Source organism: Kitasatospora sp. NPDC127121 (genome assembly GCF_042677305.1).
In the GTDB taxonomy this organism is placed as follows: Bacteria; Actinomycetota; Actinomycetes; order Streptomycetales; family Streptomycetaceae; genus Kitasatospora.
In genome coordinates, this window is record NZ_JBHXTQ010000059.1 from 1 (window position 1) to 44,296 (window position 44,296).

General features: G+C 74.6%; 41 protein-coding genes. 26 read left to right on the forward strand and 15 right to left on the reverse strand.

The genetic code is table 11. The features are described 5' to 3' along the window. Positions 1 to 91 precede the first annotated feature (91 nt). Complete coding sequence (locus ACFVHI_RS25835; protein WP_380343166.1) at positions 92 to 2,281, reverse strand: MMPL family transporter; 2,190 nt, start codon at positions 2,279 to 2,281, stop codon at positions 92 to 94. 415 nt (positions 2,282 to 2,696) lie between these two features. Here ACFVHI_RS25835 and ACFVHI_RS25840 point away from each other — a divergent pair, with 415 nt between their 5' ends. The 4 genes from ACFVHI_RS25840 (at position 2,697) to ACFVHI_RS25855 (ending at position 7,173) form a co-directional block, all read left to right on the forward strand. Further along, positions 2,697 to 3,821, forward strand: coding sequence for a DegT/DnrJ/EryC1/StrS family aminotransferase (locus ACFVHI_RS25840; RefSeq protein WP_380343169.1), 1,125 nt, complete (start codon positions 2,697 to 2,699; stop codon positions 3,819 to 3,821). Between the two features lie 96 nt (positions 3,822 to 3,917). Next, a complete protein-coding gene (locus ACFVHI_RS25845) occupies positions 3,918 to 4,862 on the forward strand; it encodes an NAD(P)-dependent oxidoreductase (RefSeq protein WP_063350681.1) in 945 nt (314 codons plus the stop codon). Between the two features lie 12 nt (positions 4,863 to 4,874). Continuing rightward, positions 4,875 to 5,954: a hypothetical protein gene (locus tag ACFVHI_RS25850; RefSeq protein WP_380343173.1), complete on the forward strand. Its 1,080-nt coding sequence runs from the start codon at positions 4,875 to 4,877 to the stop codon at positions 5,952 to 5,954. A gap of 253 nt (positions 5,955 to 6,207) precedes the next feature. Beyond that, positions 6,208 to 7,173, forward strand: a complete 966-nt coding sequence (locus ACFVHI_RS25855; protein ID WP_380343176.1) for an excalibur calcium-binding domain-containing protein — start codon at positions 6,208 to 6,210, stop codon at positions 7,171 to 7,173. 92 nt (positions 7,174 to 7,265) lie between these two features. On the opposite strand, the gene ACFVHI_RS25860 is transcribed toward ACFVHI_RS25855, so the two are convergent. The 4 genes from ACFVHI_RS25860 to ACFVHI_RS25875 all read right to left on the reverse strand — a co-directional run bounded on the left by ACFVHI_RS25860 (position 7,266) and on the right by ACFVHI_RS25875 (position 10,714). Continuing rightward, on the reverse strand, positions 7,266 to 8,003 hold the full coding sequence (locus ACFVHI_RS25860) for a polysaccharide deacetylase family protein (RefSeq protein WP_380343179.1): 738 nt from the start codon (positions 8,001 to 8,003) through the stop codon (positions 7,266 to 7,268). 5 nt (positions 8,004 to 8,008) lie between these two features. Further along, positions 8,009 to 8,797, reverse strand: a complete 789-nt coding sequence (locus ACFVHI_RS25865; RefSeq protein WP_063350678.1) for an SDR family NAD(P)-dependent oxidoreductase — start codon at positions 8,795 to 8,797, stop codon at positions 8,009 to 8,011. 78 nt (positions 8,798 to 8,875) lie between these two features. After that, positions 8,876 to 9,808, reverse strand: a complete 933-nt coding sequence (locus ACFVHI_RS25870; RefSeq protein ID WP_380343182.1) for a hypothetical protein — start codon at positions 9,806 to 9,808, stop codon at positions 8,876 to 8,878. Positions 9,809 to 9,910: 102 nt separating this feature from the next. Further along, entirely contained in the window at positions 9,911 to 10,714 is an 804-nt protein-coding gene (locus ACFVHI_RS25875) for an SAM-dependent methyltransferase (RefSeq protein ID WP_380343185.1), read from the reverse strand. A gap of 223 nt (positions 10,715 to 10,937) precedes the next feature. Here ACFVHI_RS25875 and ACFVHI_RS25880 point away from each other — a divergent pair, with 223 nt between their 5' ends. Next, positions 10,938 to 11,612, forward strand: a complete 675-nt coding sequence (locus tag ACFVHI_RS25880) for an RNA polymerase sigma factor (protein WP_063350675.1) — start codon at positions 10,938 to 10,940, stop codon at positions 11,610 to 11,612. Positions 11,613 to 11,698: 86 nt separating this feature from the next. After that, the gene (locus tag ACFVHI_RS25885) at positions 11,699 to 12,346 is read left to right on the forward strand and encodes a hypothetical protein (RefSeq protein WP_380343188.1); all 648 of its coding nucleotides are present in this window, start codon (positions 11,699 to 11,701) and stop codon (positions 12,344 to 12,346) included. 30 nt (positions 12,347 to 12,376) lie between these two features. On the opposite strand, the gene ACFVHI_RS25890 is transcribed toward ACFVHI_RS25885, so the two are convergent. The 4 genes from ACFVHI_RS25890 to ACFVHI_RS25905 all read right to left on the reverse strand — a co-directional run bounded on the left by ACFVHI_RS25890 (position 12,377) and on the right by ACFVHI_RS25905 (position 16,342). After that, positions 12,377 to 14,107, reverse strand: coding sequence for a condensation domain-containing protein (locus ACFVHI_RS25890; protein ID WP_380343191.1), 1,731 nt, complete (start codon positions 14,105 to 14,107; stop codon positions 12,377 to 12,379). A gap of 158 nt (positions 14,108 to 14,265) precedes the next feature. Further along, positions 14,266 to 15,045 carry a hypothetical protein gene (locus tag ACFVHI_RS25895; protein WP_380343194.1) on the reverse strand — a complete coding sequence of 260 codons (780 nt, stop codon included), beginning with the start codon at positions 15,043 to 15,045 and terminating at the stop codon, positions 14,266 to 14,268. Positions 15,046 to 15,049: 4 nt separating this feature from the next. After that, complete coding sequence (locus ACFVHI_RS25900) at positions 15,050 to 15,340, reverse strand: phosphopantetheine-binding protein (RefSeq protein ID WP_079136143.1); 291 nt, start codon at positions 15,338 to 15,340, stop codon at positions 15,050 to 15,052. Between the two features lie 69 nt (positions 15,341 to 15,409). Beyond that, positions 15,410 to 16,342: a 3-oxoacyl-[acyl-carrier-protein] synthase III C-terminal domain-containing protein gene (locus tag ACFVHI_RS25905; protein WP_380343197.1), complete on the reverse strand. Its 933-nt coding sequence runs from the start codon at positions 16,340 to 16,342 to the stop codon at positions 15,410 to 15,412. A 145-nt stretch (positions 16,343 to 16,487) separates the two neighbouring features. Here ACFVHI_RS25905 and ACFVHI_RS25910 point away from each other — a divergent pair, with 145 nt between their 5' ends. From ACFVHI_RS25910 to ACFVHI_RS25925, 4 genes are all read left to right on the forward strand, one after another. Then, positions 16,488 to 16,811, forward strand: a complete 324-nt coding sequence (locus tag ACFVHI_RS25910; protein ID WP_380343199.1) for a hypothetical protein — start codon at positions 16,488 to 16,490, stop codon at positions 16,809 to 16,811. Then, positions 16,808 to 18,001, forward strand: coding sequence for a glycosyltransferase (locus ACFVHI_RS25915; RefSeq protein WP_380343202.1), 1,194 nt, complete (start codon positions 16,808 to 16,810; stop codon positions 17,999 to 18,001). The genes ACFVHI_RS25910 and ACFVHI_RS25915 overlap by 4 nt, the downstream gene beginning before the upstream one ends. Positions 18,002 to 18,147: 146 nt before the next feature. Further along, positions 18,148 to 19,122 (forward strand): ATP-binding cassette domain-containing protein, encoded by a 975-nt coding sequence (locus ACFVHI_RS25920; RefSeq protein WP_380343205.1) that lies wholly within the window; start codon positions 18,148 to 18,150, stop codon positions 19,120 to 19,122. Between the two features lie 22 nt (positions 19,123 to 19,144). Beyond that, positions 19,145 to 19,909 carry an ABC transporter permease gene (locus tag ACFVHI_RS25925; RefSeq protein WP_380343208.1) on the forward strand — a complete coding sequence of 255 codons (765 nt, stop codon included), beginning with the start codon at positions 19,145 to 19,147 and terminating at the stop codon, positions 19,907 to 19,909. Positions 19,910 to 19,992: 83 nt separating this feature from the next. Here ACFVHI_RS25925 and ACFVHI_RS25930 read toward each other — a convergent pair whose 3' ends face one another. The 4 genes from ACFVHI_RS25930 to ACFVHI_RS25945 form a co-directional block, all read right to left on the reverse strand. Then, positions 19,993 to 21,306: a PLP-dependent aminotransferase family protein gene (locus ACFVHI_RS25930; protein ID WP_380343210.1), complete on the reverse strand. Its 1,314-nt coding sequence runs from the start codon at positions 21,304 to 21,306 to the stop codon at positions 19,993 to 19,995. Continuing rightward, the gene (locus tag ACFVHI_RS25935; protein WP_380343213.1) at positions 21,303 to 22,238 is read right to left on the reverse strand and encodes an alpha/beta hydrolase; all 936 of its coding nucleotides are present in this window, start codon (positions 22,236 to 22,238) and stop codon (positions 21,303 to 21,305) included. Before ACFVHI_RS25935 ends, ACFVHI_RS25930 begins: the two co-directional genes overlap by 4 nt. Before the next feature lie 126 nt (positions 22,239 to 22,364). Next, positions 22,365 to 23,159 (reverse strand): class I SAM-dependent methyltransferase, encoded by a 795-nt coding sequence (locus tag ACFVHI_RS25940; protein ID WP_063350664.1) that lies wholly within the window; start codon positions 23,157 to 23,159, stop codon positions 22,365 to 22,367. A gap of 49 nt (positions 23,160 to 23,208) precedes the next feature. Next, positions 23,209 to 24,303: an alpha-hydroxy acid oxidase gene (locus ACFVHI_RS25945; protein ID WP_380343216.1), complete on the reverse strand. Its 1,095-nt coding sequence runs from the start codon at positions 24,301 to 24,303 to the stop codon at positions 23,209 to 23,211. 180 nt (positions 24,304 to 24,483) lie between these two features. Between ACFVHI_RS25945 and ACFVHI_RS25950 the strand changes: the two genes are divergently transcribed. The 12 genes from ACFVHI_RS25950 (at position 24,484) to ACFVHI_RS26005 (ending at position 36,342) form a co-directional block, all read left to right on the forward strand. After that, complete coding sequence (locus ACFVHI_RS25950) at positions 24,484 to 25,920, forward strand: class I adenylate-forming enzyme family protein (protein WP_380343219.1); 1,437 nt, start codon at positions 24,484 to 24,486, stop codon at positions 25,918 to 25,920. A 33-nt stretch (positions 25,921 to 25,953) separates the two neighbouring features. Beyond that, positions 25,954 to 26,253 (forward strand): phosphopantetheine-binding protein, encoded by a 300-nt coding sequence (locus ACFVHI_RS25955; protein WP_380343222.1) that lies wholly within the window; start codon positions 25,954 to 25,956, stop codon positions 26,251 to 26,253. Then, positions 26,250 to 26,504: a hypothetical protein gene (locus tag ACFVHI_RS25960; RefSeq protein WP_079136142.1), complete on the forward strand. Its 255-nt coding sequence runs from the start codon at positions 26,250 to 26,252 to the stop codon at positions 26,502 to 26,504. Before ACFVHI_RS25955 ends, ACFVHI_RS25960 begins: the two co-directional genes overlap by 4 nt. Beyond that, positions 26,501 to 27,649, forward strand: coding sequence for a beta-ketoacyl synthase N-terminal-like domain-containing protein (locus ACFVHI_RS25965; RefSeq protein ID WP_380343225.1), 1,149 nt, complete (start codon positions 26,501 to 26,503; stop codon positions 27,647 to 27,649). Before ACFVHI_RS25960 ends, ACFVHI_RS25965 begins: the two co-directional genes overlap by 4 nt. A gap of 61 nt (positions 27,650 to 27,710) precedes the next feature. After that, positions 27,711 to 28,358, forward strand: coding sequence for a hypothetical protein (locus ACFVHI_RS25970; protein WP_380343228.1), 648 nt, complete (start codon positions 27,711 to 27,713; stop codon positions 28,356 to 28,358). A 292-nt stretch (positions 28,359 to 28,650) separates the two neighbouring features. After that, positions 28,651 to 30,273 (forward strand): class I adenylate-forming enzyme family protein, encoded by a 1,623-nt coding sequence (locus tag ACFVHI_RS25975; protein ID WP_380343231.1) that lies wholly within the window; start codon positions 28,651 to 28,653, stop codon positions 30,271 to 30,273. Then, positions 30,270 to 31,526, forward strand: coding sequence for a beta-ketoacyl-[acyl-carrier-protein] synthase family protein (locus ACFVHI_RS25980; protein WP_380343234.1), 1,257 nt, complete (start codon positions 30,270 to 30,272; stop codon positions 31,524 to 31,526). The genes ACFVHI_RS25975 and ACFVHI_RS25980 overlap by 4 nt, the downstream gene beginning before the upstream one ends. Before the next feature lie 42 nt (positions 31,527 to 31,568). After that, the gene (gene hppD, locus ACFVHI_RS25985) at positions 31,569 to 32,555 is read left to right on the forward strand and encodes a 4-hydroxyphenylpyruvate dioxygenase (protein ID WP_380343236.1); all 987 of its coding nucleotides are present in this window, start codon (positions 31,569 to 31,571) and stop codon (positions 32,553 to 32,555) included. A 33-nt stretch (positions 32,556 to 32,588) separates the two neighbouring features. Next, positions 32,589 to 33,503 carry a phytanoyl-CoA dioxygenase family protein gene (locus tag ACFVHI_RS25990; protein WP_063350658.1) on the forward strand — a complete coding sequence of 305 codons (915 nt, stop codon included), beginning with the start codon at positions 32,589 to 32,591 and terminating at the stop codon, positions 33,501 to 33,503. After that, positions 33,500 to 34,555: a thiamine pyrophosphate-dependent dehydrogenase E1 component subunit alpha gene (locus tag ACFVHI_RS25995; protein ID WP_380343239.1), complete on the forward strand. Its 1,056-nt coding sequence runs from the start codon at positions 33,500 to 33,502 to the stop codon at positions 34,553 to 34,555. The genes ACFVHI_RS25990 and ACFVHI_RS25995 overlap by 4 nt, the downstream gene beginning before the upstream one ends. Next, positions 34,552 to 35,520 (forward strand): alpha-ketoacid dehydrogenase subunit beta, encoded by a 969-nt coding sequence (locus ACFVHI_RS26000; RefSeq protein ID WP_380343242.1) that lies wholly within the window; start codon positions 34,552 to 34,554, stop codon positions 35,518 to 35,520. Before ACFVHI_RS25995 ends, ACFVHI_RS26000 begins: the two co-directional genes overlap by 4 nt. Positions 35,521 to 35,553: 33 nt before the next feature. After that, positions 35,554 to 36,342, forward strand: coding sequence for a DUF3050 domain-containing protein (locus ACFVHI_RS26005; protein ID WP_063350656.1), 789 nt, complete (start codon positions 35,554 to 35,556; stop codon positions 36,340 to 36,342). Positions 36,343 to 36,391: 49 nt separating this feature from the next. Here ACFVHI_RS26005 and ACFVHI_RS26010 read toward each other — a convergent pair whose 3' ends face one another. After that, positions 36,392 to 37,663 carry an acyltransferase gene (locus ACFVHI_RS26010; protein ID WP_380343245.1) on the reverse strand — a complete coding sequence of 424 codons (1,272 nt, stop codon included), beginning with the start codon at positions 37,661 to 37,663 and terminating at the stop codon, positions 36,392 to 36,394. A 214-nt stretch (positions 37,664 to 37,877) separates the two neighbouring features. Here ACFVHI_RS26010 and ACFVHI_RS26015 point away from each other — a divergent pair, with 214 nt between their 5' ends. From ACFVHI_RS26015 to ACFVHI_RS26030, 4 genes are all read left to right on the forward strand, one after another. After that, positions 37,878 to 40,280, forward strand: coding sequence for an FHA domain-containing protein (locus tag ACFVHI_RS26015; RefSeq protein WP_380343248.1), 2,403 nt, complete (start codon positions 37,878 to 37,880; stop codon positions 40,278 to 40,280). Positions 40,281 to 40,409: 129 nt separating this feature from the next. Beyond that, positions 40,410 to 41,012, forward strand: coding sequence for a hypothetical protein (locus ACFVHI_RS26020; RefSeq protein ID WP_380343251.1), 603 nt, complete (start codon positions 40,410 to 40,412; stop codon positions 41,010 to 41,012). A 101-nt stretch (positions 41,013 to 41,113) separates the two neighbouring features. Then, entirely contained in the window at positions 41,114 to 42,106 is a 993-nt protein-coding gene (locus ACFVHI_RS26025; protein ID WP_063351672.1) for a serine/threonine-protein kinase, read from the forward strand. Between the two features lie 71 nt (positions 42,107 to 42,177). Continuing rightward, the gene (locus ACFVHI_RS26030) at positions 42,178 to 42,552 is read left to right on the forward strand and encodes a DUF1304 family protein (RefSeq protein ID WP_063350652.1); all 375 of its coding nucleotides are present in this window, start codon (positions 42,178 to 42,180) and stop codon (positions 42,550 to 42,552) included. 21 nt (positions 42,553 to 42,573) lie between these two features. On the opposite strand, the gene ACFVHI_RS26035 is transcribed toward ACFVHI_RS26030, so the two are convergent. Next, positions 42,574 to 43,971 carry a streptophobe family protein gene (locus ACFVHI_RS26035; protein WP_380343254.1) on the reverse strand — a complete coding sequence of 466 codons (1,398 nt, stop codon included), beginning with the start codon at positions 43,969 to 43,971 and terminating at the stop codon, positions 42,574 to 42,576. Positions 43,972 to 44,296 lie beyond the last annotated feature (325 nt).

A 44,296-nucleotide genomic window follows, 5' to 3' on the forward strand; every position in this document is an offset into this window, starting at 1 on the left:
GACGCCAACAACAGGCCCGGACCAGCCACTACAAAAGACGAGGCCACAGCCCAAGAGCTGAAGCCTCGTCACGGTAAGCACCGTTGCAGTACTAGACGCCGACGGACTCCCGGACCGGGGCCGGTTCGGGGGCGGCGGTCTGCAGCTTGCTGCCCTCGACGTCGATGTCCGGTATCAGCCGGTCCAGCCAGCGCGGCAGCCACCAGGCGCGGCGGCCGAGCAGGGCCAGGACGGCCGGGACGATGGCCATCCGGACCACGAAGGCGTCGAAGGCGACGGCCGCGGCGAGGCCCAGGCCCATCATCTTGATCATCGGTTCGCCCATGCCGATGAAGCCCGCGAAGACGGCGATCATGATGAACGCGGCGGCGGTGACCACCCGGGCGTTGTGCCGGAAGCCGGTGACGATGGCCTCGTCGGGCTGCTCGCCGTGGACGAAGCCCTCGCGGATCCGGGTGACCAGGAACACCTCGTAGTCCATGGCGAGGCCGAAGACCACGCCGACCATGAAGATCGGCATCATGCTCATCACCGGGCCGGTCTGTTCGACGCCGATCAGGTTGGCCAGCCAGCCCCACTGGAAGACCGCGACGACCGCGCCGAGCGCGGCGGCCACCGAGAGCAGGAAGCCGAGCGCCGCCTTCAGCGGGACGAGCACCGAGCGGAACACCACCAGCAGCAGGACGACGGCGAGGCCGACGACCACCGCGAGGTAGGGCACCAGCGCGTCGGTGAGCTTCTGCGAGACGTCGATGTTCATCGCCGTCGTGCCGCTGACCAGGACCGTCGCCCCGGTGGTCGTCTTGAGGCCAGCGGCGTGGCCGCGGATCGCCTGGACCAGGTCCTTGGTCTCCGCAGCGCTCGGACCGGTGGACGGGACGGCGTTCAGCAGGGCGGTGTCCCCCGCCTTGTTGAACATCGGCGGGGTGACGGAGACCACGCCGGGCAGCCCGGAGACCGTCTTGGCGACCTCGCTCGCGGCGGCCTTCGGATCGGGCGTGCCCTTGACGTCCACCATGACGGTCAGCGGCCCGTTGAAGCCGGGGCCGAAGCCCTCGGACAGCAGGTCGTAGGCACGGCGCTGGGTCGTGGAGGTCGGCTTGGACTCGTCCCCGGGCAGGCCGAGCCGCAGGTCGAGCGCCGGGGCGGCGAGCACCCCGAGGCCGATCACGCCGCCGAGCAGCACCGCGAGCGGGCGCCGCAGCACGAACTTGGCCCAGCGGGAGCCGCCGTTCTCCTTCTTCGGCTGGACGGTGCCCTTGCGGGCCTTGCGGGGCAGCACCCGGCGGCCGATGAAGCCGAGCAGCGCGGGGACCAGGGTGAGCGCGACCAGGACGGCGATGACCACCGTGCCGGCCGCGGCCATGCCCATCTTGGCGAGCATCGGGATGCCGACCACCGAGAGCCCGGCCAGGGCGATCACCACGGTGAGTCCGGCGAACACCACAGCGGAGCCGGCGGTGCCGACGGCCCGGCCGGCCGCCTCCTGCGGGGTGTGGCCCTCGGCGAGCTCGGCCCGGAAGCGGGAGACGATGAACACGGCGTAGTCGATGCCGACCGCGAGGCCCAGCATCATCGCGAGCGTGCTGGTGGTGGAGGACAGGCCGAGCGTGCTGCCCAGCCCGGTGATCAGGGCCATGCCGAGGCCGACCCCGATCACGGCGGTGAGCAGCGGCAGGCCCGCGGCCACGAGTGAGCCGAAGGTGATCACCAGGACGACCGCGGACAGCGCCATGCCGATCATCTCGCTGCTGCCGCCGGCCTCGGGCTTGGCCATCAGCGCGTTGCCGCCGACCTCGACCTTGAGCCCGGCGTCCCGCCCGTGCTGGGCGGCCTGTTCGAGGGCGTCGGTGGCGCCCTTGGACAGCTCGCCCGCCTTGGCGGAGTAGCTGACGGTCGCGTACGCGGTGGTGCCGTCCTTGGAGACGGTGTTGGCCTTGAACGGGCTGACCGCGCCGGTGACCTCGTCGGCGTGGGCGAGCTCGGCGACCGTCCGCTCCACCGCCTGCTGGTTGGGCTCGGCGGTGATCTTCTGCCCGGACAGGGCGACGAACACCAGGCGGGCCGAGGCGCCGTCGGCGTGGCCGCCGGGGAAGCGCTCGTTCATCAGGTCGAAGGCCTTCTGCGCCTCCGTACCGGGCATCGCGAAGCCGTCGTCGGGTGCGGCGGGCGCCTTGGCCGCCAGGACTCCGCAGACCGCCAGCACGGCGACCCAGAGCAGGGTCACCAGCCGGCGTCGGACGAAGGCCCAGCGGCCCAGGCGGTACAGGAACGTGGCCACGGAAGAGTGGACTCCTTCGGATCTCGGTCAGCGTGCGCACCGCGGCCGCCCCGGCGCCTTTCGGCGCGGACCGCCCGCAGCATGGCCCATCCTTGATCGCCGGCCCCTCCTCCGTCGTCGTCCCTGCGCAGGCCGTTTGCGTACTGCGGACGCAGTACGGCCCCTCCCCGGACGGCGGAAGCGCATCAGCTGTGGCGGGAGCAGTCGGGCGCACTCCCGGCGGCGGCGACGGAGCGCTGACGGGGGCAGCGGCAGCGCGGCGACGGGGCCGGGCGCCGTCACCCGGGCGGGCGGCGACGACGGGCCGCGGCCCGGCGGGCGAAGTAGCGTGATGTGCCAGGCCCGACCCTTTTCCTGTGGTTCGGACCCATCTGACCCGATCGGTGCTGACCCCAGCCCGCCGCCGGAGGTGCCCATGGGCGTTCCAGCCGCCCGCATCGTGTTCGACGAATCCGACCGCGCGGCCGTCGCCGAGGCGGTGATGGAGATGCTCACCACCGGCGCCCTCACCCTGGGCCCGTGGACCGAGCGCTTCGAGCAGGCCTTCGCCGCCGAGCACGGCGCCTCGCACGCCGTCGCGGTGAGCAGCGGCACCGCGGCGCTGGAGGTGATCCTGCGCACGGTCGACGTCCGGGGCCGCGACGTCGTCGTGCCGGCCGTCACCTTCTACGCGACCGCCGGCGCCGTCCTGCACGCCGGCGGGCGCCCGGTGATCGCCGACGTCGACCCGGCCACCCTGGCGCTCTCCCCCGAGACGCTGGAGGCGGCCCTCACCCCGGATACCGCAGCCGTCGTACTCGTCCACATCGGCGGACTGATCGCCCCGCGGGTCGAGGAGCTGCGCGCGCTCTGCGACCGGCACGGCGTCCCGCTGGTCGAGGACGCCGCACACGCCCACGGCAGCAGCCTCGACGGGCGCAGCGCCGGGACGTTCGGCCTGGCCGGGGCCTTCTCGTTCTACCCGACCAAGGTCACCACCAGCGGCGAGGGCGGCCTGGTCCTCACCGAGTCGCCCGAGCTGCGCGACGAGGCCCGCACCTACCGCGACCAGGGCAAGGGCTCCTTCACCACCAACCACCACGTCCGGCTCGGCCACGCCTGGCGGATGAGCGAGCTCAGCGCGGCCGTCGGCGCCGTGCACCTGCGCCGGCTCAAGGAGTTCATCGAGACCCGCCGGGCCGTCGCCCGCCGCTACGACGAGGCGCTGGCCGGGCTCGACGGCCTGGAGCCGGTGCTCGAACCGCCCGGCTGCCGCGGCAACTACTACAAGTACGTGGCGCTGCTGCCGCCCGGGGTGGAGCGCGCCGCGTTCAAGCGGGCGGTCGCCGAGGAGTACGGGGTGCGGCTGTCCGGCGAGGTGTACGACCTGCCGCTGCACCTGCAGCCCGTCCTCGCCCCCTACCGGCGCGGGCCGCTGCCGGTCGCCGAGGACGTCTGCGCGCGGCAGGTGTGCCTGCCGGTGCACTCCGACATGACCGGGGACGAGACGGAGCAGGTCATCGAGGCCGTCTCGGCGGTGCACCGGAGACTCGCCGGATAGCCGGGGCGGGGTCGACCCGACCAGGCGGGCGCGCCGAGGCGCTCGACACGGAGTTCGAGAAGGCGCTCGACACGGAGCCCGACAAGGAGAGAGATCGTGCGGATAGCCGTCACCGGGGGATGTGGATTCATCGGGTCACACGTCGTGGACCACCTGCTCGCGGCCGGCCACGACGTCCTCGCGGTGGACACCACCGACAAGTACCTCAACCCCGACGCCGAACACGCCCGGCTCGACATCCTCGACCTCGCGGCCCTCACCTCCGCGCTGGCCGGCAGTGAAGTGGTGTACCACCTCGCCGCGATGGCCGACGTCGAACAGGTCTCCGCCGACCCGGTGCGGGCCGTGCGGACCAACATCGACGGCACCGAGGCCGTCCTGGAGGCCGCCCGGCGCAGCGGGCTGAGCCGCACCGTGCTGGCGAGCACCGTCTGGGTCTACGGCGCCGCTCTCACCGACGATCAACTCGACGGCGGGGAGCAGGAGTTGGACGAACACGTGCCGATCGAGCTGGAACACAGCGGCCACCTCTACGTGGCCACCAAGCTCGCCGCCGAGATGCTGGTGCACAGCTACCGCGAGCTGTACGGGCAGCACTTCACCATCCTGCGCTACGGCATCCCGTACGGGCCCCGGATGCGCGACGAACTGGTCGTCGCCCGGTTCGTCCAGGCCGCGCTCACCGGGCGGCCGATCACCATCGCCGGCGACGGGCGGCAGAGCCGCAACTTCGTCTACGTCGAGGACCTCGCCGACGCCCACGTCCGGGCCCTGTCCCCCGCCGCCGAGGACCAGACCTTCGCCCTGGAGGGCTCCACCGCCGTCTCGGTGCGCGACATCGCCGACACCGTCGACGACCTGCTGGGGCCGGTCTCGATCGAGCACATCGACGGCCGCAAGGCCGACTACACCGGGCGGCGGATCTCCTGCGCCCAGGCCAAGCGCCTGCTCGGCTGGTCTCCGCACACCAACTTCGCGGACGGCGTACGGAGTTACGCCGACTGGTACCGGGCCGCCGCGGCCGCCTCCGCCGCCTCCTGAACGGGCCGCCCGATGCCGCACGCCCTGCTCGTCTCCGGCTCCCTCGGCCAGGGCCACGACGTGATGGCCCAGGCCTGCGCCGACACCCTGCGGGCCCGCGGCTGGACCACCCACACGGTCGACGCGATGGCCCTGCTCGGGGAGCGCTCCGGCGCCGCCGGGGAGGCCGTGTTCCGGCGGCTGCTCGACCTGCCCGGCGTGTACGACGCCTTCCACTTCTCGGCGTTGCGGCCCGGCGCCCGGCTCGCGCTGCTCGCCGACGCGGCCGCCCGCAGCCGGCTCGTCCCGGCCCTGCGCCAACTGGTCGCGGTGCAGCGGCCGCAGCTGGTGGTCTCCGTGTTCGCCACCGCCACCTCGGCCGTCAACCGGCTGCCGCAACGGGACTTCCGGCACTTCGTGTTCTGCACCGACGTGACACCGCACCGGCTCTGGGTGCAGGAGGGCACCGACCTGTTCCTGGTCACCTCCGAGGTCGCCGCCTGCGCCGTCCGCCGCTACCGGCCGGACGCCGCCGTCACCGTCCTGCCCGCTCCGCTGCGGGAACCGTTCTACCGGCCGCCCGGCCGGGCCGAGGCGCGTGCCGAACTGGGCGTCCCGGCGGGCGGGCGGTGCGTGCTGCTGATGTCCGGCGCCTGGGGGCTCGGACCGCTCGCCCGCACCGCCGCCTCGCTCGCCGCCGCCGGTCCGCACGTGCTCGCCGTCGCCGGGCGCAACCGGGAGCTGGAACGGCGGCTGCGGGCCGCCGCCCGCCGGGAGCCGCGCCTGCACCCCTTCGGCTACACCGACCGGGTCCCCGCCCTGATGGCCGCCGCCGACCTCGTCGTCACCAGCTCCGGCGACACCTGTAGCGAGGCCCGCGCCCTCGGACGGCGACTGCTGCTGCTCGACGTCGTCCAGGGCCACGGTCGCGACAACCTCCAGCACGAGCTGGAACTCGGCCACGCCGACGTCGCCTCCGCCCACCCCGCCGAGGTGGTCCGCAACGCCCTCGCCGCCCTCGCCCGCCCCGGGCCCGCCCCCTCCCCCGGCGCCACCCCGGAGCCCTGGCGCACCGGGTTCACCGCGGCCCTGGCCCAGGTGGGGCTGGCGTAGCCGAGGGCCGGGGCGAGCAACACGGGAGTCCCGGCCGGGGTGGAGCCGTGCACCCGGGCGGGGGCCGGGGCCGGAGTTCGCTACCTGGCGCATACCTGTTCCATGCGAGTCCTTTACACTCTCCGAAGCCTCCGGACGGCCCCGGACAGCGGCCTCGCCCGCCGGCAGCGGCGGCCGTCCAGCCCAGGCCGGAGCACCCACCCCGGGGTGCCGCTCTCCCCGGGGACACACTCCTGCTCGAAGGAACCCCCTCGTGACCCCCGACCCGCACCGGCCGCCCGGGCCCCAGGCCGTACCGCCCCGCACCACGGCCAACCGGCTCGTCCGAGCCGCCGCCCTGCTGTTCGTACCGCCGCTCGCCGCGATCTGGCTGTGGCGCTCCCGCCGCCTGCACGTCGCCGCCAAGGTGGCGCTGACCTTCTGCTGCCTGATCGGCTCGCTCTTCTGGTTGGGCGTCATCACGGGGCCGAAGCCGGAGAAGGCGCAGCCGGTCGCGGCCCCGGCGACGACCGCCGCTCCGGCTCCGGCCGCTACGGCCACGGCCACGGCCACGACGGCGGCCACCCCGGCCGACGCCGGGTCCCCGACGCCGACCCCGAGCGCGACTCCCACTCCCGCTCCGAGCGCGACTCCAACTCCCGCTCCGAGCGCGACTCCAACTCCGAGCGCCGCGTCGGGTGTCATGCCCGACGTCGCCCAGCACACCGCCGGGGAGGCGCGTGCCCTACTGGTGGCGGCCGGTGTCGCAGCCGACCGGATCCAGGAGCACAGCCGCTACCTGGACCTCGTGCTGCCCGCCGACCACGACGCCTGGGTGGTGTGCGCGAACGTGCTCCAGCCCGGGAGCAAGCTGTACCCGGCGGTCTCTCCCGCGCTCCAGCTGGTGAAGCCGGGGGCTTCGTGCCCGGCGGACCGGTACGCGGCGCTCTACGCGGACGAACGCAACGACCCGTCCAGCCCGAACCACCAGGGCAACGCCGGCGGCAGTTCCACTGGCGGGTCGTCGGGCGGAACGTCAGGCGGAACGTCAGGCGGGGGCTCGGACACGAACTCGGACGGGGCGTCGGGTGGCGGTTCCCAGGGCGGTGCCGGCGGCAGCGCCTACTACAAGAACTGCGACGCGGTGAAGGCCGCCGGCAAGGCCCCCCTGCACCGGGGCGACCCCGGGTACCGGTCCGGCCTGGACCGCGACAACGACGGCGTCGCCTGCGAACGCTAGAAGACGCCGAGCAACGCCACACGGCGAAGCCCCGCCTCGGTCGAGGCGGGGCTTCGCCGTCCGCCCGGCGCTCGGCGGCGGGCGCGATGCCGTCAGCCGCGGGCGGCCCCCGGGACGGCGTGGTCGCGGAGCGGGCCGAGGGTGAGGGAGTGGGCGCGGCAGTGGGCGGCGATCAGCGGAAGGGCGGCGAGGGTGGCCCGCCAGGAGTCGGGGGCGGAGGTGCAGTCGGAGTCGTGCAGGAGGAGGGTCGCGCCGCCGGTGAGGCCGGGGCGGGCGGTCGCGTAGACGGAGGCCCCGGTCGCCTCCGCCGTCCAGTCCCGGCCCCAGGCCGTCCACAGCACCGGGCGCAGGCCCAGCCGCCGGGCGGCCAGGGCCGGGCCCGCCGTCAGCACCCCGTACGGCGGGCGGTACCAGTGCGGGCGCACCCCGCACAGCGCGGTCACCGCCTCGATCGCGTGGCGCAGTTCGCGCAGGTCACGGGCCGGGGCCGGGTACCACTGCGGCCGGTGGTGCCAGCCGTGGACGGCCACCTCGTGGCCGCGCAGCACCAGCTCCCGGCCGAGGGCGGGGGCGCGCTCCAGCATCGAACCCAGCAGGAAGAAGGTGGCCCGGACACCGCCCAGCGCGTCCAGCGCATCCAGGATCTCCGGGGTGCTGCGCGGGTCGGGGCCGTCGTCGAAGGTCAGGGCGACGTGGCGCGGGTCGGCACCGAGGCCTGCGGTTCGACGGGCCAGCGTGCGGCGCAGTGTCGGGAGGCGCACCGCCGCCGGGGCCAGGTGCGCGAACTCCGCCGCGGCCGCCGCCGCGAGCACCCGGGTGGCGATGTTCACCGGGCTCACCCGAAGCGGGAGGCCATGCGCCGGAACACGCCCGGCGCCACGCCGTGGATCCGGGCCGGGAAGCCGAGCCAGTGCGGCACGAAGAGCCGGTCGCGACCGGTGGTGATGGTCGCGACCACGGTGTCGGCGACCCGCTCCGCCGGCACGGGCCGTGGCCGCTCCCGCTGGTAGGGCGTGCCGCGCCGGTCGAAGAACGGGGTGTCCACCGGGCCCGGCAGCACCAGGCGCACCCCCACCCCGGTGCCGCGCAGCTCATACCAGAGGCTCTCCGCGAACATCGCCAGCCCGCCCTTGGTCGCCGCGTACCCCGACTCGTCGCGCACGCCGACCTGGCCGGCCATCGAGCCGAGCAGCACGATCCGGCCCCGGCGGCGCTCCAGCATGCCCGGCAGGAGCAGGCGGACCAGCCGCAGCGGGGCAGCGAAGTTGACCTCGATCATCCGGTCCAGGACGTCCGAGGGGGTGTCCGCGAACGGTCCGCGCCACCCCAGGCCCGCACTGGCGACCAGCGCGTCCACCCGGCCGGCCTCCGCGAGGGCCGCCTCCGCGAGCCGGCTCGGGCCGTCCGGTTTGCTCAGGTCCTCGGGCAGGACGCGGCCACCGGTCCGGGCGGCGACCTCGTCCAGGCGGGCGCCGTCCGTACCGGACAGCAGGGTCCGCCAGCCGGCGTCGGCCAGGCGGACGGCCGTGGCCAGGCCGATGCCGGAGGAGGCGCCGGTGACGAGCACGACCGGAGGGTCGGCGGGCCCCGGCCGTCGGGGGCCCGGCTGGGCTTCGTCCGCCATCGCGCACCTGCCGCTCCGTGGGCGTTCAACCGTCCGATTTGTCCGGCAAGTCACCTTCGCACGGCGGCGCCGCCCGGGCTACCGGGGCGGGACGGCCGGCTCGGACTCCGCCTCCGGGCCCGGGCCGGGGCCGGGTTCAGGGTCCCGGTCCGCCACGCCCGGCCGCGCACCGGCCACCTCTGCGGACTGCCCCTCCAACTCCCCGAACCTGGACAGCAGGAAGGTGCCGCCCACCGCCACCGCGAAGCCCGCCAGCGCGCACCACTCGAACCCCGGACGCGCCGCGTCGCCCAGCGCCGCCACGCCCACCAGCGCCGGACCGAAGGTCTCGGCGACCGTCCCGGCGGCGGTCGCGGCCGTGACCGTGCCGCGCTGCAGAGCCAGCGCGTACGCCAGGTAGCCGCCGAGGCCGCCCACCACGAGCGCGTACGCCGCCGGGTCGGTGAGGACGGTGACCAGGCTCGACGCGTCCAGCACCCGCACCGCCAGGCTCGTCACCCCGAACCCCACCCCCGCCAGCAGCCCAAGCCCGGCCGCCGCCACGGTGCCGGCCCGGCGCACCAGGACGAGGGTCAGCAGCAGCATCACGGCCGTCGTCGCGAGCAGCGCCCAGTGGAACAGCGGCGGGGCGTGCTCCCGGCCCTCCCGGCCCGACCCCAGCGCCAGCAGCGTCAGGCCGACCACCACGGCGACGATTCCGACCGCGTCCCCCCGGCGCAGCCGTGCCCCGAGCAGCCGGACGGCGGCGAGCGCCGTCACGGCCAGGCTCGCATTGGTGACGGCCTGCACGAGGAACAGGGGCAGGCTGCGCAGCGCCACGATGCTCAGCGCGAAACCGACGATGTCCAGCACGGTGCCGAGCAGGAACTCCCACGAGCGCGCCAGCGCGGCCAGCAGCCCCGCCCGCACCCGGTCCGCCTGCGGCGCCGACCGCGCCCCACGCGCCTGGAACACCGCCCCGAACCCGAAGCACACGGTCGCGACCAAGGCGGTGGTGAGTCCCAGCAGCATGCCTCTCCCAGCCTCACGGGCAGCATCGATCCACCACCAGTCTGTCCCCGGGGCGGCGAGGCCGCACGGGTGGAGCGGGTGGGGGCGGCGCGGCCGGCGGGGTCAGGGTTTGAGGGCCACGGCCGCGTAGGCGGCGGCTTCGGGGGCGGTGGCCGGCGGGTCGGTGGGGGTGGGACGCCAGTGGGGGGTGGGGACGATCCCGGGGGCGATGAGGCTCCAGCCGTCGAAGAAGCGGGTGAACTCGGGGAGCGTGCGGGCCTGGGCGGCGGTGCCGGCGGATTCGTAGATCCGGACCAGGCCAGCGATCTCGGCCGGGGCGAAGTCGGGGGTGACGTGGGTCATCACCAGGGCGCTGCCGGGGGCGAGGGCCGCTTTGAGGTGCTCGACGAGCTCGTGGGCGCCGTGGGTGTCGGGGACGAAGTGCAGGAGGGCGTTGAGGGAGAGCGCGACGGGCCGGGTGAGGTCGATGGTGTCGCGCAGGCCGGGTGAGGCGAGGAGCCGGGCGGGGTCGGTGACGTCGGCCTCGACGTAGGCGGTGCGGCCTTCGGGGGTGCCGGTGAGCAGGGCCTGGGCGTGTGAGAGCACGATCGGGTCGTTGTCGGCGTAGACGACGCGGGCGCACGGTTCCACGCTCTGGGCGACCTCGTGGAGGTTGGGCGGGGTGGGGATGCCGGTGCCGATGTCGAGGAACTGGTCGATGCCGGCCCGGGCGAGGGCACGGGTGGAGCGGTGGACGAAGGACCGGTTGGCGCGGGCGGCGACGCGCAGCCAGGGTCCGAGGGCGAGTGCGTGCCCGGCGGCCTCGCGGTCGGCGGCGAAGTTGGTGAAGCCGCCGAGGTAGTAGTCGTACATCCGGGCCGAGTGCGGCATGTTGAGCCGCAGGTCGACTCCGTCGTAGAGGCTCATCGCGTTCCCCTTGGCGTCGCGGACACCTGTCGATTGGTGCCCACCGTATCCGGAGGTCAGGCGCGGTCCGCCGCATTCCAACCGTTCGGCTGATCCGATGGGATGACAATCCGTATTCGGGATGCGGCCTGGAGTGACGAGCCGGATGGACTGAGGATGGGCGCAGACAGCCCGACCCTCGAGTGGACCGCCGAGCTGCCGGCGGCCACGGAAAGCAGGCTCGATGACGATCGACAGGGGCGCCCCCGTGCGCGGGTACCGGGGAGGGCCCACGCTGGAGCGCGCCGACGGCCCGGAGTCGGACCGGGAGGCCGGTGGCGACCTCGGCCTGCGGCTGGACCTCACCTACGCGTCGTTCTGCGAGACCCATGAACCCGCCTGGCACGCCCTCGCGTTGACCAGGATAGGCGGCCAGGCGGACGCCGCGCTGGTGGTCGAGGCCGTGAAGGCGGACCTGGCCCGCTGCTGGCCGCAGGTGCTGCGGTTCGAGGAGCCGGCCGCGTACGCCTGGCGGTTGGCGAACCGGCACGTCTCGGACTGGATGTCCGCCGAGGAACCGGTGGCGGTGGAGGCCGTCACCTTCGCCGCGGTGATCGGCGCTTTCAAACAGGTCGCGAACGGGCTGCTGCACAGCGAGGCGGACGAGGTGCGGCTGTACGCGGCGATCCTCGAACTCCCGGACCGGCAGCGGGATGTGATCATCCTGCGGTACCTGCTGGGCCTGCACGTCAAGGTGATCGCGGCCTACCTGGGGCGGCCGGTGGCGACGGTGCACTCCAACCTCCGGCACGCCCGGGAGCGACTGGCGCGCCGACTCGGGGTGGGCGAACTGCCGGACAGCTCCGGCGAACCGGCCGACCGCGCGGGTGAACTGCCGGACCGCGCGGGTCAGCTGTGACGCCCGGGCCGGAAGCGGACCCGCCCGACGGGGCGGGCGCGAGCGGTGGGGCGGGCACGAGCGGCGGGGGGCGTGCGGTGGTTCACGTGCCCCGGCCGAAACGCGCGCACGCCGAGCGCATCGCAGCACTGCGCCAGGCCCGGCTCACGGCCGCGCCGACACACCTGCCGTCGGAGTTCGAGCAGGCCGCCTTCGAACTGGGCCTGGTGGTGGCCCTGGTGCTGGGCGCGCCGGACGCCTCCCGGGGGCTCGACCTCCTGGTGAACGCCCGCCGGATCCAGCCCGAGGGGGCGGAGGTGTTCGCCGCGCTGCTGTACGCGACCGGGCGGGAGGAGGGCGCCGAGTTCTGGTGGCGCTTCGCCGCCGGATCGGGCTGCGGCACGGCGGCGTACTGCCTGCACCTGCACCATCTGAAGCTCGGCGAGAACGACGACGCCGACTACTGGCGGGCCTGGTCGGACCAGCTGGCGGCGGCCGTACGCCCCTCCGGGCCGATGCCGTTGCGGATGACCAGGCCGCTGCTGCCGGACGACGTGCGGCGCGACATCCTGTCCCGGGTCCACCACGGGCTGGCGCCGCAACTGCCGCCGCGGCTGGTCGCGGTGATCGACCGGCTGCCGGTGCAGGGCGACGAGGACGAGGAGGAGGTGCCGAGCCCGTGGGGGCTCACCTCGGGGGCGACCTCGGTGTGTTCGTGGGACGTCCGGTGGGACGGCGAGGACCCGTTGGAGTGAGCCGACCGCGTCTGCCCGTCCTCCCCCCGTTCAGGTGAGCGCCGCCTGCCGGGCGGCGATGTCCGGGTCGCGGCCGCCGCCGGCGGTGACGGTCTCCGCCCCGGGGCCGGTGTGCCGGACGACGTAGTGGTGCGGCGCCATCGCCGTGTCGCGGCCGGGCAGGGCGGCGACCACCGCGTGGTGGGCGACGGCCGGGGTGAGTTCGTGGTCCGCGCTGGTCAGCCTGGCGGTCAGCCTTCCCTCGTCCAGCGCCAGTTCGATGTCCGCCCGCGCGCCGAGGGCGGCCTCCAGCAGGGCGCGGACGGCGGCCAGGTCGATCCAGGAACCGTCGACCAGGTGCCACTCCCCGCTCCGGCCGGGGGTCGGCACGCCGCCGACGCCGGGCAGGGCGTCGAGCGGCACGGGCCCGCGGGCGGCGGCGGCGAGGACGGCGAGCAGCGCCCGCGCGAACCGGTCGGTCTCGTCCGGGTCCAGCACCTGCGGGCAGCTGATCAGGGCGAAGTCGAGGCTGCCGCTGATCCGCAGGATGGTGAACATCAGCCGGACCGGCAGCGGCGGGGCGGGCACCCGGGTCAGTTCGGGGTCGGCGGCCGCGGCGGGTTGGGCGTCGGCGACGGCCGCGGGGATGGTCAGGCTCAGGTCGTTGACCACGACATGCCGGGGGAAGCGGCTGCCGCGCAGGTGGGCGCAGTCCTCGATGAGCCGCCAGACCTGTTCGGCGTCCAGGGTGCTGTGCCAGTAGGCGCTCAGCGAGGCCGCCTTGGCCCGGCCGATCAGCTGGTCGAGGTCGGCCGCCCCGGTGTCGAGCCGGATCAGGGCGTCCTGCGCCAGGGTGCCGACGTGGTCGACCAGGGCGGCGCGCTGGCGGTTCGCGGAGAGCGCCGAGAGCGCCAGCTCGGTACGGCCGGACCGGTGCGTGACGAGCGCGGCGAAGGCGGCGAGCAGGACGACGGACGGGCTCGCGCCGGTGCGGCGGCAGACGGCGGCGAGGTCCTCGGCGGCGGTGCGGGAGCGGACCAGGACGGCCGAGTGGTCGCGCGGGGGGCCGGTGATCCGCGCGTCGGCGAACACCACCTGCGGGCCGGTGGCGAGGCTGCGGGCCCAGTACCGCAGGGCGGCGGCCGACTTGCGGCGGCCCTGCGCGCTCCGTTCCGCGTCCGCGATCCGCAGCGGGGTCGGGGCGGTGACCGGCGGGAGGTCCTTGCCGGCGGCGAGGTCCAGCCAGTCCTGGATCAGCAGCACAGTGGCGGCGCCGTCGGCGCCCGCGTGGCAGATCACCGCGACCAGCCGCAGCAGTCGCTCCCCGCCGGCGACGAGGGTGACGCGCAGCCGCGGGGCGGCGGCCAGGTCGAACGGAACGGCGACGTCGGCTCGGCCCAACTCCGCTGCGAACGCGTCCAGTTGGGCGCCGTCGCGATCGCCCGCCTCGATCACGGTGACGGTGAACCGGCCTTCCGGGTGCACCACTTGGCGCTCCGGGAAGCCGTCCGCGCCGGGGCCGGCGGGGAAGGAGGTGCGCAGCGACTCGTGCCGTTCGACGAGCCGGCGTAGGGCGGTCAGCCCGGCCGACACCGAGGTGCCGTCCGGGACGGGCCAGAGCGAATCCTTGTTGATCTGCTCGGGGGCGTCGCGCCCGATACACCGGATCATGTTGTCCTGGCCGAGCGTGAGCGGCCCCGAACCGCCGGCCGAGTCGTCGACCGGGGCCGCGTACCGGACCTCGATCCGCCTACTGCTCTGTGTCTCGCCGTACGGGGTCACGTCGTACGCGCCTTTCGGCTCGCCGGGAAGGGTTCAGCGGGGGTGCGATCGGGACGCTACCAGCGACCTCACATGCTGGTCCAGACCAATCGCCTACCAAACCGATGGTTCATCAATTCCTGTGCGAGACAGGAGAGTTGGCATGAACCGAACCATGGCTACGGAAGGGTCAACGTGCTCAGCACGCCGAGCCGGCGGTCCAGGTCGGCGACCAGGACGGGGCGCCCCTGCGCCCGCCAGGCGGGCAGCTGCTCGGCGAGCTCCGCCCAGGCCCCGGTGAACGGCTGGGCGGCCGCACCGTCGGCACCGGCCAGCCCGGGGCCGAGCACGAGCGCCGGGTCGGGCCCCAGCTCGGCAGCCCGATCCCGCACCACCGTGTCCGACAGCCCGGCACCAGGTATCTGATGGATCGTCATATCAGGCCCGGGGGCCTCCTCGCAGACCAGCACCACCACACCGTGCCGCTCCGGAAGCGACACCGGCGCGGCCGGCTCGTGGTGCAGCGCGGTCTGCTCGGCGAGCACCACGACCGCCCGACGGCAGGATCCGGTGCGGTGGTAGTCGACCGCGAGGCGCAGCGCGGTGAAGGCCGCGGCGACGCCCTGGTCGCAGACCGCGAAGGCGAGCGGCGTGCCCGGACAGGACCGGCTGAGCGCCAGCGAGGACGGCGCGCCCGGTCGGACGTCCGGGGTGTCGAAGGCCAGGATCAGCAGGTCGACGGGCTCGTCCTCGGCGAGCGCCTCGCGCAGCAGGTCGGCGGCCAGCTCCTCGTAGGAGTGGCCGACGCCCTCGCGCAGCAGGTCCTCGCGCAGCGGCAGGCCGTAGGGGCGGACGAGGTCGGAGACGAACACCCGCAGATCCGGGTGGAACGAGGCCTCCGAGCGCCCGTCGAAGCGCCGCGCGAGCACCCGGGTGATCCGCAGGCCGTGGTCGGCCACCTGGTCAGTCCTCGGGGATGACGTGTCCGGCGACATAGTCGGCCAGCTTGGTGACCGAGCGCAGGTCGTCCTCGGTGATCTGCTCGACGTCCACCTGGATGTCGAGCGACTCCTCCAGTTCCAGGATGAGCTCGATGGTGCCGGCCGAGGTCAGGCCGAGATCGTCGAAGAGGCAGGCGTTCTCGGGGATCTCGGGCAGTTCGCGCTTGAGGACGCGGGGCAGCAGTTCGCCGATGCCGGTGCGGATCCGCTCGCGCAGCTCGGGGTCAGTGGTCTGGACCACAGGTTCTGACATGGGTGTCCCGTCCCGTCGTACGTGGGAGAGTGGTCTGGCATGGGAAGGATGGACGAAGCCGACGCTTCGTCAGCAGCGGACCGCCATCGCGGAGAACGTGGCTCCGACACCGGCGGCGGCGATCAGGTAGTGGTCGCCGCGGCGCAGCAGCCCCCGCGTGGTGGCGGTGTGAAGATTGATGAGGCTGTCCGCAGCGAAACTGTGCCCCACCGACAGCACGTTGTCCAGCACCACCTTGTCGAGCGGATAGCCGATCCGGCGCGCTATCATCCGCCACGACGCCTGGTTGACGTTGTGCGGAAGCACCGCGGCCAGGTCGGAGAGGTCCAGACCTGCCTCGTCCAGGGCGACCTCGATCGCCTCCACCATCACGTTCGGGTACTCGCGCTGGTAGCGGGCCAGGAGGTCCGCGTCCTCGGCCAGTCGGCCGTCGAACTCCGGGCGCTGGCGCACCGCGAAGGAGAGCACCCGGTGGCGCTCGCCGTCGGCGCTCACCAGACAGGCGGCCGCGCCCTCGGCGAAGATACCGGTCTCGGGCACCACCTGGGCGTCCTTGGTGAAGGTCTTCTCGCCCGCCAGGATGAGCGCCAGCGCCCGCGGGTCGGGCTCGGCGGCGAGCAGCCGGCCGGCCAGGTCGATGGCCAGCAGGCCCACCGCGCACGCGTGGTGGGTCACCGTGAAGGCGTTGGCGTGCGCGAGGCCATGCGGGGCGAGCAGGTCGTGCAGTGGGTTGAGCGGGTAGGGCACCGCCACCGGCATGCTGCGCGCGTGGATCACGAAGCGGACGTCCCGTTCGCGTCCGCGCAGCTCAGGCAGGTTGTCGAGGGCGGAGTCAAGCAGGTCGGGCAGCGTCCCGGACGGGTCCAGACGGAGCTGGTCCAGTCCGTGGAAGCGGCGGAAGAGTCGAAGTTGACGTGGGGTCAGGCCGATCCGCTCACCAACCGCCTCGATGGGCACGGCGTGCGGGGGGAGGTGAACGGCCACTGCCTCCAGTGCTGTCACGCGGGCTAGTATTCCGACGCCCGCCTGGTCGCACAAGTGATCTCGGGCCCCTTCACCGTCGCGTTCGTCTCCGAGGCCGCCGAATCCGCCTCCGGGGCGGGCGCGTTCACCCCCGTGCCGTCGAGCAGGTGGGAGACCCCCTTCGATGTCCGATGCCATTTCTCACACGTCGTCCGACCGTGAACCGCACCACCCCGCCGCGCCGTTGCACCCCGAGCTGGTCGCGCTGCTGGTCGAGGCCGCCGGGGCGCCCCCCGGCTGGGCCGACCGGCTGACCCCGGACGCCCGGCTGGACGGCGACCTGCTGCTCGACGAGGGCGAGCTGGCCGCGCTCGCCGAGCGCCTGCGCGAACGCTTCGGCCCGGCCGCCGACCTGGCCCGGCTGCGCGCCGGGCTGGACCTGGCCGCCCTGGAAGCGCTGACCGTCGCCGACCTGCAGAAACTGATCCCCGAGGAGGGTGCACGATGACCCGGTTCCTGCTGGTGATGCCCCCGTTGACCGGGCACATCAATCCCGCGGCGGGCATCGCCGCCGAGTTGACCGCGCGCGGACACGACGTCGCCTGGACCGGCACCGAGTCGGTGCTGCGCCCGCTGCTCGGCCCCCAGGCCCAGGTGCTCGGCACCGGCACCCGGGCGTTCCGAGCGCAGGGCGGGCACGGGCTCGCCGCGCTGCGTTCGCTGTGGGAGGGCTTCATCGTCCCGTACGCGCGGTTCACCGCGAAGCCGCTGGACGCGATCGTGCGGGAGTTCCGGCCGGACGTCCTGCTCGTCGACCAGCACACCCCGGCGGGCGCGCTGGCCGCCCACCGGCACGGCCTGCCGTGGGCGAGCTTCGCGCCCGGGGCGATGGAACTGGGCCGGCCGTACCGGGCATTGCCGCAGGTGGAGGCCTGGATGACCGGCCTGCTGCGCGGGTTGTGGGAGCGCGCCCGGCTGCCCGCGCAGGAGTACGTGGACCCGCGCTTCTCGCCCGCCCTGGTGCTGGCGACCACCGGCCCCGCGCTGACCGGTGACGACGCGCCGCCCCCGCACCACGCGCTGGTCGGGCCGGTCCAGTCCGCCCGGCCGGCCGATCCGGACTTCCCGTGGGAGCGGCTGCTGCCCGGGCGCCGACGGGTGCTGGTCACCATGGGCACGCTGGCCGGCGAGCTGGGCGCGGACTTCCACGCACGGGCCGCCCGGGCGCTGGAGCTGTGCGGCGACGACGTGCAGCCGGTGTTCGCCGCCCCGCGCGAACTGCTGCCCGAACTGCCGCCGCAGGCCGTCGCGGTGGACCGGGCGCCGGTGCTGGAGCTGATGGCGCGCGGCGCGCTGGACGCGGTGCTGTGCCACGGCGGGATGAACACCGTCGGCGAGGCCCTGACGCACGGCCTGCCGCTGGTCACCGCACCGATCCGGCACGACCAGCCGTTCGTCGCGGCGCAGGTGGCGGCGGCCGGGGCGGGGCTGCGGGTGCCGTTCGCCCGGGTGACGCCGGAGCGGCTGGCGCAGGCCCTGCGGGCCGTCCTGGACACGGCCGACTACCGGCGCGGCGCGGTCCGGGTCGGCGAGGCGCTGCGCGCGGGCGGCGGGGCGGCCACGGCCGCGGACCGGCTGGAGGGCCTGGCGGCCCGAGCCGGGCGGGACTTCCGGCAGCCGCTACCGGGGGCCCTGTAGCAGACCGGAAGATCAACGTCCATTGGTCTAGGCCATTGTCTCCGGGCCGGGGTTCGCCCTAGGGTGGCGCCCAGCACCGCCTTCGCAGGTGCCGAGCACCGCCTTCCCAGGTGCCGTGGCAGCCCATCCCAGCACGGGAGTTCCGGTTGATCGAGACCACGGGACTGCGCAAGTCCTATCGCAAGAAGATCTCCCGCAAGAGCGGCGAGAACCCCACCGTCGACGCTGTGCGCGGCATCGACCTGTCCGTCGACGCGGGCGAGATCTACGGTTTCCTCGGGCCCAACGGCGCCGGGAAGACCACCACCCTGCGCATGCTGGCCACCCTGATCCGCCCGGACGGCGGTCAGGCCAGCATCGCCGGGGCCGATCTCTTCACCGACCCGGCCGGTGTACGCCGCCGGATCGGCTACGTCGCCCAGGGCGGCGGCACCACCGACACCGTCAGCGCCCGCGAGGAGCTGGTGCTCCAGGCCCGGATGTACGGCGCCGCCAAGGCGCAGGCCGTCCAGGCCGCCGAGGGCGCGCTCAAGGCCTTCGACCTGGCCGAATTCGGCGACCGCCCGTGCGCCACCTACTCCGGCGGCCAGCGCCGCCGGGTGGACATCGCGCTCGGCGTCATCCACGAGCCCCGGGTGCTGTTCCTGGACGAGCCCACGGTCGGGCTGGACCCGGCCAGCCGGGCGTACGTGTGGGAGGAGATCCGCCGGCTGCGCACCGAGGGCATGACCGTCGTCGTCACCACCCACTACCTCGACGAGGCCGACGCCCTGTGCGACCGGGTCGCGATCGTCGACCACGGCCAGGTGGTGGCCGAGGGCACGCCCGAGGTGCTCAAGCGCGAGATCTCCGGCGACGTCGTGCTGCTCGGACTGGAGCCCGGAGAGGGCGTCGCCGAGCGGGCCGCCGAGGTGCTGCGCCCGCAGCCCTACCTGCACCGGCTGGAGTTCAGCGGGGAGGACGGACTGCGGCTCTACCTGGAGGACGGCGCGGCGGCCATCCCGCAGCTGCTGCGCGCGCTGGACGGGGCGGGCGTGACGCCCGGCACCGTCCAGCTCCAACGCCCCAGCCTGGACGACGTGTTCCTGGCCCGCACCGGCCGTTCGCTCCAGCAGTCCTGATCCGCCCACTCCTGGGGAGACCATGAAGCTCGCCCGCGACACCTGGCTGGTCTTCCAGCGCCAGGTGCTGCTGATGATCCGCACCCCGATCTGGATCGCCGTCGGGATCATCCAGCCCGTGCTCTACCTGCTGCTGTTCGCCCCGCTGCTGAAGAAGGTGCTCGTCCCCGGCGGTACCAGCAGCTACGCCGACACCTACCAGGTGTACGTGCCGGGCCTGTTGGCGGTGCTGTGCATCTTCGGCGGACTGTTCACCGGCTTCAGCCTGCTCGGCGAGCTGAAGGCCGGCATCATCGAGCGCGCCCGGGTGACGCCGGTGAGCCGGCTGGCGCTGCTGCTCGGGCGGGCGCTGCGGGAGATGGTGGCGCTGCTGGTGCAGGCCGTCCTGATCACCCTGATCGCGCTGCCGTTCGGGCTGCGGGTGAGCCCGCTGAACCTGCTGCTCGCCTACCTGCTGCTCGGGCTGCTGGCGCTGATGACCTCGGCGATCTCCTACGGCATCGCGCTGATGGTGCCGACGGACGCGGCGATGGCACCGGTGGTGAACACCCTCGCGCAGCCGATCGCGCTGCTCTCGGGGGTGCTGCTGCCGCTCACCCTGGCGCCGCACTGGCTGCAGCAGACCGCCAAGTGGAACCCCTTCTACTGGGCGGTGGAGGGCATGCGCGCACTGTTCTCCGGCCACCTCGGGGACAGTGCGGTGTGGCAGGGCCTGCTGGTCGTCGTGGTGATGACCGTGCTGTCGGTGTACTGGTCGGCCCGGTTGTTCTCCACCCGGGTGCGCTGAGACACAGCGCACGAGGATGGGACACATGCACGAGGAGGGGCCCGGCTCGCGAGCCGGGCCCCTCCTGCTGTGGCGAGCGTCGCTCAGGAAGCGATCGCCCAGGAGGCGATGAACGCCGCCAACTTGGCCACACCGTCGATGATCTGAGCCTGCGTCAGTGAACTGATCGAGAGCCGCAGCCGGCGCTCCCCGCCGCCCGCCGGGTAGAACGGCGCCATCGGCGTCCACAGCACCCCGTACCCGCGGGCGCAGCGCTCCATCGCCGCGTCGTCGGCGGCGAACGGGACGGTCAGCACCGCGAAGAAGCCGCCCTCGGGCCGGTTCCAGGACACGCCCAGCCGGCGCCGCTCGGAGGCCGGGAAGTGCCGGTCCAGCTCCCGCAGCAGGGTGTCCATGCCGGCCGCGTAGTGGGCCGTGGCGGCGGCGTTGGCGGCACGCAGCCGGCAGTCGTGGCGCAGCAGCATGCCGCCGATGACGGCCTGGCTGAGCGCGGGTGTGTTGACCGTCGTCATGCTCTTCAGCTTGGCCAGTTCGTCCGCCAGCAGGGTGCGCCGCCCGCCGGGGCCGGCCACCTCCTGGTCGGCCACGACGTAGCCGAGGCGGGCGCCGGGGAAGCAGGTCTTGGCGAAGGAACCCAGGTAGACCACCTGGCGGCGGCGGTCGAGCGCCTTGAGCGTCGGCCGCTCCCCCGGGTCACGGGCGAAGAAGCCGTACGGGTTGTCCTCGATGACGAGCAGGCCCTCCTCGGCGGCCGCCTCCAGCAGCCGGGTGCGGGCCGCGACGGGCATGCTGGTGCCCGAGGGGTTGGCGAAGTCCGGGACGACGTAGAGGGCGCGCGGGCGGCGGCCCTCGGCCCGCACGGCCCGGGCGGCGGCGCGCACGGCCTCCGGGTCGGGGCCGCCGGCCGGGCCCTCGGGGACGGGCAGGGTGGTCAGGTCGAGCAGCCGGGCGGCGCCGGTGACGCCGACGTAGCAGGGCGAGCTGACCAGCAGGACGTCGTCCGGGCCGGCGCACAGGGCGCGCAGGGTGAGCAGCATGCCCTCCTGGGCGCCGACCGTCAGCACCAGGGCCTCGGGGGCCACCTCCAGGCCCTCGTCGTTGGCGAGGGCGCGGGCGACCAGGTCGGCGATGATCCCCTTGGTGGGGCCGTACTGGAACAGCGCGGTGCGCACGGCGTCCCGGTCGAGGCCGCGGGCCGCCAGGTGGGCGAGGTAGGTGTCCAGGTAGGCGGGGACGTCCTCGGGTTCGAAGAAGCCCTCGTAGGGGCGGCCGGGGGCGAAGGAGACGGCGTCGGGGTAGCGGGTGGTGACCTCGTTGAGGAAGGTCATCGCGTCCAGCAGCGGGTCGGCCAGGCTGGCGTGCAGGTCGGCCAGGGGCAGGGGCTCGGGCGCGCTCACCGCAGGGCCTCGCGCAGCCGCTCGGCGGCGTAGCGCTGGGCGTCGGCGGCCGCGTCCAGGGTGCCGGTCATGGCGAAGAAGCCGTGCGGCATGCCGTCGTAGCGGCGGCTCTCCACCGGCACCCCGGCCGCGCGCAGCGCCTCGGCGTACTGCTCGCCCTCGTCGCGCAGCGGGTCGTACTCGGCGGTGATGACGGTCGCGGGCGGCAGTCCGGCCAGACCGGGGGCGCGCAGCGGGGAGGCGTGCGGGTGGGCGCCGTCGGCGGGGTCGGCCAGGTAGTGGCCCCAGTACCAGTCCACCGAGCGGCGGTTGAAGAGCATCGGGTCGTCGTGCTCGCGCAGCGAGGGGGTGTCGGCGGCGTGGTCGGTGTTGGGGTAGACGAGCAGCTGGTGGCGCAGGGCCGGGCCGTTCTCGTCGCGGGCGATCAGGGCGAGGGCGGCGGTGAGGTTGCCGCCGGCGCTGTCGCCGCCGACGGCGAGCCGGCCCGGGTCGACGCCGAGTTCGCCGGCGTGTGCGGCGAGCCAGTACAGCGCGGCGCGGCAGTCCTGGACGGCCGCGGGGAAGGGGTGTTCGGGGGCGAGCCGGTAGCCGACGGAGGCGGTGACGCAGCCGGCCGCGTTGGTCAGCCGGCGGCAGATCGCGTCGCTGGTGTCGGGCGAGCCGAGGGCCCACCCACCGCCGAACAGATAGAGCAGGGCCGGCAGTTGACGGCCGGGCGGCTCGGGACGGTAGAGCCGTAGGGCGAGTTCGCCGCCCGGTCCGGGGATGCGGTGCTCCTCGACGGCGGCGACCGGCTCGGGGCTCCCGGCCGCGGCGCGGATGTCGGCGAGGTCGGCGGCGCGGGCCTCGGCCAGGGTGAGGGTGTAGAGCGGCGGCGCACCGCTGCTCGCGCGCCGGGCGCGCAGCGCCTCGGCCTGGGGGTGCAGGGGCATGGGGTGGTCCCGTTCGGTACAGATTCGGCACAGATCCGGTGCGGGGGCGTCGGCGGGCGGACTCAGGGCCTGAGGAGCTGAGGGCCTCAGGACCCGAGGGCCTGACGAGCCTAGGGGTCTACGGGCCTAACGGTCGGCTTCGACGTAGACGGTCTCGTCGGTGCGGAAGGCGGTGTCGAGGTCGGCGACGTCGGGGCGGGCACCCTGGCGGTAGGCGCAGTGGCGGATCCGCTCCGGTTCGAAGCCGGCGAGGGCGAGGACGTGGCGCAGCTCGTCCAGGTCGTAGATCCACTGGTGCCCGTAGTAACGGAAGATCTGGTTGACCAGGAAGGCCGGGCGGGCGGGCATCGGCGGGCCGAAGCCGAGGGTGGTGAGGCGGCGGCGGTGCTTGGCGAGGAAGCCGTCCCCGTTGGCGTAGCCGGCCAGGTAGCGGGCGAGGTCCGGGGTGGTGAGGCGCAGCACGCCGCCGGGGCGCAGGACGCGGCGGGCCTCGCGCAGCCAGCCGACCGCGACCGGCATGGTGACGTGCTCGATCAGGTGCTCGGCGTAGACCCAGTCGACGCTGGCGTCGGCGAAGGGCAGCGGCCGGCCGATGTCGAGCTGGGTGAACCAGCGGTCGCCGTCGATCCGGTAGAGGGTGCCGGGTTCGGTGGCGGCGCCGGGGCTGCGCAGGGCGGTGAGGTCGGTGCCGAGTCCTTCCGGGTGGGCGGTCCGGAAGGCGGCGAACTCGATTCCAGTGAGGCCGAGTTCGCGGAATCCGGCGTGGTCGCGGGGCAGCCCGCCAGGGTGCGCTTCGAGCGTGTCGCAGGTGGCGACCTGCTCGCTGAAGGCGTCCAGGCGGGTGGCGAGGCCGTCGGGGTCGTCCCAGTCCCAGCCGGGGAAAGGGTCGTTGCGTTCGGTCTCGGGGGTCGGTTCGGTCATCTGCTGTTCTCCATCCAGTAAGGACAACGTGGTGCGGGCCGTGCGCGGTTCAGCGGGCCGGGCAGGGCCAGGGGGCGAGGGCCGTGCGGTCCAGGTCGGCGAGCCGGGGGCGGCCCAACAGGGCCATGGTGTGCTCCAGTTCCTCGCGCAGCAGGTCGAGGACGCGGTGCACGCCGGCCTCCCCCTCGGTGGCGAGGCCCCAGAACACCGGACGGCCGACCAGGACGGCGCGGGCGCCGAGGGCGAGCGCGACGGCGATGTCGGCGCCGGTGCGCACCCCGCCGTCGAGCAGCACCGGCAGGTCGGCGGGTACCGCGTCGACGACCTCGGGCAGTGCGGCCAGGGAGGGCAGTGCGCCGTCGAGTTGCCGCCCGCCGTGGTTGGAGACCACGACGGCGTCGGCGCCGTGCTCGGCGGCGAGCCGGGCGTCCTCGGCGGTCAGGATGCCCTTGAGGACCAGCGGCAGCCGGGTGCGGGCGCGCAACCAGTCGAGGTCGGCCCAGGTCAGGGTGGGGTCGAACTGTTCGCGGGCGTGCTCGGCGATGCCCGAACCGCCGTGCGTCGCGCGGTGGCTGGCGGACATCAGGTCCTGGTCCAGGTTGACGGCGCGGACGGCGGGCGGGATCGCGAAGCCGTTGCGCAGGTCGCGCAGGCGGCGGCCGATCCTGGGGGCGTCCACGGTCAGGACGAGCGCGGAGTAGCCGGCCGCCTCGGCGCGTTCGACCAGGGCGGCGAGCGCGGCGCGTTCGCGCAGCCAGTACAGCTGGAGCCAGAGCGGGCCGGTGGCGGCGGCCGCGATCTCCTCCAGGGTGCGGCTGGCGAACATGCCGGCGACCAGCAGGGCCCCGGCGCGGCCGGCGGCGCGCGCGGTGGCGGTCTCGCCCTCCGGGTCGACCAGCCGGTGGTAGGCCATCGGGGCGATGCCGACCGGCAGGCCGAGCGGCGCGCCGAGCAGCGTGCGCCCGGGCGAGCAGTCGGAGACGTCGACCATCGTGCGCGGGCGCAGTGCATAGCGCGCGAACATTTCCCGGTTCGCCGCCACGGTGCGTTCCGTGCCGCTGCCACCCTCGATGAAGTCCCATATTTCCGGGGAAAGTTGCGCGCGCGCGGCGTGCTCCATCCCGGCCAGCGTGAGTTCTCCCACGGGCGTCCTCGATTCCGGGCGGCCACGCGTGGACCAGCCCCGGTTCGGCAGCGTAGGAGCAACAACCACATTGGTATAGACCTTGATTTGACCAAACGTCTGTGCAATCGTCTGGCAACGGAATTGACCGTTTTGGTTGTGAACGGCGTTCATGTCAAATCCCCTCACTTGTGTGGAGCGGTGTTGACCGGCATTTCCCCCTCTTCACTTCCGCCTTCCTCACCGCCGCACGCCGACGCCCCGGACGCCTGGGTCGACCGGCTGTTGCTGGCCGGCCCCGGAGGCGAGGAGTGCCTGCATCTCGGCGGACCACTCGACCGGGACGCCCTGCGCGCCCTGGTCGACGAACAGGCCGCGCACCTCGCCGCGGCCGGACTCGGCCCCGGCGGCACCGCCGCGCTACGGCTGCCGCCCTCGGCGGCGTTCGTCACGGTGCTGCTGGCGTGCTGGCGGCTCGGCGCCCAAGTGGCGCTGCTCGACCACCGCTTGACGGACCACGAGGTCGACGCGGCGGTGGCGCGGCTGGCTCCGCAGGTCCTGGTAGGCTCCGCCCACCGGCCCGCGGCGGCCCTGCGCGGCTTCTCCGAGGTCGAGCCGGTGGCCGTCCGGCTGCCGGACGGGCTCCCGGCCCGCACCGGGCACGCGCTGATCCAGCTCAGCTCCGGGTCCACCGGCCCGGCCAAGGTCATCGCCCGCACGGCCTCCGACCTGCTCCGCGAACTCGACTGCTACCACAGGCTGGTGGAGTTCCCCGGCGAGGGCGAGCGGGTCGTCCTGCTGTCCTCCGTGGTGCACGTGCTCGGCCTGGTCGGCGGACTGCTCAACAGTCTGCACGCGCGGGTCGCGCTCACCGTGCCCGAGCGGATGACGGCGGCGGGCATCCTCGCCGCGGTCGCCGCCGGCGACCGGCCGACCACCGTCATCGGGGTGCCCTTCCACGCCGAACTGCTGGCCGGCACCGTCAACCCCCCGGCGCTGCCGGGGCTGCGACGGATGATCGTGGCCGGCGAACTGGTCCGCCCGGGCCTGCCCGCGCTGTTCGCCGACCGCTACGGCGTCCCGCTCGGCACCATGTACGGGATGACCGAGACCGGGGTCATCGCCACCGACCTGTCCGGCACGCTCCACCCGGCCAAGCAGCCCGTCCACGGGATGCGGCTGCGGATGGTCACGGGCGAGCTGCGGATCGGCACGGAGGCCTCGCCCTACCCGGGGCTGGACGATCCGACCCGCTGGTCGGACGGCTGGCTGCACACCCGCGACGCGGCCGAACTCGACCCGGCCACCGGCCTGGTCACCGTCCTCGGCCGCCTGGACTCACAGGTCTCGATCGGCGGCCTCAAGGTCGACCTCACCGAGGTCGAGCAGACGCTCACCGCGCTGCCCGAGGTCCGCGAGGCCGTCGTGGTCTTCGAGGACGGCGCGATCGAGGCCTACCTCGCCACCGAACCCGACGCCGACCTCGCCCTCGTCCAGGACGGGCTGGCCCGCCGGCTCGCCGCCTACAAGCGGCCGCGACGGCTCGCCCTGCTGCCCCGACTCCCCCGTACCGCCACCGGAAAACTCCTGCGCGACCCGGCCGCCCTGCGCAGCACCGCCACGGCCGCCGCGCTCTGATCCACCGCACGCACCCCGACAAGGAGCCACACCATGCAGGACCGCGTCCGCGAGTTCGTCCTCGCCTCGCTCACCGAGATGCAGTACGACGTCTCCGAGGTCACCGGGGACACCGACCTCGGCCCGGCCGGGCTGGACCTCGAATCGCTCGCGCTGGCCGAGCTGTCGGTGCAGGTCGAGGACGAGTTCGGGATCAAGTTCGACCTCGACGAGATGGAGACCACCGCGCTGATGACGCTCGACGAGTTCACCGCCGACGTCGTCAAGCGGATCGACGCCAGCGCCGCCACCGCCACCGCCACCGCCACCGCCACCGCCGGCAGCCCGGCGTGAGCGGCTCCGCCCTCCCCGACCGGGCCGAGGTCCGCGCGATGCTGGCGGCGTTCGGGCAGCGCGCCGCCGACACCGTGCCCGACGACCTCGGATCGCTCGAACTCACCTGGCTCATAGCCGAGTTCGAGCAGCGCTACGGCATCCAGGTGGACCTCGACGACGACCGCTTCGGCGCCGTCCGGACGGTCGACGACGCCACCGAACTGCTGCGCGCGGCCGTCCTGGCCGAACGTGTGGGCGCCCGGCCATGACCACCGGCGCGCCCTCCGCGCACCGGCCGCGCGGCCGGCCGGTGGTCACCGGGCTCGGCGTACTCAGCGCCGCCGGGCGCGGACTCGGCCCGCTGACCGAGGCCGCCGCCCACGGCAAGACCGCCTTCGGCCCGGTCACCCGCTTCGACGTGAGCGCCCGCCGCACCACCCGGGCCGCCCTGCTGCCCGACGACGTGCCGCTCGCGCACACCTTCCCGCTGGCCCGCGCGGTGCTCGACGCCGTCGGCCAGGCCTGCCGCCAGGCCGGACTGACCGCCGCCGACGGCGCGGACACGCCCGTCCTGCTCGCCCTGCACAGCGACGAACGGACCAGGGGCACCGCCGACGCGGTGGCCGCCGGCGTCCGCGCCGCCTGGGGCACCGCGGGCGTCACCCGGGTGTACACCGGCGCCTGCGTGGCAGCCGCGACCGCCGTCGCGGACGCCGCGGCGCTGGTCGCCACCGGGCGGCACGAGCGGGTCCTGGTCGCGGCCGGGCACCTGGTCGAGCCGGGCGTCTTCGCCGTCTTCGACGCCGGCCGCGCGCTGGCCCGGGACGGCGAGCTGCGCCCGTTCAGCACCGGCCGCACGGGCACCCTGCTCGGCGACGCGGCCGCCGCCGTGCTGGTCGAGGCCGCCCCGGCCGCCGAACGGCGCGGCGCCGCCGCCCTCGCCCAGCTGGCCGGTTGGGGCCGGGCCGGGGACGCCCACCACGTGTGCCGCCCCGAACCGGACGGCGCCGGAGTCGCCCGGGCCGTCGAGGCCGCGCTCACCCGCGCCGGCGTCGCCCCGGCCGAGGTCGGCTACGTCAACGCCAACGGCACCGGCTCCACCCTCGCCGACCAGGCCGAGGCGAGCGCGCTGCGCCGGGTCTTCGGCTCGCACACCGCCGAACTCCCGGTCAGCTCCAGCAAATCCGTCCACGGGCACGCCCTGGAAGCCTCCGCCCTGCTCGAACTCGCCGTCACCATCGGCGCGTTGGACACCGGGCTGCTCCCGGTCAATGCCGGCTGGCTCGGCCCGGACCCGGACGTCGGCCTGGACCTCGTCCTGGACGGCCCCCGCGCCGCCCGCCCCCGCTACGCGCTCAGCCTCAACTCCGCCTTCGGCGGCGCCAACACCGCCCTGCTGGTGGCCCCCGCATGACCGGCCACCGGACCCCGCCCGCCGCCCGACGGCGCCGACCCCGTACCCCGGCACCCACACCATGACCACCGACGCCACAGCCTCCGACGCCACAGCCTCCGACACCACGGCCTCCGACACCACGGCCTTCGACGCCACAGACCCCGACGCCACGAACGTCGGCGCCGCACCCGCCCCGGCCGCCGCCCGGCTGCGGGTCCTCGCCGAGGCCCGCCGACCCGACCCCGGCTCGGCCGACCCCGACCTGGCCGGCCCACCGCCACCGCTGCCCGGCTTCGCCGCCTCCGGCTTCAACCCGCTGGTCGCCGACACCGCCGACCGCTGCCTGCGCGCCCACCACGGCGCCCCGCCCGCCCCCGGGCGGACCGCACTGCTGCTGGCCAGCGCCGGCGGCGACCGCGCCACCGCGCGGGCCATCGACCAGAGCGCCGAACCCGGACGGCGCCCCGCACCGCTGCTGTTCTTCCAGTCCAACCCCAACGCCGTCCTCGGGCACATCGCCGCCCGCTGGGGCCTGACCGGCCCCGTCGTGGCGATCAGCCCGGCCCACGCCGTCCCCGGGCAGGTGCCCGCGGACGCGCTCGACCTCGCGGCGCTGCTCCTCGCGGACGGCGACGCCGACCAAGTGCTGGTCATCGCCGCCGAACCGGGCGACGACGGACCGGGCGAGGCCGCCGGACACGCGGTGGCCGTCCTGGTCACCGGCTGACGTCCTGGTCACCGTCTCAGTCACCGCCTCAGTCACCGCCCGAGTCACCGGCTGAACCGTCCGGCCACCGCCGGCCGTACCCACGGACGAGGCCCGACGACTGAAGCAGCCGCACCCGGCAGACCAGCACCCGGCCCCGTCACCCACCCAGGCCCCGTCGCACCCGCCGACAGCCCACCGACACCCGCCGACACCGTTCGCCGACACCCTGCGCCGCCCGCGCGGCCGCCCGACCCACGCCAACCGATCAGCCGCCCGGGCCGTCTCCGGCCCCGAGGGAGGGATCCACCCCGTGACCATCCGCAGTGTCCGCAGCCTGATCGCGGACGACCCCGACGTGGGCGCCGGCAACGTCCTGACCGCCCGGCTCGCACTCGGCCTCGGCCTCGACGAACCGCTGCTGACCTTCGACACCCCGGTGGACGACCACCCCGCCTGGCAGCCGCTCACCCTGCGCGAGCTCGACCGCGCCGTCCGGGCCCGCGCCGCCGCCCTGCACGCCCTCGGCATCACCCGGCGCGACCCGGTGGTGGTCTTCGCCAGCGACGCCGCCGACCACGTGCTCGCCTTCCTCGCCCTGACCCGGCTCGGCGCCATCCCCGCGCTGCTCAACCCCAATGTGGACGGTGAGCGGGCCGCCCGCTACATCGCCCGCCTCGGCGCCGTCGGTGTCCTCGCCGACCCGGCCCACCTGGCCGCGCTGGCCGGCCACGACCCCGGCGCGCCGCTGCTGCCCGAGATCTCCACCCTCGGCGCGGGCGACCCGGATGCCGCCCCCGAGCCGTACCGGCACTGGTCCGGCGACCCGGTGGCGATCACCCACTCCTCCGGCACCACCGGAATGCCCAAGGCCGTCGTCCACTCGCACGCGAGCCTGTACGCGGCGATCCGCCACCGGCTGCGGCTGCCCCGCCCGCAGGGCCAGGACCGGATGCTCAGCGCACTGCCCGCGCCGCACGCCGCCACCCTGATCGCGCTCAACCTGGCGCTCAGCTCGCACACCGAACTCGCCGTGCTGTCACGGCAGTCCGGCGCCGGGGTGCTGGACGCGATCGAGCAGTGGCGGCCCACCGGGGTGATCGGCTTCGCCGCCACCTGGGCCGAACTCGCCCACCACGACCTCGCCGCCCGGGACCTCGCCACCGTCGCCCTGTGGTGGAACACCGGCGACTGCGCGCACGAGGTGCACATCCGCCGCCTGATCGCCACCGGCAGCCGGGAGTCCGTCACCCGCGCGGGCCGCACCCGGACGCCGGGCTCGCTGTTCGTCGACGGCCTGGGCTCCACCGAGATGGGCCACTCGCACTTCTTCATCACCCACGGCCCCGGCACCGAGCGCTACGGGCGCTGCGTCGGGCGCCCGCACGCCTTCGTCGACTGCGAGGTGGTCGGCCCGGACGGCGAGCCGCTCGGCCCCGGCGAGGTCGGCGAACTCGCCACCTCCTCACCGACCCTGGCGCTCGGCTACTGGAACGACTCGGCCACCACCTTCCGCACCCGGATCCGCGGCCGCTTCCTCACCGGCGACCTGATGTACCGGGACGAGGAGGGCTACTACTACCACGTCGACCGGGCCGTCGACTCCGTCGAACTCGGCGACGGCAAGCGGCTGTTCACCGCCATGTCGGAGGAGCGGGTGCTGGCCGCCCGCCCGGACGTGGCGGACTGCACGGTGGTCGCCGTGCGGGACGGCGAGCGCGTGGTCACCGACGTGCTGCTGATCCTCGCCGCCGACGCCGACCCGACCGCCGACCGGACCAAGGACGTCATCGCCGCCCTGGACGAGGCCGCCGCCGCGACCGTGCGCCAGGTGCTGGTCGTCTCCGGGGACGACATCCCGCTCGGCCCCACCGGCAAGGTCCGCAAGGTGCTGCTGCGCCAGCGCTACCTCGACGCCGCGGCCGGTGCCCGATGACCCGCCGCGAGGGCGCCGTCGTCACCGGCCTCGGCCTGGTCTCGCCGCTCGGCCGCAAGCCCGCCGAGGTGTTCGACGCGCTCAACGCCGGGCGCTCCGGACTGACCGCCGTCCCCGAGGGCCACGCCGCGCACGGCTGGCTGCCCGCCGCCGGGATCGCCCCCGCCGTGGACGGCCGCGAGGTGCTGCCGCCCACCGAGACCCGCTGCGTGGACCGCTTCGTACTGCTCGCCCTGGCCGCCGCCGACGACGCGCTCGCCGACGCCGGCCTGGTCGTCGGCCGGGACGCCGACCCGCACCGCACCGCCGTGGTGCTGGCCACCGGCGGCGGTGGACTGGAGACCTTCGAGCAGCAGTCGCACCGCCGGCTGGAACGCGGCCGCCCCGGCGTCAGCCCGTACCTGCTGCCGGGCATGCTCTCCAACATGGCCACCGCCCGGATCGCCATCAAACACGGGATCCGCGGCTACAGTTCGGCCGTGGTAACGGCCTGCGCGGCCGGCGCCCAGGCCATCGCCGAGGGGCTGCGGCTGATCCGCTCCGGCGACGCGGACGTGGTGGTGTGCGGCGGCACCGAGTCCTCGCTGCACCCGACCATCGCCGCCGCCTTCACCAACGCCCGCGCGCTCGCCCAGGGTTGGGACGATCCGGAGCAGGCCAGCCGGCCCTTCGACACCCGCCGCAACGGCTTCGTGCTCGGCGAGGGCAGCGCCGTCCTCGTCCTGGAACGCGCCGACCACGCCGACGCCCGCGGCGCCGCCGGGTACGCGGACGTCATCGGCTGGGGCGCCTCCACCGACGCCCACCACCCGACCATGCCCCGCCCCGACGGCTCCGGCGCCGCCGACGCGATGCGCTCCGCACTCGCCAACGCGGGCCTGGCACCGGGCGACATCGACTACGTGAACGCCCACGGCACCGGCACCAAGCTCGGCGACGTGGCCGAGACCGCCGCCCTGCATGCCGTCTTCGGCGCGCACCCGCCCGCGGTCAGCTCCACCAAGGGCGCCACCGGCCATCTCCTCGGCGCCGCAGGCGCGTTGGAGGCGGTGGTGACCGCCCTGGCGGTGGCGAGGGGGACGCTGCCGCCGACACTCAACCTGACCGACCCCGACCCGGCCTGCGACCTGGACCACGTCCGGGGCGGGGCCCGGTCCGCACCGGTGCGCGCCGCGCTGAGCAACGCCTTCGCCTTCGGCGGCCACAACCTCAGCCTGATCCTCGGCCCGGCGTCCACCCGGGCCGCCAAGTAGCGCGCCGATCCACGCCCTTCCATCCCTCCGGGGGAGATCCCGTTGTCCATCCAGTCCATCACCCACGTCGAGTTCCACTGCGCGGACGCCGACAAGACCGCGGCCGGGCTCTGCGCCGACTTCGACTTCACCGCCGACGCCCCGGAGACCGCACCGGACGGCGCCCGCACCATCCGGCTGCGCCAGGGCTCGATCCGGATGCACCTGGCCTCCGCCGCCGACCCCGACCACCCGGTGGCCGGCTTCGTCGCCCGGCACGGGGACGGCGTCGCCGCCCTCGCCCTCGCCTGCACCGACCCGCAGGCCGCGCTGGAGCGCGCCGAGCGGCACGGCGCCCGCGTGCTGGACCGGACCGGCGGGCTGATCGCCGGCTTCGGCGACACCGCCCTGCGGTTCGTGCCGCTGCCCTCGGCCGAACCCGCCGACGAGCCGGGCCTGCTGGACGCCCTGGACCACGTCGCGATCTGCGTCCCGGCCGGCGAACTCGCCGACGCCGTACGGTTCTGCGAGGCCGCGCTCGGCTTCCACCGGATCTTCGGCGAGTACATCGAGGTCGGCCAGCAGGCCATGGACTCCAGCGTGGTGCAGAGCGCCTCCGGCGAGGTCACCTTCACCCTGATCGAGCCGGACACCACCCGGCGGCCCGGCCAGATCGACGAGTTCCTGGCCTCCCACGACGGCGCCGGAGTACAGCACCTGGCCTTCCGCACCGGCGACATCGCCACCGCCGTCCGGACCGCCCGGGCCAACGGCGTGGAGTTCCTAAGCACCCCGGGCGCCTACTTCGACGCCCTGGCCGAGCGGTTCGGCGAGACGGCCATCCCGGTGGAGACCCTGCGCGACCTGCACGTGCTCGTCGACCAGGACCACGGCGGCCAGCTGTTCCAGATCTTCGTCCGCTCCACCCACCCGCGGCGGACGTACTTCCTGGAGCTGATCGAGCGCCAGGGCGCCGGCACCTTCGGCACCGCGAACATCAAGGCCCTGTACGAGGCCGTCGAGCGGCAGAGCTCCGACGCCGCCGTCTGACCGCCGCCCACACCTCAAGAAGGGGCACACCCCATGACCACCGCCGTCGAGTTCCGCCTCAGTGAGGCCGAACACGCCCTGCTGCCCACGCCCGAGGAGGTGGCCCACTACCGCGAGCACGGCTGGTACCTGTCCCGGAAGCTGTTCAGCGACGAGGAACTGGACACCCTCCAGGCCGCCACCGAGCTCTACTACGGCGGCCACCGCGACCGCGAACTGCCCGCCCGCCCGCCGCGCCTGGCCGCCTGGGAGCCCTCGCAGGGCCCGATCCAGCGGCACAACGACTACGTGCACTACGAGAGCGACGCCATCGGCGCGATCCTGCGCAAGCCGCTGATCGGCGCGGTCGCCGCCCTGCTGGCCGGCGCCGAGGAGATCCGGGTGTTCCAGGCCACCCTGATCTACAAGCCGCCGGTGCCCGGGGAGCCGAGCAACCAGGTGCCCTGGCACTTCGACAAGCACTACTGGCAGACCTCCACCTCGGAGGAGATGCTCACCGCGTTCATCCCGTTCCACGACTGCCGCGAGGAGAACGGCACCATCACCATGGTGGACGGCAGCCACCGCTGGCGGGAGCTGGACTCCGGCGAGGACTCCACCCGCCACTTCGCCGACCGCGACCGCACCGAACTCGACGACATCCTGGCCGCCAACGCCGCCCACAACGGGCAGCAGGTGCGCATCGTCCCGATGCACATCCCGCGCGGCCACATGTCCTTCCACCACTGCCGCACCTACCACGGCAGCGGCCCCAACCTGGCCTCCTTCCCGCGCCGGGCCGTCTCGCTGCACCTTCAGGACGGCGCGAACGAGTACCGCCACCACACCCGGGCGGACGGCGGCCCGGTGGTGTACAACCACGACGTGCTGGTGCGCCGCACCGCCGACGGCCGGCCCGACTACGCCGACCCGCAGTTCTGCCCGACCATCTGGCGAGGGGCCCGGTGACGGCTCCCCCGGCGACCGTGCCCCCCGGCGCCGCGGCTCCCGGCACCACTGCTCCCGGTGCCGCGGTTCCCGGCACCGCGCCGCTGGACACGCCGGCCGAGCGCTACCGGATGCTGCGGCTGATCCGCGGCTTCGAGGAGCTGGCGCTCGGCCTGGTGAAGGCCGGCGCGATCCCCGGCGGCATCCACCCGTACATCGGCCAGGAGGCCGTCGCGGTCGGCGTCTGCTCGGCACTCGGCCCCGCCGACCGGCTCACCAGCACCCACCGCGGCCACGGCCACGTGCTCGCCCGGGGCGCCGCACCGCACCGGCTGCTCGCCGAACTCGCCGGCCGCGTCGACGGGTTGAACGGCGGCCGGGGCGGCTCGATGCACGCCGCCGACCTCTCGCTGGGCATCCTCGGCGCCAACGGCATCGTCGGCGCCGGCGCCCCGATCGCGGTCGGCGCCGCCTGGGCCGCCCGGCAGGCCGGGGACGGCCGGGTCGCGGTGGCCTTCTTCGGCGACGGCGCGCTCAACCAAGGCGTGCTGCTGGAGTCGTTCAACCTCGCCGCGATGTGGCAGCTTCCGGTGGTGTTCGTCTGCGAGAACAACGGCTACGCCACCACCCTGCCCGCCGCCACCGCGGTCGCGGGCAGCGCGACCGGGCGGGCGGCCGCCTTCGGCATCCCCGCCGAGGAGGTGGACGGCATGGACACCGAGGCCGTCCGCGCCGCCGCCCTGCGCGCGGTGGAGCGGGCCCGGTCCGGCGGCGGCCCCGGCTTCCTGGAATGCCGCACCTACCGCTACGAGGGCCACCACACCATGGAACGCCGGATGAAGCTGCACTACCGCACCCCCGAGGAGGTCGAGGCCTGGCGCGCCCGCGACCCGCTCCCCCGGGCCGCCGCCCAGCTGGAGCAGCCGACCGTCGCCGAACTCGACGACGCGGTGGCCCGCCAGCTCGCCGCCGCCGAGGAGTTCGCCCTCGCCTCCGAACACCCCGACCCGGCCGGCGCGTCGGACCACCTGTACGCCGATGGCCTGCGGCCCCGAGCCGGGGCGGTGTCATGACCAGGCTCTCGTACACCAAGGCCCTCAACCGGGCGATCGCCGACGAACTCGCCGACGACCCGGCGGTCTGCGTCTTCGGCGAGGACATCGGCGCCGGGATGGCCGGCCCGACGCTCGGCCTGCTGGACCGCTTCGGGCCCGAGCGGATCGTCGACACCCCGCTGTCCGAACAGGCCTTCACCGCCATGGCGATCGGCGCGGCGCTCGCCGGGCGGCGCCCGGTGCTGGAGTTCCAGATCCCCTCGCTGCTGTTCCTGGTCTTCGAGCAACTCGTCAACCAGGCGCACAAGTTCTCGCTGATGACCGGTGGGCAGGCGAGCGTCCCGCTGACCTGCCTGGTGCCCGGCTCGGGCTCCCGGGACGGCTGGGCCGGGCAGCACTCCGACCACCCGTACAGCCTGTTCGCGCACGCCGGGGTGAAGACCGTGGTGCCCGCCACCCCGACCGACGCCTACGGGCTGCTGCGATCCGCGATCCGCGACCCGGACCCGGTCGTGGTGTTCGCGCCCGCCGCCGCCCTCCCGGTGCGCGAGACCGTCACCTGGGACCTCGCGCCGATCCCGCTCGGCCGGGCCCGGATCCACCGCCCCGGCACCGACGTCACCGTGGTCGCCGTCGGACACCTGGTGCACGACGCGCTCGCCGTGGCGGACGAGGTCGCCGAGGACATCTCGGTCGAAGTCCTCGACCCCCGCACGCTGTACCCCATGGATTGGGCCGCGCTCGCCGCCTCGCTGGAACGCACCGGCCGGCTGGTCGTCTTCGACGACTCCAACCGCAGCTGCGGCTTCGCCGCGGAGGTGCTGGCCACCGCCGCCGAGGAGATGCGCCTGATCGCCCCGCCCCGCCGGGTCACCCGCCCCGACGGCACCGTCCTACCGTTCGCCCCCGCCCTCGACCGCGCCCTGCAGCCCGGCCGCGAGCAGCTGCGCCACGCCCTGCAGGCCGTCCTCAAGCACCCCTGAGACCCCTGAGACCACCGAGCAGAAGGAGCCGCCTTGTCCACCAACCGCTACCACTGGGACCGTTCGCACCCCGGCCTGACCAGCCTCCAGCAGGCCATCGACCCGCTGCGCCGCGAGGTGGTCGGCCACGGCGTGTACGGCGGGCTGACCAGCATCGGGCGCGTCCGCACCTTCCTGGACAGCCACGTCTTCGCGGTCTGGGACTTCATGTCGCTGCTGAAGAGCCTGCAGCGCGACCTCACCAGCGTCGAGGTCCCGTGGGTCCCGAGCGGGCCGACCGCCAGCCGCCGGCTGATCAACGAGATCGTGCTGGTCGAGGAGAGCGACGAACTCGGGGAGGGCTACACCAGCCACTTCGAGCTGTACGTCGAGGGCATGCGGCAGGCCGGCGCCGACCCGGGCCCGGTGGAGGAGTTCCTGGGGCTGCTGGGCACCGGCACCGCCGTCCCGGAGGCGCTGAAGGCCGCCGCGGTGCCGCAGGCCGCCGTCGACTTCACCGGCACCACCTGGTCGATCATCGAGAACGCGCCGGTGCACTGCCGGGCCGCCGCCTTCGCCTTCGGCCGCGAGGACCTGATCCCGGACATGTTCGCCCAGGTGGTCGGCATCGACGACCCGGACGGCGTGCTCACCGTCTTCAAGGACTACCTGGCCCGGCACATCGAGGTGGACGGCGAGCAGCACACCCCGATGGCGATGCAGATGCTGATCGACCTGTGCGGCGACGACCAGGCCAAGTGGGACGAGTGCGCCGAGACCGTCCGCACCGCGCTGCGCGCCCGGGTGCAGCTGTGGACGGCGATCGAGGCCGCCTTCGCGTAGCGCGGCCGGGGCGCGGCTCACAAGCGCCTCACGCCACACGCGGTGCGGCTCAGACCACCTTCGGGACGGCGGCGGCCGACGCGGGCAGTTCGTCCGCCGCCGTCCGGAAGCGGTGCAGCGCGGCCCGGCCCTCCGCCCCCCGCACCCGGGCGGCGAGCCGGGCCGGCAGCACCACGGTGGTCAGGTAGCCGGCGCCGCCGAACCCCTCGACCGTCCAACTCACCCAGGGAAGAGGGTAGTTGGCAGCAGGACTGAAGAACACCGGCCGGTGCCCCTGGAAGCTCACCCGATAGGCCCCGAACCGGCTCCAGTTCGAGAAGCTGAACCGGCGCTCCTGCGGGTCGAAGCCCAGCGGCACGCAGTCCCGCAGCCGGGAGCGGCCGAGCGAGGCCAGGAAGCCGAGGTTGGAACGCAGGTTGAGGTGCGCGGCCGGGAACTCCTCGACCGCCGCCCGCAGCGCGCCCGCGAGCGCCGCCGGGCCGTCCTCGGGCCGGTGCGACACGTGGACGTCGCCCAGCAGGTTGCCCACCAGGGCGGGTGAGAGTCCGAGCCAGCGCCGGGCGTTGACCGGTACGGTCAGCCAGCGCTCCGCCTTGTCGCCGTCCAACTCCCTTATGGTGCTGACGACATGGGCGCAGAGCACGTCACCGGAGGAGAGCCGCCGGCCGGCCGTCGCACTGAACTCCGTGCGCATCCGCTCGACTTCGGCGTCCCCGAAGTAGATCTGGACGGTCCGATTGGCCCGCGGACCGAGCGCCACTTCGCGGGCCAGCAGCTGCGCCTGCGCCGTCGAGGGCACCCGGAAGCCGGGCCGTCCGCAGTCCTCGGCCGGGAGCACCCGGTCCAGCAACTCGTCCTGGTCCTCGACCAGTTCGGCCTCCGGAAGCTCCTCGTCCTCGACCGCCGCCGACCAGATCCGCAGCAGCAGCATGAAGCTGTGCAGATCGCCGATCGCGTGGTGCCAGGAGCATCCCAGCACCGTCCCGCCGTCGCCGGTGCGGGTGACCCGGACGGTGAGCAGCGGGACGCCGCCGCCGCGCGCGGCCGGGGCGTCCACCGGATCGACCAGTTCGGAGCCGGCGGCCGTCACCCGGCCCATCGCCTCGGCGAGCGTGCCGGCCACGGTGTAGACGTCCAGCGGGACGCCGGAGTCGTCGCAGACCGCTTCGAGGGCGCCTCCCTCACCGGTGCGCAGCCGCCCGGCGAACACCGGCACCCGGTCCAGTGCGCGGGCCAGTCCGGCGGCCAGCCGGTCCTCGTCCAGCGCCTGGTCGAAGTAGAGCACGACCGAGACGGCGAGGTCCGCCAGCATGGTGTCCATCAGGCCGCAGTGCAGCACCGTTCCGGGGGCGCGGCCGGCCCTGACAGTCCGGGATCTTCGCAACACCGGCCAACTGTTCATGCGTTCCGTCCCCGGTTGTTCTGCGGGTGGCGTGCGGGCACGCCGAACGATAGTGCCGCGCCGTCACAGTGGTCCAGTCCAATCCCGGGATCCGGAAAGGCCGCTGGACTGCTGCGGCGATAGAATGCCCAGCATGGGAGAGCGCCCGGGCGCACCCACCGCGCCGCCCCTCGTCCTGGTCACCGACACCGGGTCGCTGCTGATCGACCCGGCCCTGGCCTACCACCTCGGCCGCGACCCGACCAGCGAGATCGTCCTGGACGACCCCCGGGTCTCCTGGCACCACGCCGTCCTGCGGGCCACCGACGGGCACTGGCTGCTGGAGGACGTCGGCAGCACCAACGGCACCTACGACCAGGGCCACCGGGTCGACCGCGAGGACATCGGCCCCGGCACCCGGCTGCGCTTCGGCGACCCGGCCGACGGCCCGTCCGCGACCTTCGCCGGCCTGCCCCGCCTCGACCCCGGCGAGCGGTCCTCCCTGCTCGCCCCGCAGGCCTCCGGCACCTTCCGCAGCCCCAGTTCGGTGCTCCAGCTGCCCGGCCGCACGGTCCGGATCGGCCGCTCGCACGACAACGACCTGGTCCTGGACGACCTGGTGGTCTCCCGCCACCACGCCGAACTGCGCGAACTGCCCGGCGGCGGCCACGAGATCGTCGACCTGGACAGCCACAACGGCACCTACCACAACGGCCGCCCGGTGCAGCGGGCGCCGGTCGGCCCGGCCGACATCGTCGGCATCGGCCACTCCGCGCTCTGCCTCTCCGACGACCACCTGGTCGAGTACACCGACACCGGCGAGATCTCCCTGGATGTACGGCACCTGGTGGTCCGGGTCGGGTCCGACCACCGGGTGCTGTTGGACGACGTGAGCTTCCCGCTCGCCGAGAAGGCGCTGCTGGCGGTGGCCGGCCCGAGCGGCGCCGGCAAGTCCACCCTGCTCAACGCCCTGACCGGGCTGCGCCCCGCCGACGAGGGCACCGTGCTGTACGACGGGCGCGACCTCTACCGCGACTACGCCGAACTGCGCCGCCGGATCGGCCTGGTGCCGCAGGACGACATCCTGCACACCCAGCTCACCGTCCGCCGCGCGCTCGGCTACGCCGCCGAACTGCGCTTCCCCGGCGACACCGCGAAGCACGAGCGGGAGGCCCGGGTCGTCGAGGTGGTCCACGAGCTGGGCCTGGCCGGCCGGGCCGACCAGGTGATCGGCAGCCTCTCCGGCGGCCAGCGCAAGCGGGTCAGCGTCGCGCTGGAGCTGCTCACCAAGCCCTCGCTGCTGTTCCTCGACGAGCCGACCTCCGGTCTGGACCCGGGCATGGAGCGCTCGGTGATGCACATGCTGCGCGGGCTGGCCGACGACGGCCGGACGGTCGTCGTGGTGACGCACAGCGTGCTGAGCCTGAACGTGTGCGACCGCCTGCTGGTGCTCGCCCCCGGCGGCCGGACGGCCTACTACGGCCCGCCGGGCGAGGCGCTGGCGTTCTTCGGCTTCGCGGAGTGGCCGGAGGCCTTCGAGGCCTTCGAGAGCGAGGACCACGAGGCCTGGCAGCGCCGTTTCCGCAGCTCCCCGCAGTACGAGCGGTACGTCGCCGCCGAGGCGGTGTCCCTGACGCCGGCCGCCGTGCCGGGAGCGCCGGCCGCGGCATCGGGAGCGCCGGAGGCGGCGGGGCCGGCGCAGGCACCGGCGGCCGGGCGGGACCCGATCGGCTGGGAGAAGCCGCAGGGCTGGTTCTCCCAGCTGGGCACCCTGGTGCGCCGGTACACCGCGGTGCTCGCCGCCGACCGGCTGTTCCTGACCATCATGGTGGTGCTGCCCTTCGTGATCGGCCTGATGTGCCGGGTGATGGCCGGCTCCCGACTCACCCCCGACAACGCCGTGAACTGCCTGCTCACGCTGTGCATCGGCGGCCTGCTGACCGGCGCCGCCAACTCGGTGCGCGAGGTGGTCAAGGAGCGGGCGATCTACCGCCGCGAGCGCGTGGTCGGACTGTCCAGATCGGCGTACCTGGTCTCCAAGGTGGTGGTGCTCGGCACGGTCACGGTCGCCCAGGCCGCCGTGCTGACCGTGGTCGGCCTGGCCGGGGTGGACCTCTCCTGGGCGGTGCCGACCGGGGTGGTGATGCCGCAGCTGCCCGAACTGATCATCGCGGTCGCGCTGCTGGCGTTCTCGGCGATGATGCTCGGCCTGGTGGTCTCGGCGATCGTGGACAAGGAGGAGGCCACCATGCCGCTGCTGGTGCTCCTCTCGGTGGTGCAGATCGTCTTCAGCGGCCTGATGCTCAAGCTGCACGGCGTGCCCGGGCTGGAGCAGTTCGCCTGGCTGATCCCGTCCCGTTGGGGCATGGCCGCGATGGCCCGCACCGTCGAGCTGCACGGCATCTTCCCGACCGCGATCACCGCCGACCCGATGTTCCGCCACAAGCGCGCCGGCTGGCTGCTCGACATCGCGGTGCTGCCCGGCCTCGCGGTCGCGTACGGGCTGCTGGTGCTGGCCCTGCTGCGGCGGCACGAGCCCGCGATCATGCGGCGCTGAGCCTCGAAGGGCGACCCCGGGCCCCGGCCGACCACCGCCGGTACAGTGGGAAGCGACCTGTGGTGCGAGTCCCATCGCTATGACCGCGCGCAGCCGCGGGCTCGCGCGGCGGAGGAAATGTAGCCGCCCATGGACGAGTTCGCGTTCCGCCCCACCCACGTCGCCCCACCGGCCGGGATGGCCACCTGGGCGGCCCCGGACCCGGCCCGGCCCGCCACCCGGCTGGACGCGCTGCTGCCGGTACGGGTGGTCGCCCGGCAGGGCGACTGGGCGCAGATCCTCTGCTCCAACGGCTGGACGGCCTGGGTCGACGGCCGGCTGCTGGTCGCCCTCCCGGAGCCGCCGCCCACCGCCGGGGGCCCGCCCGCCCGGACGGCGGACCCGCGCCCGGCGCTCGTGGAGGCCGAGGCCGCGGTGGCCCGCTACCGGGCCCTGCTGGAGGACCTCGCGGCGGGCGCCCTGGACCTGGAGGCCTTCCGGGAGCGGACCCGTGGCCTGCGGATCGGCCTGGTCGTGGACGCCGAGGCGCTCTGGGTGTTCGACCCGGTGCGCGACCGCTGGTGCTACTGCGACGGGCTCCAGCTCCAGACGTACGCGGCCACCGACCGGCCGGTGCCCGGGTCGTCGCCCACACCGTCCCCCACACCGTCCCCCACGCCGTCGCCCGCCCCCGCCGTCCCGCCGGGGCCCGCGCCCGCTCCGTACGCCCCCACCCGGCCGGGCGCGCCGTGACCCCGGCCGAACGGGTGCCCGAAGACCACCCTGACCATGCCGATAAGTCCGACCAGCTCGACCACCCCGACCGGCCGTCCGCACCCGGCCTGCCGGCCGGCATGGTCGGGCGCCGGATCGCCGGCTACCGGCTGGAGCGCGAGATCGGCCGCGGCGGCATGGCCGTGGTGTACCGGGCCAAGGACCTGCGGCTCGGCCGGACCGTCGCGGTCAAACTGCTCGCCCCCGAACTGGCCCGCAACGAGGTGTTCCGGCAGCGCTTCATGCACGAGTCCGAGGCCGCCGCCGCGATCGACCACCCGCACATCATCCCGGTGTTCGAGGCCGGCGAGCACGACGGCATCCTGTTCATCGCGATGCGCTACGTCGAGGGCGGCGACCTGCGCGGGCTGATGAACCGGGGCGGCCCCTTCTCGGCCGAGCGGACCGCCCAGCTGGCCCTGCAGATCGCCTCCGCGCTCGACGCCGCGCACGACCACGACCTGGTCCACCGGGACGTCAAGCCCGGCAACGTGCTGGTCGCCGCCGGGACGGACAGCGAGCACCCCGAACACCTGTACCTGGCGGACTTCGGCCTCACCAAGAAGTCCCTCTCGCTGAGCGGCCTGACCAGCGTCGGCCAGATCGTCGGAACGCTGGACTACGCCGCGCCCGAGCAGATCTCCGGCAAGCCGCTGGACGGGCGCTGCGACCAGTACGGCCTCGGCTGCGTGGTCTTCGAGATGCTCGCGGGCGCCCCACCGTTTCGCCGGGAGAGCGACGTGGCACTGCTCTGGGCGCACCTCAACGACCCGCCGCCCGCGTTGCGCGACCACCGCCCCGACCTGCCCGCCGCCGTCGGGGCGGCGGTCGCCCGGGCGCTCGCCAAGGCCCCCCAGGACCGCTACGCCAGCTGCCTGCAGTTCGTCGCCGAGCTGCGCGCGGCCACCGCCGTCGTGCCCGGCCTCGGCGCCGCGCCGAGGGCGTGGAGCGGGAGCGGGAACGGGCCGCCGACCCGGGTCGTCCAGGCGGTCGTCCCCGGGCTCGCCGCGGCGGCCGTCGTGCCCGAGCCACCCGCGTGGGCCGCCCCGGTCGTCCACCCGCCGCCGTGGTGAGCGCCGTACCGTCCACCGCCCCCCAGGAAACCGACCCGCCAGGAAACCGCCCCCTCAGGAAGCCGACCGCCATGAACGCCGTGAGCCAGGTCTTCGCCGTGATCGCCGCCGCGGTCCACCTCCTCGCGTGGCCGCTGGAGAGCTTCCTGTACGGCCACCCGCGGGTGCGCTTCCTGCTCACCGGCAGCACGGCGGACGCGCCGGAGGTCCGGCTGTGGCGCTTCAACGTCGGCTTCTACAACCTGTTCCTGGCGCTCGGCCTGGTCGCCGGACTGGTCCTGCTGCACACCGGGCACGCCGCCTCCGGCCGCGCCGTGATCAGTTACGTCGCCGCGTTCATGGCCGCCGGCGGGATCACCCTCTTCGCCTCGGAGCCGAAGGTCTGGCGCGGCGCCCTCGCCCAGGCGCTGCCGGCGGCGGCGATCCTCATCGCCGAGGCGTTCTGAGCGCGCGCCGCCCGGCAGCCGTCACCCCGCCCCGGGCACCTCGCCACCTGGGACCTCACCACCGGGGACGTCGCCACCGGGGACGTCCCCGCTGGAGACCTCGCCCCGGCGGCCGGTGCGGGCGGCCAGCAGGGCGCCCAGCGCGCCGGCCAGCAGGCCCCAGCCCGCCGCCAGCGGGACGGCCGTCCACAGCACCGGGCGCAGAGTGAGGCTGCCGCTGCCGAGGCCGGCCAGCGGGTTGGCGCCGCCGAGGAGCGAGCCGATCAGGTCGCCGAGGCCGCCCTGGCCGACGCCGACGCCGAGCACCGACAGCCCGTAGTCGGCGTCCGCCCTGGTCCAGAGCCCGACCAGCAGCACCGTCACCGCGCTGGCCAGAGCGAACCGGACGGCGTGCTGCCGGAGCCGGACGGTACGCGGCGAGCGGTACGCGGCGAGGAAGCCGGCCGCGAGCAGCAGCACGGCGGCCAGCGGCAGCAGCCACCAGCTGCGCGCGTCCTGGTCGGCGAGGGTGCCCAGGCTGATGGTGGCCTGCTGCCCGTCCGGAGCCCGCAGCACCTCGGCGAGCGGCCTGGGCACCGGCAGGCCGAGCGCGCCGCTGAGCCGCCCGTGCCACTGCGCGCCGAGCCCGACGCCGAAGGCCAGCCAGACCAGGTCGGGCAGGGCGAGCAGCAGCACGGCCAGGGTCTGCCGGGCGTTGCCGTGCACGATCGCGGTCAGCACCCCGGCCGCCAGCCCGATCACCAGGTACGCCAGCAGGACCAGCCAGAGCGCGAACGCGGCTGGGCGGACGGCCAGTTGGTAGGGCAGCAGGGCGCGCGGCAGCGGCGCCCGCCGGGACACCGCGAAGGTGCCCGCGAGGACGACGAGCAGCCAGGCCAGCCCGATGCCGACCGTGCTCGGGGCGTCCGCGTGGAAGCCGACCTCCGGGGTGAGCCCGAGCGCGCCGCCGATGGTCTGCGCCAGGTCGCCGCCGAGCGGGACGACGAAGGTGTGCCGGGCGCCGAGGGTGAGCAGCGCGAGGGCGACCAGCCAGAGCACCACCGTGCGGGCGATCCGGCCGAGCAGTTCGCCGCCGCCGGCCACCGCGCGAAAACGCAGCTGCCGCAGGAACACCTCGGCCATCACCACCGCACCGGCCAGCGAGACGGACAGCGGCATGGCACTGATCCCGGCATCCACTGCGGCGAACTGCCCTGCTCCGCCGTCGAGTTGGACGGCACCGCCGACGGCCAGCGCCACCGCCCCGGCCAGCACGGCCGGGAAGCCGCCCCCCGGAAGGTCGTCGGCGCCGGCCAGCCAGAGGCCGAGCGCGGCGACCGCCGCCATGGCGGCGAACCCGGCCAGCACCACGGCGAGCGCGTCCAGCCAGCCGCGCAGGGCGCCGGGCGGGCCCGCGACCCGGGTGGTGGGCTGCTGCATGGCGCCTCCTCGGTGCGTCGGGCTTCGCGTTCCAGGGTGGCCGACACCCGGCGGGCACGCTCGGCGACGGTTTCCGCACCTGCTGTTGCGGCGGGTGGGGAGCCGGGGGGAAATGGAGGCCAGTGGCAGGAGCTTCCCGGGTCGGCGCATCCGCCGGCCGCCTGCGAAACGGAGCCTCGATGAGTTCCCAACCGCCCCCGTCCGGCCCGCCGAGCGAGCCGCCCCACGGCCCCCCGTCCGGCCCGCTGGCCGGTCCCCCGTCGGGGGGGGGGCCGGGGGGGGGCCCCCCCCGGGGGGACCGCCCGCGACGGCCGGGCCGGCCGGG

Excerpts from the sequence above, each read along its gene's own strand:
- ACFVHI_RS25880 (WP_063350675.1), top strand. The coding sequence starts at position 10,938 with ATGACGATCGACAGGGGCGCCCCCGTGCGCGGGTACCGGGGAGGGCCC.
- ACFVHI_RS26020 (WP_380343251.1), top strand. The coding sequence starts at position 40,410 with ATGGACGAGTTCGCGTTCCGCCCCACCCACGTCGCCCCACCGGCCGGG.
- ACFVHI_RS26025 (WP_063351672.1), top strand. The coding sequence starts at position 41,114 with ATGGTCGGGCGCCGGATCGCCGGCTACCGGCTGGAGCGCGAGATCGGC.
- ACFVHI_RS26000 (WP_380343242.1), top strand. The coding sequence starts at position 34,552 with ATGACCAGGCTCTCGTACACCAAGGCCCTCAACCGGGCGATCGCCGAC.
- ACFVHI_RS25980 (WP_380343234.1), top strand. The coding sequence starts at position 30,270 with ATGACCCGCCGCGAGGGCGCCGTCGTCACCGGCCTCGGCCTGGTCTCG.
- ACFVHI_RS25870 (WP_380343182.1), bottom strand. The coding sequence starts at position 9,808 with ATGCTGCTGGGACTCACCACCGCCTTGGTCGCGACCGTGTGCTTCGGG.
- ACFVHI_RS25925 (WP_380343208.1), top strand. The coding sequence starts at position 19,145 with ATGAAGCTCGCCCGCGACACCTGGCTGGTCTTCCAGCGCCAGGTGCTG.
- ACFVHI_RS26035 (WP_380343254.1), bottom strand. The coding sequence starts at position 43,971 with ATGCAGCAGCCCACCACCCGGGTCGCGGGCCCGCCCGGCGCCCTGCGC.
- ACFVHI_RS25900 (WP_079136143.1), bottom strand. The coding sequence starts at position 15,340 with ATGTCAGAACCTGTGGTCCAGACCACTGACCCCGAGCTGCGCGAGCGG.
- ACFVHI_RS25965 (WP_380343225.1), top strand. The coding sequence starts at position 26,501 with ATGACCACCGGCGCGCCCTCCGCGCACCGGCCGCGCGGCCGGCCGGTG.
- ACFVHI_RS25865 (WP_063350678.1), bottom strand. The coding sequence starts at position 8,797 with ATGGCGGACGAAGCCCAGCCGGGCCCCCGACGGCCGGGGCCCGCCGAC.
- ACFVHI_RS25935 (WP_380343213.1), bottom strand. The coding sequence starts at position 22,238 with ATGCCCCTGCACCCCCAGGCCGAGGCGCTGCGCGCCCGGCGCGCGAGC.
- ACFVHI_RS25970 (WP_380343228.1), top strand. The coding sequence starts at position 27,711 with ATGACCACCGACGCCACAGCCTCCGACGCCACAGCCTCCGACACCACG.
- ACFVHI_RS25840 (WP_380343169.1), top strand. The coding sequence starts at position 2,697 with ATGGGCGTTCCAGCCGCCCGCATCGTGTTCGACGAATCCGACCGCGCG.
- ACFVHI_RS25940 (WP_063350664.1), bottom strand. The coding sequence starts at position 23,159 with ATGACCGAACCGACCCCCGAGACCGAACGCAACGACCCTTTCCCCGGC.
- ACFVHI_RS26030 (WP_063350652.1), top strand. The coding sequence starts at position 42,178 with ATGAACGCCGTGAGCCAGGTCTTCGCCGTGATCGCCGCCGCGGTCCAC.
- ACFVHI_RS26010 (WP_380343245.1), bottom strand. The coding sequence starts at position 37,663 with ATGGACACCATGCTGGCGGACCTCGCCGTCTCGGTCGTGCTCTACTTC.
- ACFVHI_RS25915 (WP_380343202.1), top strand. The coding sequence starts at position 16,808 with ATGACCCGGTTCCTGCTGGTGATGCCCCCGTTGACCGGGCACATCAAT.
- ACFVHI_RS25910 (WP_380343199.1), top strand. The coding sequence starts at position 16,488 with ATGTCCGATGCCATTTCTCACACGTCGTCCGACCGTGAACCGCACCAC.
- ACFVHI_RS25850 (WP_380343173.1), top strand. The coding sequence starts at position 4,875 with ATGCCGCACGCCCTGCTCGTCTCCGGCTCCCTCGGCCAGGGCCACGAC.
- ACFVHI_RS25990 (WP_063350658.1), top strand. The coding sequence starts at position 32,589 with ATGACCACCGCCGTCGAGTTCCGCCTCAGTGAGGCCGAACACGCCCTG.
- ACFVHI_RS25955 (WP_380343222.1), top strand. The coding sequence starts at position 25,954 with ATGCAGGACCGCGTCCGCGAGTTCGTCCTCGCCTCGCTCACCGAGATG.
- ACFVHI_RS25875 (WP_380343185.1), bottom strand. The coding sequence starts at position 10,714 with ATGAGCCTCTACGACGGAGTCGACCTGCGGCTCAACATGCCGCACTCG.
- ACFVHI_RS26015 (WP_380343248.1), top strand. The coding sequence starts at position 37,878 with ATGGGAGAGCGCCCGGGCGCACCCACCGCGCCGCCCCTCGTCCTGGTC.